At 66.5% G+C, this 54,770-nt stretch carries 59 protein-coding genes (1 of these 59 running past the window's edge); 28 read left to right on the top strand and 31 right to left on the bottom strand.

What is annotated here, in order from left to right:
- Positions 1-794, top strand: a 794-nt coding sequence (locus tag V7066_RS09875) for an ATP-binding protein (RefSeq protein ID WP_334182877.1), incomplete at its 5' end; no start/stop codon positions are given.
- On the opposite strand, the gene V7066_RS09880 is transcribed toward V7066_RS09875, so the two are convergent.
- The 5 genes from V7066_RS09880 to V7066_RS09900 all read right to left on the bottom strand — a co-directional run bounded on the left by V7066_RS09880 (position 791) and on the right by V7066_RS09900 (position 6,537).
- Complete coding sequence (locus V7066_RS09880) at positions 791-2,167, bottom strand: methyltransferase family protein (protein WP_334182878.1); 1,377 nt, start codon at positions 2,165-2,167, stop codon at positions 791-793. The two genes, V7066_RS09875 and V7066_RS09880, sit on opposite strands and share 4 nt — an antisense overlap.
- Before the next feature lie 88 nt (positions 2,168-2,255).
- Positions 2,256-3,602, bottom strand: a complete 1,347-nt coding sequence (locus V7066_RS09885) for an outer membrane protein assembly factor BamB family protein (protein ID WP_334182879.1) — start codon at positions 3,600-3,602, stop codon at positions 2,256-2,258.
- A gap of 2 nt (positions 3,603-3,604) precedes the next feature.
- Positions 3,605-4,411 (bottom strand): tetratricopeptide repeat protein, encoded by an 807-nt coding sequence (locus V7066_RS09890; protein WP_334182880.1) that lies wholly within the window; start codon positions 4,409-4,411, stop codon positions 3,605-3,607.
- 126 nt (positions 4,412-4,537) lie between these two features.
- The gene (locus V7066_RS09895) at positions 4,538-5,665 is read right to left on the bottom strand and encodes a glycosyltransferase family 4 protein (RefSeq protein WP_334182881.1); all 1,128 of its coding nucleotides are present in this window, start codon (positions 5,663-5,665) and stop codon (positions 4,538-4,540) included.
- Between the two features lie 11 nt (positions 5,666-5,676).
- Positions 5,677-6,537: an alpha/beta fold hydrolase gene (locus V7066_RS09900; RefSeq protein WP_334182882.1), complete on the bottom strand. Its 861-nt coding sequence runs from the start codon at positions 6,535-6,537 to the stop codon at positions 5,677-5,679.
- 67 nt (positions 6,538-6,604) lie between these two features.
- On the opposite strand from V7066_RS09900, the gene V7066_RS09905 reads away from it, so the two are divergent.
- Positions 6,605-8,029, top strand: coding sequence for a protein adenylyltransferase SelO family protein (locus V7066_RS09905; protein ID WP_334182883.1), 1,425 nt, complete (start codon positions 6,605-6,607; stop codon positions 8,027-8,029).
- Positions 8,030-8,124: 95 nt separating this feature from the next.
- Complete coding sequence (locus tag V7066_RS09910) at positions 8,125-9,591, top strand: succinylglutamate-semialdehyde dehydrogenase (RefSeq protein ID WP_334182884.1); 1,467 nt, start codon at positions 8,125-8,127, stop codon at positions 9,589-9,591.
- A gap of 15 nt (positions 9,592-9,606) precedes the next feature.
- On the opposite strand, the gene V7066_RS09915 is transcribed toward V7066_RS09910, so the two are convergent.
- Together V7066_RS09915 and V7066_RS09920 are read right to left on the bottom strand one after the other, a co-directional pair.
- Positions 9,607-10,335: a hypothetical protein gene (locus tag V7066_RS09915; RefSeq protein WP_334182885.1), complete on the bottom strand. Its 729-nt coding sequence runs from the start codon at positions 10,333-10,335 to the stop codon at positions 9,607-9,609.
- Positions 10,336-10,640: 305 nt separating this feature from the next.
- Entirely contained in the window at positions 10,641-11,051 is a 411-nt protein-coding gene (locus V7066_RS09920) for a glycine zipper 2TM domain-containing protein (RefSeq protein WP_334182886.1), read from the bottom strand.
- 207 nt (positions 11,052-11,258) lie between these two features.
- Between V7066_RS09920 and rarD the strand changes: the two genes are divergently transcribed.
- Complete coding sequence (gene rarD / locus V7066_RS09925) at positions 11,259-12,158, top strand: EamA family transporter RarD (RefSeq protein WP_334182887.1); 900 nt, start codon at positions 11,259-11,261, stop codon at positions 12,156-12,158.
- A 2-nt stretch (positions 12,159-12,160) separates the two neighbouring features.
- On the opposite strand, the gene V7066_RS09930 is transcribed toward rarD, so the two are convergent.
- Complete coding sequence (locus V7066_RS09930; RefSeq protein ID WP_334182888.1) at positions 12,161-12,844, bottom strand: HPP family protein; 684 nt, start codon at positions 12,842-12,844, stop codon at positions 12,161-12,163.
- 190 nt (positions 12,845-13,034) lie between these two features.
- On the opposite strand from V7066_RS09930, the gene V7066_RS09935 reads away from it, so the two are divergent.
- On the top strand, positions 13,035-13,376 hold the full coding sequence (locus V7066_RS09935; RefSeq protein WP_334182889.1) for a hypothetical protein: 342 nt from the start codon (positions 13,035-13,037) through the stop codon (positions 13,374-13,376).
- A 106-nt stretch (positions 13,377-13,482) separates the two neighbouring features.
- On the opposite strand, the gene V7066_RS09940 is transcribed toward V7066_RS09935, so the two are convergent.
- Positions 13,483-14,061, bottom strand: coding sequence for a nitroreductase family protein (locus tag V7066_RS09940; protein WP_334182890.1), 579 nt, complete (start codon positions 14,059-14,061; stop codon positions 13,483-13,485).
- Between the two features lie 244 nt (positions 14,062-14,305).
- Between V7066_RS09940 and ygfZ the strand changes: the two genes are divergently transcribed.
- The gene (ygfZ, locus tag V7066_RS09945; protein ID WP_334182891.1) at positions 14,306-15,064 is read left to right on the top strand and encodes a CAF17-like 4Fe-4S cluster assembly/insertion protein YgfZ; all 759 of its coding nucleotides are present in this window, start codon (positions 14,306-14,308) and stop codon (positions 15,062-15,064) included.
- A 12-nt stretch (positions 15,065-15,076) separates the two neighbouring features.
- Here ygfZ and V7066_RS09950 read toward each other — a convergent pair whose 3' ends face one another.
- The 4 genes from V7066_RS09950 to rplU all read right to left on the bottom strand — a co-directional run bounded on the left by V7066_RS09950 (position 15,077) and on the right by rplU (position 17,245).
- Positions 15,077-15,625, bottom strand: coding sequence for a GNAT family N-acetyltransferase (locus tag V7066_RS09950; protein ID WP_334182892.1), 549 nt, complete (start codon positions 15,623-15,625; stop codon positions 15,077-15,079).
- 181 nt (positions 15,626-15,806) lie between these two features.
- A complete protein-coding gene (locus V7066_RS09955) occupies positions 15,807-16,394 on the bottom strand; it encodes a GNAT family N-acetyltransferase (RefSeq protein WP_334182893.1) in 588 nt (195 codons plus the stop codon).
- 260 nt (positions 16,395-16,654) lie between these two features.
- The gene (rpmA, locus tag V7066_RS09960; protein WP_021233962.1) at positions 16,655-16,924 is read right to left on the bottom strand and encodes a 50S ribosomal protein L27; all 270 of its coding nucleotides are present in this window, start codon (positions 16,922-16,924) and stop codon (positions 16,655-16,657) included.
- A gap of 24 nt (positions 16,925-16,948) precedes the next feature.
- Positions 16,949-17,245, bottom strand: coding sequence for a 50S ribosomal protein L21 (gene rplU, locus V7066_RS09965; RefSeq protein WP_132268078.1), 297 nt, complete (start codon positions 17,243-17,245; stop codon positions 16,949-16,951).
- Between the two features lie 269 nt (positions 17,246-17,514).
- Here rplU and V7066_RS09970 point away from each other — a divergent pair, with 269 nt between their 5' ends.
- Positions 17,515-18,087, top strand: coding sequence for a hypothetical protein (locus V7066_RS09970; RefSeq protein WP_334182894.1), 573 nt, complete (start codon positions 17,515-17,517; stop codon positions 18,085-18,087).
- Positions 18,088-18,498: 411 nt separating this feature from the next.
- On the opposite strand, the gene V7066_RS09975 is transcribed toward V7066_RS09970, so the two are convergent.
- A complete protein-coding gene (locus V7066_RS09975) occupies positions 18,499-19,161 on the bottom strand; it encodes a YggS family pyridoxal phosphate-dependent enzyme (RefSeq protein WP_334182895.1) in 663 nt (220 codons plus the stop codon).
- Between V7066_RS09975 and V7066_RS09980 the strand changes: the two genes are divergently transcribed.
- The 3 genes from V7066_RS09980 to V7066_RS09990 all read left to right on the top strand — a co-directional run bounded on the left by V7066_RS09980 (position 19,160) and on the right by V7066_RS09990 (position 22,647).
- Complete coding sequence (locus tag V7066_RS09980; RefSeq protein WP_334182896.1) at positions 19,160-19,720, top strand: thiamine phosphate synthase; 561 nt, start codon at positions 19,160-19,162, stop codon at positions 19,718-19,720. The genes V7066_RS09975 and V7066_RS09980 overlap by 2 nt on opposite strands.
- Before the next feature lie 111 nt (positions 19,721-19,831).
- The gene (locus tag V7066_RS09985; RefSeq protein ID WP_334182897.1) at positions 19,832-22,228 is read left to right on the top strand and encodes an FtsK/SpoIIIE family DNA translocase; all 2,397 of its coding nucleotides are present in this window, start codon (positions 19,832-19,834) and stop codon (positions 22,226-22,228) included.
- Positions 22,228-22,647 (top strand): hypothetical protein, encoded by a 420-nt coding sequence (locus V7066_RS09990; protein WP_334182898.1) that lies wholly within the window; start codon positions 22,228-22,230, stop codon positions 22,645-22,647. The genes V7066_RS09985 and V7066_RS09990 overlap by 1 nt, the downstream gene beginning before the upstream one ends.
- A 211-nt stretch (positions 22,648-22,858) precedes the next feature.
- On the opposite strand, the gene tatC is transcribed toward V7066_RS09990, so the two are convergent.
- The 8 genes from tatC to argS all read right to left on the bottom strand — a co-directional run bounded on the left by tatC (position 22,859) and on the right by argS (position 29,810).
- Complete coding sequence (tatC, locus tag V7066_RS09995; RefSeq protein ID WP_334182899.1) at positions 22,859-23,677, bottom strand: twin-arginine translocase subunit TatC; 819 nt, start codon at positions 23,675-23,677, stop codon at positions 22,859-22,861.
- Between the two features lie 36 nt (positions 23,678-23,713).
- Complete coding sequence (gene tatB / locus V7066_RS10000; protein WP_334182900.1) at positions 23,714-24,121, bottom strand: Sec-independent protein translocase protein TatB; 408 nt, start codon at positions 24,119-24,121, stop codon at positions 23,714-23,716.
- Between the two features lie 24 nt (positions 24,122-24,145).
- Entirely contained in the window at positions 24,146-24,385 is a 240-nt protein-coding gene (locus V7066_RS10005) for a twin-arginine translocase TatA/TatE family subunit (protein WP_334182901.1), read from the bottom strand.
- A 107-nt stretch (positions 24,386-24,492) separates the two neighbouring features.
- Entirely contained in the window at positions 24,493-25,143 is a 651-nt protein-coding gene (gene scpB, locus V7066_RS10010; protein ID WP_334182902.1) for an SMC-Scp complex subunit ScpB, read from the bottom strand.
- 17 nt (positions 25,144-25,160) lie between these two features.
- Complete coding sequence (locus V7066_RS10015; RefSeq protein ID WP_334183015.1) at positions 25,161-25,943, bottom strand: segregation and condensation protein A; 783 nt, start codon at positions 25,941-25,943, stop codon at positions 25,161-25,163.
- Between the two features lie 44 nt (positions 25,944-25,987).
- A complete protein-coding gene (gene nagZ / locus V7066_RS10020) occupies positions 25,988-26,998 on the bottom strand; it encodes a beta-N-acetylhexosaminidase (RefSeq protein ID WP_334182903.1) in 1,011 nt (336 codons plus the stop codon).
- 262 nt (positions 26,999-27,260) lie between these two features.
- Complete coding sequence (locus tag V7066_RS10025; protein WP_334182904.1) at positions 27,261-28,058, bottom strand: SPOR domain-containing protein; 798 nt, start codon at positions 28,056-28,058, stop codon at positions 27,261-27,263.
- Positions 28,059-28,061: 3 nt separating this feature from the next.
- Positions 28,062-29,810 carry an arginine--tRNA ligase gene (argS, locus tag V7066_RS10030; protein ID WP_334182905.1) on the bottom strand — a complete coding sequence of 583 codons (1,749 nt, stop codon included), beginning with the start codon at positions 29,808-29,810 and terminating at the stop codon, positions 28,062-28,064.
- Between the two features lie 80 nt (positions 29,811-29,890).
- Between argS and miaB the strand changes: the two genes are divergently transcribed.
- Together miaB and V7066_RS10040 are read left to right on the top strand one after the other, a co-directional pair.
- Positions 29,891-31,225, top strand: a complete 1,335-nt coding sequence (gene miaB / locus V7066_RS10035; RefSeq protein WP_334182906.1) for a tRNA (N6-isopentenyl adenosine(37)-C2)-methylthiotransferase MiaB — start codon at positions 29,891-29,893, stop codon at positions 31,223-31,225.
- Complete coding sequence (locus tag V7066_RS10040; protein WP_334182907.1) at positions 31,222-31,917, top strand: alpha/beta fold hydrolase; 696 nt, start codon at positions 31,222-31,224, stop codon at positions 31,915-31,917. The genes miaB and V7066_RS10040 overlap by 4 nt, the downstream gene beginning before the upstream one ends.
- A gap of 169 nt (positions 31,918-32,086) precedes the next feature.
- Here V7066_RS10040 and V7066_RS10045 read toward each other — a convergent pair whose 3' ends face one another.
- Positions 32,087-32,677, bottom strand: a complete 591-nt coding sequence (locus V7066_RS10045; protein ID WP_334182908.1) for a hypothetical protein — start codon at positions 32,675-32,677, stop codon at positions 32,087-32,089.
- 166 nt (positions 32,678-32,843) lie between these two features.
- A complete protein-coding gene (locus V7066_RS10050) occupies positions 32,844-33,335 on the bottom strand; it encodes an RcnB family protein (RefSeq protein WP_334182909.1) in 492 nt (163 codons plus the stop codon).
- Positions 33,336-33,613: 278 nt separating this feature from the next.
- Between V7066_RS10050 and V7066_RS10055 the strand changes: the two genes are divergently transcribed.
- On the top strand, positions 33,614-34,645 hold the full coding sequence (locus tag V7066_RS10055) for a PhoH family protein (protein WP_334182910.1): 1,032 nt from the start codon (positions 33,614-33,616) through the stop codon (positions 34,643-34,645).
- A 24-nt stretch (positions 34,646-34,669) separates the two neighbouring features.
- Here the strand turns inward: V7066_RS10055 and V7066_RS10060 are convergent, their stop codons facing one another.
- Positions 34,670-35,191, bottom strand: coding sequence for an NMCC_0638 family (lipo)protein (locus V7066_RS10060; protein ID WP_334182911.1), 522 nt, complete (start codon positions 35,189-35,191; stop codon positions 34,670-34,672).
- Positions 35,192-35,405: 214 nt separating this feature from the next.
- Between V7066_RS10060 and ybeY the strand changes: the two genes are divergently transcribed.
- The 4 genes from ybeY (at position 35,406) to V7066_RS10080 (ending at position 38,665) form a co-directional block, all read left to right on the top strand.
- Entirely contained in the window at positions 35,406-35,897 is a 492-nt protein-coding gene (gene ybeY, locus V7066_RS10065; RefSeq protein ID WP_334182912.1) for an rRNA maturation RNase YbeY, read from the top strand.
- A gap of 22 nt (positions 35,898-35,919) precedes the next feature.
- On the top strand, positions 35,920-36,843 hold the full coding sequence (locus tag V7066_RS10070; RefSeq protein ID WP_334182913.1) for a hemolysin family protein: 924 nt from the start codon (positions 35,920-35,922) through the stop codon (positions 36,841-36,843).
- 53 nt (positions 36,844-36,896) lie between these two features.
- Positions 36,897-37,781, top strand: coding sequence for a LysR substrate-binding domain-containing protein (locus tag V7066_RS10075; protein ID WP_147216605.1), 885 nt, complete (start codon positions 36,897-36,899; stop codon positions 37,779-37,781).
- 131 nt (positions 37,782-37,912) lie between these two features.
- On the top strand, positions 37,913-38,665 hold the full coding sequence (locus tag V7066_RS10080; RefSeq protein ID WP_334182914.1) for a DUF2059 domain-containing protein: 753 nt from the start codon (positions 37,913-37,915) through the stop codon (positions 38,663-38,665).
- A gap of 64 nt (positions 38,666-38,729) precedes the next feature.
- Here V7066_RS10080 and V7066_RS10085 read toward each other — a convergent pair whose 3' ends face one another.
- Positions 38,730-39,200: a peptidylprolyl isomerase gene (locus tag V7066_RS10085; protein ID WP_132268130.1), complete on the bottom strand. Its 471-nt coding sequence runs from the start codon at positions 39,198-39,200 to the stop codon at positions 38,730-38,732.
- A gap of 185 nt (positions 39,201-39,385) precedes the next feature.
- Between V7066_RS10085 and mgtE the strand changes: the two genes are divergently transcribed.
- The 3 genes from mgtE (at position 39,386) to V7066_RS10100 (ending at position 41,655) form a co-directional block, all read left to right on the top strand.
- Entirely contained in the window at positions 39,386-40,822 is a 1,437-nt protein-coding gene (mgtE, locus tag V7066_RS10090) for a magnesium transporter (RefSeq protein ID WP_334182915.1), read from the top strand.
- A 186-nt stretch (positions 40,823-41,008) separates the two neighbouring features.
- A complete protein-coding gene (locus tag V7066_RS10095; protein WP_334182916.1) occupies positions 41,009-41,410 on the top strand; it encodes a DUF1489 family protein in 402 nt (133 codons plus the stop codon).
- On the top strand, positions 41,407-41,655 hold the full coding sequence (locus tag V7066_RS10100) for a helix-hairpin-helix domain-containing protein (RefSeq protein WP_334182917.1): 249 nt from the start codon (positions 41,407-41,409) through the stop codon (positions 41,653-41,655). Before V7066_RS10095 ends, V7066_RS10100 begins: the two co-directional genes overlap by 4 nt.
- 2 nt (positions 41,656-41,657) lie before the next feature.
- Here the strand turns inward: V7066_RS10100 and nudC are convergent, their stop codons facing one another.
- Genes nudC through mutY form a run of 3 tightly spaced genes read right to left on the bottom strand, consistent with a single transcriptional unit; the run spans position 41,658 to position 44,964 of the window.
- Entirely contained in the window at positions 41,658-42,587 is a 930-nt protein-coding gene (gene nudC, locus V7066_RS10105) for an NAD(+) diphosphatase (protein ID WP_334182918.1), read from the bottom strand.
- The gene (locus V7066_RS10110) at positions 42,584-43,909 is read right to left on the bottom strand and encodes a serine hydrolase domain-containing protein (protein WP_334182919.1); all 1,326 of its coding nucleotides are present in this window, start codon (positions 43,907-43,909) and stop codon (positions 42,584-42,586) included. The genes nudC and V7066_RS10110 overlap by 4 nt, the downstream gene beginning before the upstream one ends.
- Positions 43,906-44,964 carry an A/G-specific adenine glycosylase gene (mutY, locus tag V7066_RS10115; RefSeq protein WP_334182920.1) on the bottom strand — a complete coding sequence of 353 codons (1,059 nt, stop codon included), beginning with the start codon at positions 44,962-44,964 and terminating at the stop codon, positions 43,906-43,908. Before mutY ends, V7066_RS10110 begins: the two co-directional genes overlap by 4 nt.
- Before the next feature lie 29 nt (positions 44,965-44,993).
- On the opposite strand from mutY, the gene V7066_RS10120 reads away from it, so the two are divergent.
- From V7066_RS10120 to V7066_RS10140, 5 genes are all read left to right on the top strand, one after another.
- A complete protein-coding gene (locus V7066_RS10120) occupies positions 44,994-45,623 on the top strand; it encodes a DUF721 domain-containing protein (RefSeq protein ID WP_334182921.1) in 630 nt (209 codons plus the stop codon).
- Positions 45,623-46,357 carry a DsbA family protein gene (locus V7066_RS10125; protein ID WP_334182922.1) on the top strand — a complete coding sequence of 245 codons (735 nt, stop codon included), beginning with the start codon at positions 45,623-45,625 and terminating at the stop codon, positions 46,355-46,357. The genes V7066_RS10120 and V7066_RS10125 overlap by 1 nt, the downstream gene beginning before the upstream one ends.
- Before the next feature lie 118 nt (positions 46,358-46,475).
- Positions 46,476-47,255, top strand: a complete 780-nt coding sequence (locus V7066_RS10130; RefSeq protein ID WP_334182923.1) for a thioredoxin domain-containing protein — start codon at positions 46,476-46,478, stop codon at positions 47,253-47,255.
- 33 nt (positions 47,256-47,288) lie between these two features.
- Positions 47,289-50,726 carry a chromosome segregation protein SMC gene (gene smc, locus V7066_RS10135; protein ID WP_334182924.1) on the top strand — a complete coding sequence of 1,146 codons (3,438 nt, stop codon included), beginning with the start codon at positions 47,289-47,291 and terminating at the stop codon, positions 50,724-50,726.
- 16 nt (positions 50,727-50,742) lie between these two features.
- Positions 50,743-51,276, top strand: a complete 534-nt coding sequence (locus tag V7066_RS10140) for a hypothetical protein (RefSeq protein ID WP_334182925.1) — start codon at positions 50,743-50,745, stop codon at positions 51,274-51,276.
- Here V7066_RS10140 and soxR read toward each other — a convergent pair.
- On the bottom strand, positions 51,269-51,709 hold the full coding sequence (gene soxR / locus V7066_RS10145; RefSeq protein WP_334182926.1) for a redox-sensitive transcriptional activator SoxR: 441 nt from the start codon (positions 51,707-51,709) through the stop codon (positions 51,269-51,271). The genes V7066_RS10140 and soxR overlap by 8 nt on opposite strands.
- Before the next feature lie 96 nt (positions 51,710-51,805).
- Here soxR and V7066_RS10150 point away from each other — a divergent pair, with 96 nt between their 5' ends.
- Positions 51,806-52,177 carry a VOC family protein gene (locus tag V7066_RS10150; protein ID WP_334182927.1) on the top strand — a complete coding sequence of 124 codons (372 nt, stop codon included), beginning with the start codon at positions 51,806-51,808 and terminating at the stop codon, positions 52,175-52,177.
- Positions 52,178-52,195: 18 nt separating this feature from the next.
- Here V7066_RS10150 and ubiA read toward each other — a convergent pair whose 3' ends face one another.
- Positions 52,196-53,110 carry a 4-hydroxybenzoate octaprenyltransferase gene (gene ubiA, locus V7066_RS10155; protein WP_334182928.1) on the bottom strand — a complete coding sequence of 305 codons (915 nt, stop codon included), beginning with the start codon at positions 53,108-53,110 and terminating at the stop codon, positions 52,196-52,198.
- Between the two features lie 139 nt (positions 53,111-53,249).
- Here ubiA and V7066_RS10160 point away from each other — a divergent pair, with 139 nt between their 5' ends.
- Both V7066_RS10160 and V7066_RS10165 read left to right on the top strand, forming a co-directional pair.
- Positions 53,250-54,008 (top strand): 16S rRNA (uracil(1498)-N(3))-methyltransferase, encoded by a 759-nt coding sequence (locus V7066_RS10160; protein WP_334182929.1) that lies wholly within the window; start codon positions 53,250-53,252, stop codon positions 54,006-54,008.
- A gap of 265 nt (positions 54,009-54,273) precedes the next feature.
- Positions 54,274-54,770: the 5' end (the start) of a glutamate--cysteine ligase gene (locus V7066_RS10165; protein WP_334182930.1), read on the top strand. The gene runs 877 nt beyond the window's last position; the window shows 497 of its 1,374 coding nt (coding positions 1-497); its start codon is at positions 54,274-54,276; the stop codon falls past the right edge of the window.

A 54,770-nucleotide genomic window follows, 5' to 3' on the forward strand; every position in this document is an offset into this window, starting at 1 on the left:
GGATCACCCGCCCGCTCGCCGCGCTGACCCGCCGCCTCGAACGCTTCGCCGCCAAGCAGGACCTCGAAGGCCAGCTGGCGCCTTCCGGCCCCGAGGACATGCAGCACCTGATCGTGGCCCACAACGCCATGGAATCGCGCATCGCCGCCCTGCTCGACGAGAAGAACGTCATGCTCGGCGCCATCGGCCACGACCTCAAGACCCCGCTCGCGGCGCTGCGGGTGCGGATCGAATCCGTTTCGGACGATGTCGAGCGCGCCCGCATGGCGGCGACAATCGAGGATATCGTCCACACGCTCGACGATATCCTTTCGCTCGCGCGCGTCGGCCGTCCCAGCGATCCGCTCGAACGCACCGAACTCTCCGCGCTGATGTTCTCGGTGATCGAGGAGTACGAGGACATGGGCGAACCGGTCGAAGTCGGCGAGACCGAGCGCATCGCCCTGGAACTGCGCCCGACCTGGATTCGCCGCGCCCTGCGCAACCTCATCGGCAATGCCCTGCGCTATGGCGAGCGCGCGCGGGTCTCGCTTTCCCGCGAGGGCGACCGCGCGGTCATCCTGATCGCCGACGACGGCCCCGGCATTCCCGACGATTCGATCAATGCGATGATGAATCCCTTCACCCGCGGCGATCCCTCGCGCAACAGCGCCACAGGCGGCGCCGGCCTCGGCCTCGCACTGGCCCGCGCCATTGCCGACCAGCACGGCGGGGCGCTGGTGCTGGCCAATCGGGTTTCAGCGGATGGCACCGTCGAGGGGCTTACCGCCCGACTGGAACTGCCGGTTGCCTAAGCCTCCTGCTCCACGGCTTGCGTCGCACCGCTACGAGGGCGCAGCCGTGCGATCAGTCCTGCCAGCGAGCGGGTGATCAGGGCGTTCCGCGCCATCCACGCATGGTATTCGCGGTACTTGGCATCTTCGGCGAGCAAGTGCGCTTCCTCGGTCCGCGCGCGCCAGTAGTAGATCCCGCTCACCACCCCCAGCAGCACGGTGTTGCGCACCATGTCGGTCAGCGCGTGGCTGCTGACCAGGAAGGGCAAGGTCGAGGTCCACCAGAACAGGTTCTTGGACAGATAGGCCGGATGCCGGGTGAAGCGGTAGGGCCCGTTCGTCAGCACACCGCGATAGGTAAGGTTGGAAAAGCGCAGGCCGAAGGCGAACGTCGCCCAGGCATAGACCGCCGCGAGGAACACCATCAGCGCCGCCCAGAACCACAGCAGCGCCGTGTGGCCTTGCAGCCAGTAGGACCAGCCGGGCGTGTTGACTTCGTAGCCCAGCACATCGGCGCGGCCCATCGTGCCCCAGACGAACGGCGGATAGCACATAAGCGCCGCCACCCAGCCCGCCAGCAGCGGATTGCCGCTGCGGATATGGGCGTCGAGCGGGCGGAAGGTAAAAATGTAGCCGACAGTGCCGAGCTGCACGTCGATCAGGAACAGCAGCGCGATCACCGTCGAGGCCAGCGGCACCGGATCATGGATCATGGCGCCGAAGTTCGCCTCGACGACTTGCGCGAAACCGCCGGGCAGGATCGAGATCATGAAAGCGCCGAAGAAGGCCTTGATCGCCCAGCCGCGGCCATGCTTCTTCACCGCCTCCAGGTCCCAGACCTCGCGGCCGATCAGCAGGGCGCCGAAGTGCCAGGCCTGGTCGCGCGGCTCGATCAGCTTGCGATCCAGCCAGAACACATAGGGGATCGAGAGCAGGAAGACCGGCAGCGCCGCCGCGCCAATCACTTCCATCGCAAACAGGTACTGCCCGTCCCAGTACCAGCGGCCGACGCAGTAGAACGCCCCGATCAGCGCCCAGGTCGCCCAGAGGCCCGCGAGCTTGGTGATGGAGAGGTCGAGCGTCTCGGAAAGCGGGCGGCGCAGGCTCCAGTCGATGCCGGTCGAGGGCCGCAGATGGACCTTGTCCACGAGGACCGACCAGAGCGCCATGGCCGTGCCGGTCACGAAGAGCGTGGCGACCGAGGCATAAGGCCCGCTCATCGGCGCATGGGGTCCGGGAAGCGCAAGGACTTCGGAGATCGAGGCCCAGTTGCGGCAGACCAGCAGCCAGCCGAGCAGTGCCGCCAGTCCGGCAAGGCCGACGCCTGCCGAGACATCGCTGGCGGGCCGGATTTTCGCGGGCGACATTTTCGCGGGAGTCGGGGCGCTGCTCATGCGCCCCGGACTACCCGGAATTGGTTAAGAGGTGCGAAATACCGAAGGTTCCGCCGCCCCGGACAGCTTCCGGAAACGGCGGACATTCTCAGCGGAACGCCGAGATCCGGCCCGAATCGTCCAGCAGGTAAAGCGTCTGGTTCGCCACGACCGGCGCGAGCGAGATCGGGTCCTTCACTTCAACGAACGGCGTCAGCGTGCCGGTTGCCGGATCGACGGTGCCCAGTTCGCCGCGCGAATTGCCGACCCAGAGCTTGCCGCCCGCGAGCACCGGACCGACCCAGAAGATCGGACCCTTGCGCTTCTTCGCGTTCTGGTAGCGCGCCAGCTGCGTCAGCCAGCGGACTTTGCCGGTATTGCGGGCGATGGCGAGGATCTCGGCATGATCGTCGAGCGTGAAGACCCAGTCTCCCACCACCATCGGCGTAGAGATGCCGGCGAGGTTGAGTTCCCAGATACGCTGGCCGGTGATCAGCTCATAGGCTGCCATGCGGCCGCCTTGGCCCAGCGCATAGACGCGGCCCTGATCGATGATCGGATCGGCGTCGACGTCGGTGAGGCTGCCCACTTCGGTCGAGATCGAGGTGCGCGACAGAGCGTCCGACCAGACCTGGCGGCCGTTCTCGTAACGATAGGCCACGAGTTCGCCCGAGGAGTAACCGGCGATGACCGTCCCCTGCCCGGCTGCCGGAGCGGCAACGCCGAACACGCCCGCCTGCGAGAGCGAGGCCGATTCGTTCCACAGCACGTTGCCGTCCGCGGCATTGAGCGCGAAGATCTGGTTGTCCTGCGTCATCACGTAGACGGAATTGAAGCCGATCGTCGGCGAGCCGCGCAGCGGGCCGCCGGGCTTCTTGGTCCAGACCTGGCTGCCGTCCGTCGCCTTGAGCGCGGCGACTTCGCCAAGCCCGGTGGTGACGTAGAGGTTGCCGCCGTCGTAGCTGACACCGCCGCCGAAGATCGAATTCTCGGTCTTGCCGGAAACCGAGAAGCTCTTGGTCCAGAGCGAACCGCCGGTCTTGGCATCGAAGGCATGGACGACGCCGTCGGTGTCCATCACGAAGAGCTTGCCGTCCGCCACTACGGGTGCGGCGGCGAGGCGGGCGCGGTTGGTGGAACCGGCGATCTGCGCGGTCCAGACGCGGCTCGGATGATCGGCCAGCGCCAGGTGGCCGTAGGACTTGGCGGCGTTGCCACCGGCCTGCGCCCACTCGCTGTTCTCATGCTGCGGCGGCAGGATCACCGAGACGGCTTCCTGCGTCGGATCGACCTTGGCGCCGCTCTCGATTCGCGAGAGGATCGGCACGCGCTCACCCACGGTCGGGGTCTTGGGGCCCTTGCTGTTCGACTTGCAGCCGGAAAGACCCGCGACAAGCGCCAGAGCGATCAGCGAAACGACGCCCGCACGGCCGAAAATATGCTTCTTCTCAACCATGTTCATTCTCCGGCAGCAGGCGCGGGCTGCGCACTGGCCTTTGCCCCATTTTTCACCTGGCCGAGCGGCTCGCCGCGTTCGTCCACCACGTCGTCGATCGCATCGACGCCGAGCACGGCGGCAAGCTGGCGGGCGCGGCTGCGCAGGCCCGACTCGACCTGCTCGTCCTTGGCGATGGCGGCGAACAGCGGACCGGCCTGGTCCTGCTTGTTCATCTTGATATAGGCCATGCCGACCAGTTCACCGGCAACGCCGAACCAGGGGTTGCCCGGCGCGGCATAAGGCTTGAGGCGGGAAACCACGTCTTCCGGCTTCATGCCGTCGAAGTTGACGGCAACGCCGCGCACGGCGGCCAGATCGCGCAGCGGCTGCGGCGCCTTGGCGTCGTTGGCCACTTCGCCGTAGAGCTTGACCGCGTCCGGCAGGCGCTTCTGCTCGGCGGCAATGCCAGCCAGCATCAGTTTGGCCGAGATCGGGCTGCCGCCCGTACCCTTGGCCAGCGCTTCGAGCTTGCCCTTGGCGGCATCGAGGTTGCCGGACTTCATGCTGTCGATCGCCTGGACATAAGCCTCGGCATCGGCACTCCGTTGCTCGCTCTGGCGATGGCTCCAGTAGAGCCAGCCGCCGAAGGCCGCGAGCGCCAGAACCACAGCCGCGATCACGGGCTTGCCGTAGCGGGTGAAGAAGCCTTCCATCTGGTCCTGCCGCAGGGCGTCGTCCACCTCGCGCAGGAAAACATCCTGCTGCGCGGCGAGTCGCTCGGCAGACTTGGGATTGGTCGGAGTGCTGTTGGAAGGAGGCAGAGCCAAGTTTCGGGCGCTTTCTGCGGAAAATCGGAAATGGTTGCCGGGCTGTTTAGCGAATGACCACGGCTTTTCAACGGGGATGATCGCTGCACCCCATGCGGTGAAGCCTTGCTGAATGATGTCGGCGTGTCAAATCAGGCGGTCTTGCCCCAGTGCCTCACCATATGTGCGGCTATAGGCGGCGAGCATTTCCGCCTCGTCGTAATGGCTGCGCGCAAAAGCCCGGTTGGCCGCGCCGAGGCGCGCGCGCAGCCCGTCGTCGCCTGCCAGCCGGGCCAGCGTTGCGGCCAATGCGGCCTCGTCTCCGGGCGGCGTGATAAGTCCCCGGTTTTCCACCGATACCATCCGGGCGACGTCCCCGACGGCGGGTGAAGCCACCGGCAGGGCGGCCGCCATCGCCTCCACCACCGAGATCGGGAACTGCTCGCTATCGGACGAAAGCGCAAAAATGTCGAAAAGGCCGACTGCATGCGAAGGATCGGCCACGAATCCGGGCAAGTGCACCCGGTCCACAACGCCGCACTGCGCCGCCGCTTCGGCGATAGCCGCCCGCTCCGGTCCTTCGCCGAGGATGACCAGCCGCCACGGCTCGGGCAATCCCGCGAACGCCCGCACCAGTCGCGGCAGGTTCTTCACCGGCCGGAGGCCCGCCAGCGTCCCCACCCAGCGCTCGCCCGGTTGCTTGACCAGTCCCGGCAGCATGTCCGGCCGGGGGCGGTCGAGATAGGCGCTGCAATCGATGCCGTTGGGGATGAGTCGCACCCGTTCACGCGGCTGTCGCCATGCGGTGAGCGCAATCTCCTCCAGCCGCTGCGAGGGCACGACCAGCGCCGATGCCCGCCGCAGCGCGATGCGGCGAAAGCGGTTGCGCGCGGGCTTGAGGCCCGCAGCCTCGTCCTCGTTGAAGCCATCCTCGTGATGGACCAGCGGCGGCAGGCCGAGCAGCCCGCCGAACAGGCGATGGGCCATGACCGCGTCCATCGCCCCCCAGTTGTACGTGAGCACGAGGTCGAAGTCTGCCATCGCCTGCGCGATCCGCCACAGCCGCCGCGGGGTCGGACGCCCCTGAAGGCTGGGAAAGTCCTCGGGAAACTCCACCGGCAGCGCAGGGTCCAGCAGCGCAGCGGCGCCGTGCGCGCCGGGCTGCGCCGAGACGACGGCGTGGGCGATGCCGGGGCCGAACAAGTTCATCAGCCGCACCGCGCGCAGCTCCTTGCCGCCCGCAGAGAAACCGGAATGGAGATGGAGAATGCGCAAGGCGGCAGCCGTCAGGGGACTTGCGCCAGCAGTCGCTCGATCGCGGCGACGGATTCGGGTTCGTCCAGCGTCGGGGCGTGGCCGACATTATCCAGCGTCACCGCCTCGGTGCCCGGCAGGCGGCGGAGCATCTTTTCCAGAGTCGCGGCGGAAAGCAGGTCGGACAAGGCCCCGCGCAGCACCAGCACCGGCCGCCCCGCCAGCGCTTCCCAGGCCGGCCAGAGATCGGGCTGGTCGTCGACATCGTAGCCCAGGAACGGCTCGGCAATCTTCATGTCGTAGTCGAAGACCACGCGCCCCGCGTTCGAAACGGTCATCAGGCGCTTGGCCCGGCCGATCCAGAAATCGAGCGGCTTGCCGGGATGGGCCTCGCTCTGGTTGTCTTCCAGGGCGCGGGCGGCATGGACCCAGGTGGGATAGCTGCGCCCCTGCCCCACGTAGTCCTTGATCCGCTCGACCCCGTCGGGCTCAAGGAACGGCCCGACGTCGTTGATGACCGCCGCCGCGATCCGGTCGGGGATCAAGGTGGCCAGCCCCATCGTCATCAGCCCGCCCAGCGAGGTGCCGATGGCGATGAAGCGGTCGATCTTCTCCTGCTCCAGCAGTTCCAGCAGGTCCTCGCCATACTGGACCGGGTTGTAGCTGGCCGAATCGCGGGCATATTCACTGTCGCCGCGCCCGCGCATGTCAGGGCAGATCACCCGCCAGCGCGGCGAAAGGCGCTCGGCCAGAACGTCGAAATCGCGGGCGTTGCGGGTCAGGCCGTGGAGGCAGACGATCGGCGGACGCTTTTCTTCCTCGCCGGGATAATCCCGAAAATGCAGCTTCAATCCATCCCGGCTCGACCAGAACCGATCCTCGAATACCGTCATGCCGAAGCCGCGACCTCATCTTGTGGCCCGGCTTGATCGACGGGCATCGGATCGCCACTATTGCCCGATGCGAAGCGAACCGCAAGCAAGCGTCTACCGCCCTGCCCCCCGTATCGAGGCTATCGCCGACTGGATCGCCAGTCCGGTGTCCCCTGCCGATTTTCCGAAACATATCCTGCGCTTCCGCAACGACCGCTGGGCCGCTGCCGTCGGTCTGTACGCGCTCGACGACGAGGACTGGGCCGCCCATTTCGGGCGTTTCGAGGCACTGCCGGGCAACCTGCCACGCCCGCTGGCGCTGCGCTATCACGGCCACCAGTTCCGCAACTACAACCCCAACATCGGCGACGGGCGCGGCTTCCTCCATGCCCAGATGCTGGACGGCGAAAACCGCGTGCTGGACCTCGGCACCAAGGGCTCGGGGCAGACGCCCTACAGCCGCGACGGCGACGGCAGGCTGACGCTGAAGGGGGCGGTCCGCGAGATTCTCGCTACCGAGATGCTGGAGGCGCTGGGCGTCTATACCAGCAAGACATTCTCCGTGATCGAGACCGGCGAGGCGCTCTGGCGCGGCGACGAGCCTTCGCCGACGCGCTCGGCGGTGATGGTCCGGCTCAGCCACGGCCATATCCGCATCGGCACGTTCCAGCGCCTGCTCGCGCTGGAGGAGCGCGAGCACATGGAAGCGCTCGTGGCCTATTGCCTCGAAACCTTCCCCGGCAACCTGCCCCCCGAGGACGCACCGGGGCGTGACGAACCCGCCGTGATCCTGCTCCATCAGGTGGTCGAGCGCATGGCCGACCTCGCGGCGAGCTGGATGGTCGCCGGGTTCGTCCACGGCGTGCTCAATACCGACAACATGAACATTTCGGGCGAGAGCTTCGACTACGGCCCCTGGCGCTGGCTGCCGCGCTGGGACCCGCGCTTCACCGCCGCCTATTTCGACCATTCCGGCCTCTATGCCTTCGGCCGCCAACCGGAGGCAGTGCTGTGGAACTGCGGCCAGTTGGCCATCGCCCTCAGCATGTTGACGACGACCGAACCGCTGGTGGCCGCGCTTGATCGGTTCGCACCGCTCTATCAGCAGGCGATGAGTCGCCGCTTCACCTGGCGTCTGGGCGTCGTACCGCAAGGACAGGAGCAGGACAGCGCACTGATCCAGGCCGCCGAACAGGCCATGCTTGCCAGCGGCGAGGCGCCCGAGCAGTTCTTCTTCCGCCATCGGGGCGGACGGGACGATAGGCAGAACGCGGGGCAGGACCGATTCGGCGAACTTCTGGACACTTACGCCCCGGCCGCCGAGACCTCGGACCCGTTCTGGCAGCAGGCGCTCCCGCCAAGCACGCTGATCGATGAAGTCGAACGCATCTGGAGCGCAATCGACCAGCATGACGACTGGTCCGCACTCCACGCCCGCGTCGCGGAAATCCGCGAGCTTGGCCGCCAACTAGGCACTGCGCCCACGCCCGCCGGTCACAAGTCGGAAGGCTGACCCCAAAGGATTACATCGGCCGTTAGCATCCCGGTAGGAATACCTGTGCAAGAGCATGTCCGACAGCGAGTTATCGAGAGCGGACCAGCATCTTCATGGGCGCGACAGCGAGCGCATACAGCACCCGGCAACCCTCCGTCGCCAGCGAGGCCGGGAACGTGACCGAGATCGTCTCCTACGAACCGGCGACCGGCGCGGAGATCTGGCGCGGCAGGCCTTGCGACGTCGACGAGGTGGTCGGTCGCGCGCGGCGTGCCTGGCCGACCTGGGCCGCGCAGCCGCTCGCCACCCGCATCGAACTGCTGCGCCGCTTCGCCAACGAAGTGCGCAAGGATGCCGAAAAGCTGGCCGCCACGATCGCCCGCGAAGTCGGCAAACCCTTGTGGGAAGCCCGCGCCGAAGTCGAATGCGTGGTCGCCAAAGTCGAAGTCTCGATCCGCGCCTATGCCGAGCGCACCAGTCAGCGGAAGCTCGATTCGGCGCTTCAGGGCACGATGGCCGTGCGCCACAAGCCGCACGGCGTGCTGGTCGTGCTCGGACCGTTCAACTTCCCCGCGCATTTGCCGAACGCCCACATCGTTCCGGCGCTGCTCGCGGGCAATGCGGTGATCTTCAAGCCGAGCGAGAAAGCCCCCGCCACCGGGGAAATGCTCGCGCGCTGCTTCCACCGCGCCGGGATTTCCGCCGCCGTCATGCAGTTCGCCGCGGGCGGACCGCTGGAAGGGCAGGACTTCGTGGCGCATGACGGCATCGACGGGGTGCTGTTCACCGGTTCGGCCAATACCGGCATCTCGATCAACCGCCGCCTCTCGGCCCGGCCGGACAAGCTGGTGGCGCTGGAGATGGGCGGCAACAATCCGATCGTCCTCTGGGATACACCCAAGCTGACGGACGCCGCCGCACTGATCGTGCAGTCCGCCTTTTCCTCGGCGGGACAGCGCTGCACTGCCGCGCGCCGATTGATCGTGAAAAGTTCGCTTTACGATGCCGCGATCGCGGAAGTGAAGGCGCTGGCCGACCGCGTGATCGTCGGCGCCCCCTTCGACGAACCGGCCCCGTTCATGGGCCCGGTAATCGACACCCTGGCGGCCGACGGACTGACCGAGAGCTTTCTCTATCTGCTGAGCAACGGCGGCCGTGCGATCAAGCATCTGGTGCGCAGCGACGAGACGCTGCCGTTCCTCAGCCCGGCGATCATCGACACGACGGCAATGAAGGACCGCCCCGATGTCGAACTGTTCGGTCCGATCCTCCAGGTAATCCGCGTCGACGATTTCGACGAGGCCATCGCCGAGGCCAACAATACCCGCTTCGGCCTCGCTGCCTCGCTCGTGGGCGGGTCGCCGCAGGACTACAACCGTTTCTGGGCCAATGTCCGCGCCGGGATCGTCAACTGGAATCGCACGACCACCGGGCCGAGCCATGCCGCGCCGATGGGCGGGATCGGGCTTTCCGGAAACCACCATCCGAGCGGCTACTACGCGGCGGACTACTGCGCCTATCCGGTCGCATCCGGCGAGATGGAGCAGCCCCGCGCGATGATCGGCGTGGGCCTGCGATAAGGGGCCAGCGGCAAGCTACTTCCCGCTGGCGACCAGATCGACCTCGGTGACGCCGCCGTCCAGCTTGCGGGCATAGACCACATAGGCCTGCCCGCCCTTGCGGCCGCCGATCACATGGTCGCCGCCGTCGAGCCGGTATTCGGCGCTGTAGCCACCGCGCTGGGCCATCGAATAGTAGAAGCTCACGACATCCTCGGGCGAGACCGGGACAGCGTAATTGACCACGCGCAGCGCGCAGCCCTCCGCATCGGTTCCCGCCGCTTCCTGCACCGCGCCACGCGGGTAGACGGGAATGGCGGCGGGGAGCTTCTTCGCCCAGGCCTCGGAATATTGTACTTTGCCCGCGCAGTCGGTCTTCGCCTTGCGCGCGGCATCGGTGATCTGCGCAGCCGAGGCGGCATTCTGCGCCAGCGCCGGGGCGCCACCCTTCTGCGGCGCGGGCGCGGGCAGAAGCTTGCCCCCGGCAGCATCGGCCGCGGATTTCTTCGCGGCGGCCACGGCTTCAGGCGTGCGGGCGGCAGGCGCCAGCGTTATCGCAGCGCCACTTGCGGCAGATGTGCTCCCGCCCGCCTTCTCCGGATCGACGACGATCCGGTCTCCGAGCGAACCGCCGATGGCCGAATCGCTTTCCGCCGCTTCGGGCTTCTGCTTCGAATTGCAGCCCGCTAGCGCCAGCGCACCCGCTAGTGCGAGAAGCCCCAGACCGGGGCCGACAGCGATAACCCTCGTGGCGGTAGCCTTCATGATCCCGTCCTTCTTGTGCCGAGCAAAAGCTCGCCGCAGCATCGCAGTAAGAATCGAGCCTTCCCGGTAAACGGCGTAAATTCAAGCGCAGCACAGGGTTAAAGCGGCCCGCGTTCCAAAATGGGATGACCCCTAATGGGATAGACGGGCGCAAGACCTTACGAAGCGGCAACCGGCCGGACAGGTCGAAGGCGCCTGCGGCCCTAAGGTCGCAGACGCCCTCTCCCACCCGTACTCCTGGAGTTCGGGAGGTCTCCCCCGCAAGTCGCCGTCCTCGCGGGGAAGCCAGTCCTTGTTCGGTTAGCTTAGCGGCAACGCGAGCCGCCACGTTCCACTTCGCGGCCCAGCAGGGCACCTGCGGCGGCGCCGAGCACGGTGCCGGTGGCGCGATCGCCGCGGGTGTCGATGGCGCGGCCAGCAAGCGCGCCCGCCGCACCGCCTACCAGGAGGCCGGTGGTGCCGCCCGAACGGCGGCAGTCGTAGCCACGACGGTCGCCCCGATAGCCTCGGTCGCCGCGATAGTAGTGATCGCGATTGCCGTAGCCACGGCGACGGTCCTCGCGGGAATAACGCTCGCGCCAGTGGCCGTATTCCTGCTCACCGGGAGCAACGAAGCTGTGCGTCGGCGCGAAGCTGACGGCAGCCGAAGCGGGAAGAGCGGTCGCCAGGCTGGCCGTTGCGGCAGCGAGGGCGGTTGCCTTGAAGAATGCGTTCATCTCAAATCTCCTCGTCATTGCCGGGAGGGTGCCGTTTTGAGGCTCGATCCGCGGTACGCATTCAGCTTTAAGCGAACGAAGCTGAACAACCCGCAACACAGCTGTCAGATTCGGCAATATCGACGAGGCGAAGGACGTGTTGCGACGAACCGCTTGCGAAACCGGCATTTTCGCACCTATCGCAGCAAGCCACTCACGGGATATTCGATGCAGACCGCTTCTTCTCGCCGCTCCGGCGGCCTTGCCCAGGCTTTCGGCGCCTATTTCATCTGGTGCCTGTTCCCGCTCTACTTCGCGGCGCTCCATGCGGTCTCGCCGTTCGAAGTCGTGGCCTGGCGCCTGCTGTTCACCCTGCCGTTCTGCCTGGTGATGGTGGCGGTGCTGCGGCAGGGCGCCCAACTGCGCGCGGCCCTCGGCAATCCCCGCATCCTCGGCGCGCTGGCGCTGAGCGGGCTGCTGATCGGCACCAACTGGCTGGTCTACGTGATCGCGGTCATGGAAGGCCATGTCCTCGCGGCCAGCCTCGGCTACTACATCAACCCGCTGGTCAACGTGCTGGCCGGAACCCTGTTCCTGCGCGAGCGCCTGTCGCGGATGCAGTGGACGGCGGTGGGCCTCGCCGCGATCGGCGTGGCCATCCTGTCCTGGGGCGCGCTCGATACCCTGTGGATCAGCATGGGCCTCGCGCTCAGCTTCGCGGGCTACGCTCTCGTTCGCAAGCTGACGCCGGTCGAATCGCTGCCCGGCCTGACGGTGGAGACGCTGGTATTGCTTGTTCCCGCTTTGGGCATGCTGATCTGGCAAGGCACCAGCCCGGCAGGACTTGCCATGGGCCAGTCGCTCACCACCAGCCTGCTGCTGGCCTGCGCGGGCATCGTCACCGGGATTCCGTTGCTGCTCTTCGCCGGAGCCGCACGCAAGCTGGACTTCTCAGTGCTCGGCTTCATCCAGTTCGTGACGCCCACGGGCGTGTTCCTGATGGGCCTCTTCGTCTTCGGTGAGCCGCTGAAGCCGATTCAGGTCTTCTGCTTCCTGTTCATCTGGACGGCCATCGCGGTGTTCTGCTGGGACCTTCTGTCCCGCAGACGCAAAACCGCGACGGCCTGAACTCAGGCCTTGCGGCCTTTCACCAGCAGCGCCTGCACGAAAGCGTCGAGATCGTCGACGTCGACATCGAGCACTTCGTCCCATTCGCCGAGCAGCGTCTCGATATCCTCGCGCGTGTAAGGCTCCGGCGCCTTGTGCTGCACTTTCGGTGCGCGGTGCGGCCAGGGGTGCCCAGTCAGGTTGTTGTAGAGCCAGCCGACCTGGAACAGGAAGATCAGGTTCAATCCCAGCGGCAGCAGATAGCCGACGCCCCAGTGCTGCTCTCCCGTCGCGCCGAGCGCGTAGAGCAGGGCGCAAGCTCCGCCCGGCGGGTGGAGGCTGCGGGTGAGCGACATGGCCACGATCGCCAGACCCACGCCGGTCGAAGCGGCCAGCCAGGGGTTGCCCAGCAGATGGCCCATCGAAAGGCCGACGATGGCCGAGATCATGTTACCGCCGATCACCGACCACGGCTGCGCCAGCGGACTGGCCGGAACGCAGAACACCAGCACCGCCGAAGCGCCGAGCGGCGCCACGAGGAACGGGAGCGTGGAAAGCCCACCCATCTCCACGCCCTTCATTTCGAGCAGCATCGTTATACCGCCCGCCAGCGCAATGCCCAGCAGCCCGCCGAACGCGCCGCGTGCCCATGCGAGATAGGTTTTCAGGCTCCACTGCCCCGAGTTCTTCAACAATCCAGCCGCCACCGGCGCCGACCTCCCTATGTCCTGAACGAACGGGGGGCCTATGAACCTCTCTTGCCGTCATGGCGAGCCGAGTCGTGCTTGGGCAGGCGATAGCCAAAATGTAACCGGGTTCGTCACGGCTCCGGCCCAGTGGTGCCGCAAATCGGCCACGATCGGGTGATTGCCTGCCCGCTCCCGATGGAGCATCCCCATGCCTGCGATCGATACCGTACCTGCCGCCCCTCTCGCTTCAGAGCAGACGGTGGATTCCTTCGATCTCAGGCAAATGCGCAATTCTCCCGGAGCCCGGTTCAGCGTGGTACCGCCCCGCTGCCCCCAAGGCCGCCCCGGCGAGATCGTGGTTTGCGCGCCCGATCCGGAGAAGGAGCGGCTGCGGCCCCTGCCCGAAGACTATGAAATGCCGAGCGCCGTGCCGCGCCTCGAAATGAAGCTGGACGAGAACACCACCGCCGATGTGCACCTGCAAAGCCAGGGTTTTCCCAACGGCATGGTCAGCAACCGGCTCATGGTCGGTGTGAAGCGCAAGTTCTGAAACGAAAAACCCGGTCCGCCCAAGGGAAAGGCGGACCGGGCTTGCAAAGACGCTCCGGTGACAGGAGGGGGAAGGGTCCGGAGCGCCCTATGCTTTTCCGGTTATATCAGGCGAACTTGCCGGCCTTGGCGATCTCGGCCACCGGCTTGCGGTTCGAGGCGACTTCGCGCTCCTGAAGGAATTCGGGAAGCTGGCTCTTGTCGCCCATCCTGCCGATGGCGAAGGCGGCTTCGAGGCGGTGGTCGGCGGGGATGCCGAGCGCCTTTTCCGCATCGCCGAACTTCAGGCCGGTCATGCCGTGGGTGTGATAGCCCAGCGCCTGCGCCTGAAGCGCGGCGAGCGCCCAGGCGGCACCGGCGTCGAAGCTGTGGCTGTGATTGTCCGAGTTACCCTTGTCCGAGCGCATCTGGCTATCGGAAACGACATAGACGATCGCCGAGGCATCCTTGGCCCAGCCCTGGTTGAACTCGATCAGCTGCGAGAGCAGCAAGTCCCAGTTGGCATCGCCCTTCTTCGCATAGAGGAAAGTCCAGGGCTGCACGTTGTAGGCCGAAGGCGCCCAACCGGCAGCTTCGAAGATCACGTCGAGGTCTTCCTGCGGAATCTCGCTGCCGTCGAAAGCGCGCGGCGACCAGCGATCGACGATCAGCTTTTCGACTTTGGGATGGGCAGTGCGTCCGGTCATCTCGGGTATCCTTGGCAGAGAGGTGAAATTCCTGAAGCGGGGGATAGCCTGCGAAAGAGCATCGGGGAATCGAGATAATTTAAACGGAACCGTTCCAATCTTTAGAAAAGCCGTCGATCCCTGCAGGGGCTGCGTTTCGGTAGCGGCCCCGATCGCCCCTGTCGTTTGCCTACTCCTTGCAGGTTGCGCTTTTTGCCGAATTCCGCGCCTTGCGCATGGGCGCGCCCTGCCCCACTTATCGGGCATGACCGCCAGCCGCCTGTTCGACCGCGCCCTTATCCGGCTCTCCCCCCGCCCCGATTCGAACGAAGACGTCGCCCAGTTCCTGCAGGGCCTCGTAACCGCCGACGTGACGAAAGTCCTGCCCACCTGGACGGCGCTGCTCTCCCCGCAGGGCAAGGCGCTGTTCGACTTCATCGTCTGGCCCGGAAGCAACAAGGCCGGCTGGGGCCTGCTGATCGACTGCGAGGCGGAAGTGGCCGACGCCCTGGTCAAGCGCCTGTCTATGTACCGCCTGCGCCGCGCCATCGACATTGTCCGCGACGATTCGCTGGCAGTCCACTGGCGCGCCCATTCCGGAGACGGCGCCGCCGCCGATCCGCGCCACCACGGCCTCGGCGAACGCTGGATCGCGCCGATCGATCCCACCAATCCTTCCGAAGCCGAGGGCGCCGATGACGCGTGGCGCGCCCACCGCCTGGCCATGGGCGTGCCCGAAGGCCGCGCCGAACTCGGCGAAGGCGAGACGCTCTGGCTGGAATGCAATGCCGTTGAACTGAACGGCGTCAGCTTCAACAAGGGCTGCTACGTCGGGCAGGAGAATACTGCGCGCATGAACTGGCGGCAGAAGATCAACCGCCGCCTGATCGTGGTGCCGCTCGCCCGCTCGGACGAAAAACGCCGCCGTGCCGCCTATCCCGAACTCGGGCTGGCCGTGGACCATCTGCGCGTGGAAGACATCGACCCCAAGCTCGCGCCGAAGTGGCTGGAGCTTCCGGCCTGACGAAACAGGCGCTCAGGCCGAAATCTCCGCTGCCGACTCCGCGTGAAGGAAAGGCCGCTCCACCAGATTGGCGACGTAGATTCTGGCCCGCACCGGCTCGCCGTGGCTGAAGCGTTCGCGCTCGGCCCCGCTGTCTGCGAAGCCGGTCTCCTCCAGAACGTCGCGCTTGGCGGGATTGTCGGCGAATTGACTCGCAACCACGCGGCGATGGCCCAATGCCCGGGCCTGCGCCAGCACCGCCCGCACCGCTTCGCGGGCAAAACCCCGTCCGCGATGGCAGGGGGCGATCCAATAGCCGAGTTCCACGTCGTCCTCGATCTGCCCTAGGCCGATGCCGCCCACCAGCTTGGGGCCACCGGGCGCGCGCAAATACATGAAGAAGTGCGGCAGGCGCGGATCGCGCGGTCTTGCAAGGTAATCGCGCATGGCCACCGTCGAACGCGGCAACTCGCTAGCGCCCAGGTTGCGCTCGGCAGCTTCGTCGGAAATGGCCTCAACGAGTTCGTCGACGTCTTCCGGCCAGGCGGGCCTCAGGAACAGTCTCTCCGTGCGGACGAACATGGGCAGTCCTCCGTTTTTTATTATTTTGCGCCCCATACTATGCACAAAGAGAGTTGCTTTGCACGGATTTTGCTACGGATCCTGCTGTAGCCGGGGGAACTGCCGCGGCGGTCTCTTCGGCGGATGTCGCCATCCTCCGAAGAGCGCCTTTTTATGAGATACTTACGCGAGAGATGGCAAATCAGGCCGCACGCTTGTCCGCGACGGTCTGGCCGCCGCCGAAACCGGGATTCGGACGGTCGTCATCGCAGTCGCCGGGCGAATCGAATTCCACCGCATATTCGCGCGAAAGACAGCTTGTCCCCCGGCCCTCGCTGAACCGTTCGACGACTCGGCCCGTGGGCCGGAAACCGACCTTCTCCAGCACGCGGCCCGAAGCCGGGTTGTCCACGAAGTGGCTGCCGACGATCCGCTTGTGGCCGATCGCCCGCGCCAGCGAGAGCACCGCCCGTGCGGCCTCGCTTGCAAAGCCCTGTCCCCAGTGCTCGCGGGCGATCCAGTAACCGAGATTGACCTCGCCATCGAGCAGGGAAAGACCGATGCAGCCGACGATCCGCGTGCCGTGGGCGCCGGGCTGGGTGATCAGGAAGCGCGGCAGCAGCATGTCCTGCGCTGCATCGAGGAAGCGCCGGGCATCCTCGCCCGTGTAGGGCCAGGGTGCGCGCGACAGATTGCGCACGACGCCCTCATCGGCGATCAGGGCCAGGAATTCTTCCTGATCCTCGGTCCAGCCGGGCCTCAGGAACAGCCGTTCGCTGCGAACGAACATAGAGTATCTCCACTCATCCGCCCCGCGCTTCCCCTAGGATTTGCGCGTGACATTGCGATTACGCACAACGTCCGAAGAGCCTGAAATATCCGCGCAAATTCGTAAGAAATTGTACGGGCTACCGCTCTGTGGAACCGCTGTGCCGTGCGTGAGGGAGACACGAAAAGAGGGAGACGGGCTGGCCCCTCTCCCTCGTTCAGCCGATCTGTGAAGATCGGCGGGACCATCCCGTAAGGATGGCCCTTTCATCGACCATCCGATTATTCGGCGGCTTCTGCCATGGCGTCTACCGACACGTACTTACGGCCGAGTTTGCCATCGTGGAAACGCACGCGACCTTCGGCGAGCGCGAACAGGGTATGATCCTTGCCCATGCCGACGTTCACGCCCGGATACACGCGGGTGCCGCGCTGACGGATGATAATGTTGCCGCCGATCACTTCCTGACCGCCGAACTTCTTAACGCCAAGGCGGCGGCCCGCAGAGTCGCGACCGTTGCGCGACGAACCGCCTGCTTTCTTATGTGCCATTGCTCAGTCCTTCCGATCTTTGGCTCAGGCGACCGACACGATGCGCAGCAGGGTCATCTGCTGGCGGTGGCCGTTCTTGCGACGATAGTTGTGGCGGCGGCGCTTCTTGAACACCACGACCTTTTCGCTCTTTGCCTGAGCGATGATCTCGGCCGAAACCGTGATCTTCGAGGCGTCAGCGACTTCGCCGTCGTTGCCGGCGAGCAGAACGTCGCCCAGCGTGATGGTCTCACCGGCTTCACCAGCCAGCTTTTCAACCGCGATCTTGTCTCCGGCGGCAACCCGATACTGCTTGCCGCCCGTGCGCACAACTGCGAACATGGTGCCCTTACCTAATCTCAATGAGCCCTAAACAGGCCGAAACAACTTTGCCCCGGCCGCTCTGGTCCAGGAAGGAACCGTGGAGCCTTGCGGGCGACGCACCGGCATCCCCATTTGCATGGGGTTCCGGAAAGAATGGTGCCGTTAGTCCAGCGACCGATTCGTGTCAACCAAGGAGTGGCCGGGGAAAGGCCCGAAATCGCGATTGGGCCATGGACTTGCCATGGATTGACGCTCGCGATCGTCCCTGACCATGCTATGGCAGGTCCATGATCCGCGCACCAGTCCGTTTCTCCGCCCATTCCTTGGGTTCTGCCCCGAAATCGGGGCTCATTTCCGCGCTTTCCCTGAGTCTGGCCCTGGGCCTGACAGCCTGCTCCACGGCGGGAAGCTACCCATCGCTGGCCTATCGTCCGGTGGAGCGCACCGCCATGCCGGCAGCCGCCGAACCGGCACCGCCGCCGATTCAGCTTCCCCCAGCGACGGCCGATCTGACCACCCGAATCGGCGGCCTCGTCGCTGCCGCACAGGCATCCGACAAGCAGTTCGCCGCCAAGCGCCCTGCCGCCGACCGCGCGGTTGCCGCAGCAGCGCGCGCAGCACGTACCAGCGATTCGTGGATTTCAGCGCAAGTCGCAGTCTCCGCACTTCAGGCGAGCCGCGACACGACCGTGGCGGCGCTGGCGGATCTCGATTCGCTCTATGCCGACGCCCGTCAGGCCGAGCCGGTCGAGGAATCGCCCAGCGCCAAGGCCATCGATACCGCGCGGGATCAGGGTCAGGCCCTCTTGAACGGCCAGAACGATGTCATCTCCGCGCTCGATGCCCGCCTGAAGGCCTGAATACGGCAAAACCCCTCCCCCTTGCGAGGGAGGGGTTCTCCGAACGAACCGATCCCGACCTGAAAGCCCCCCGGCTCAGGCGCGGATAGAGAGGTACGATTACCTCAGGCGGCGATGACGACGACGGCCGGTCCCCCACCCGGGATCAGCACGGGAAGCAGGGGGCCCTGAATGGCCGCCACGCCTGCGACCTTCCGCTCGGAGTTTCGATGCCGCGCATCCGGAACTGCCCCCAGTCCGATCCGCTACCTGACAGCCGTATCGCTGCCGGGCTTCATCCACGCCGGTCTCATCGCAGAACGACAAGGTCGGCGCAGATCGACATCTCCTTGCGAGCCCCATGCTCCCGTTTCGCGGCGAAAGATTTGACGCCGATCAAAAGGGAAAAATTCTCGCCCCTGGATTAGGGCCTCAGCCCCGCGCCCCGAACAGCGCGCTGCCCACGCGCACATGCGTCGCGCCGAGCATCACGGCGGTTTCGAAATCCTCGCTCATGCCCATAGAGAGCTGGTCGAGGCCGCTATCGCCTGCGATCTTCGCCAGCAGCGCGAAGAACGGCGCCGCTTCGATGCCAAGCGGCGGTACGCACATCAGACCGGCGATCGGAAGCTGCGCCTCGCGCGCAGAGGCCAAGAGCGCAGGCACTTCCGCGATCGCGCAGCCGCCCTTCTGCTCTTCGGCGCCGATGTTCACCTGCACGAAGCAGGGCACCCGGCGGCCGGTCTTGTCCATCGCCTTGCCCAGCGCGGTAACGAGCGAAGGCCGGTCCACCGAATGGATGCAATCGAACAGAGCCAGCGCATCCTCGGCCTTGTTCGACTGAAGCTGGCCGACGAGATGCAGCCGCACTTCGGGATTTTCCTCGCGCAGGGCAGGCCACTTGGCCTCGGCTTCCTGCACGCGGTTCTCGCCGAACACATGCTGGCCCTGCGCGATCAGGGGCGCGATCGCCTCGGCCGGGTGGGTCTTGGAAATGGCGACAAGTTCGACCGCGGCGGCTTCGCGCCCGGCGATGCGGGCGGCCTGGGCGATACGGGCGCGGATGTCTTCGAGAGGAGTTGCTGGCTGATCCATGGCGCGCTGCTATAGCGGCTTCGTGCCGAACCGCCACCCGCCTCTTCCCCAGATCTGGCTCATCAGCGACGCCCGCAACGACCACGCGCTGGAGCGGGCGCTCGCCCGCCTGCCGCGCGGATCGGGGCTGATCTATCGGCATTATCACCTCGATCCGGCGGCGCGGCGCGCCCGGTTCGATGCCCTCGCCCGCATGGCCCGGCGCTTCGGCCACCGCGTTATTCTGTCCGGAACCGCGCGGCAGGCACGGGCCTGGAACGCCGACGGCGCCTATGGAGCGGCGGAAAAGCTGGCCCCGGGTCCCACGACATTACGTCTCGCCACCGTCCACTCGCTGCACGAACTGGCCCGCGCCCACCGTGCTCGCGCCGATGCGGTGCTGCTCTCGCCGGTCTACCCGACGCGTTCCCATCCCGGCGCAGCGACGCTGGGGCCGGTGCGTTTCCACCTTCTCGCCGCACGATCCGCCGTTCCGGTCATTGCCCTGGGCGGCATGAACCGGCATCGCGCGCGCCATCTACCGTCGCGAAAATGGGCGGCGATCCAGGGCCTTGCCTGAATTGCAGCCGAGTCGCCCACAAGCCTGTTCCCGATCCATTCTTGACGGCGAGTCCCGCCGCAGCGCATTATCCGGGGCCTGATCAGAGCCCGATTTCAGGGGGAATTCCTAATGGCCACCCGGCCCCTCGCGCCCGGACGGCGTATCGCCAAGCCGAACTGGCGCGCCGTTCTCAAGCGCTCGCTGCGCCGCGCCTCCGAACTGAGCGGCGCCTTGACGCTGTTCGCGGCGATGGCCTTCCTTGCCCTCGCGCTGGTGAGCTATCACCAGACCGACCCCTCTGCCTCGACCGCTGCGGGCGGCCCGGCGCAGAACTGGATGGGTGCGGTCGGCGCCTGGGTGGCCGAGCGGGCGCTGGTGCTGTTCGGCCCGGTTTCGGCGCTTTTCGTTCCCCTGCTCTACGTCTTCGCCCGCAAGCTCTGGCTGCTGGTCGAGGAAGACGACAACGAGATCGAGCACTCCAACCAGCGCTGGTGGCTTCCAGTGGCCGTGCTAGCGATCGCGATGACGCTGATCGCCACGGTCATGTCGCTGGTCTTCACCGCGCCCGGCGGCGTGCTGCCCGCCTCGATGGGCGGCATCACCGGCCTGCTCGGCGCCAAGGCCGTGACCGGTCTCGCCGCTTTCGCGCCCGAGATCGTGCAGGGCTGGATCAAGCTGGTGCTGGCGCTGCTCTGCGCGCTCGCCGGTGTCGCGCTGGCGGGGCGGGTCTTCGCCGTCGACTGGGTGCGCCTGCTGACGCTGCCCGGCCGGATCGGACGTCTGCGCGGTGAAGGCGAGGCCGCCCCAGCCGCCTCCCCAAAGACCAAGGCGCGCGATATTGCCGAGGATGTCGACAAGCCCAAGGCTGCCCCCCGCATCGACGCTCCGCCCGCCGCGACCTTCGACGGCCCTGCGGAAAAGCCGCGCAAGGCGCCCGAGATCAGCGACCCCAAGGCCAGCGCCACCCCCGCGCAACTCAACATCGGCAACCGCCAGAAGGACATGTTCGACAAGTTCGTGCTGCCGGGCCTCGACCTGCTGAACGATCCGCCGCCGAATTCGCAGCCGAAGATCGACAAGCTCAGCCTCGAACGCAACGCGCGCCTGCTCGAAACCGTGCTCGACGACTTCAATGTGAAGGGCGAGATCACCGCCGTGCGCACCGGCCCGGTCGTCACGATGTACGAACTGGAGCCCGCCCCCGGCATCAAGTCCAGCCGCGTGATCGGCCTGGCCGACGATATCGCCCGCAACATGTCGGCGATCTCGGCCCGCGTCTCCTCGATCCCCGGCCGGACCGTCATGGGCATCGAATTGCCGAATGCCGACCGCCAGATGGTCTCCTTCAAGGAGATGGTCGCCTCCGAGGCTTTCGCCAATCACAAGGGCATGCTGCCCATCATCCTCGGCAAGGACATCGCCGGTGAGCCGGTGGTGGCCGACCTTGCGACGATGCCGCACTTGCTGGTCGCCGGTACGACGGGTTCGGGTAAGTCGGTCGGCCTCAACACGATCCTGCTCTCGCTGCTCTACCGCCTGACCCCGGCACAGTGCCGCCTGATCCTGGTCGATCCCAAGGTGCTGGAACTCAAGAGCTACGACGACATTCCGCACTTGCTCTCGCCCGTCGTGACCGAGCCGCCCAAGGCCGTGCGCGCGCTGAAGTGGGCGGTGGAGGAAATGGAGCGCCGCTATCGCCAGATGAGCGAGATCAGCGTGCGCAACCTCGCCAGCTTCAACGAGAAGGTCCGCGCCGCCGCCGCCAAGGGCAAGCCGCTCGGTCGCCGCATCCAGATCGGCTTCGATCCCGAAACGGGCGAGGAACTCTACGAGGACCGCCAGCTCGATTACGAGACGCTGCCGCAGATCGTCCTCATCGTCGACGAATTGGCCGACCTCATGGTCACCGTCGGCAAGGAAATCGAAGTGCTCATCCAGCGCCTCTCGCAGAAGAGCCGCGCGGCGGGCATCCACCTCATCATGGCGACGCAGCGCCCCTCGGTCGACGTCATCACCGGCGTCATCAAGGCCAACCTGCCGACCCGCGTGTCGTTCGCCGTCACCAGCCGCATCGACAGCCGCACCATCCTCGGCGAACAGGGCGCCGAACAGTTGCTGGGCAAGGGCGACATGCTCTACAAGCCCAGCTCCGACCCGGTGAAGCGCGTCCACGGCCCGTTCGTTTCGGACGAAGAGGTCGAACACGTCGCCGATCACTGGCGCGGACAGGGCAAGCCCGACTACGTCGATGCCGTCACCAACGAGCCGGAAGAAGGCTCGTTCGGCTTCGACGACCTCGATGCCACCGCGTCCGACCAGCCCGAAGAGCGCAAGTACCGTCAGGTCTGCCAGCTGGTGTTCGAGAACCAGAAGGTCTCGGTCTCGTGGCTCCAGCGTCAGATGGGCGTGGGCTACAACACGGCGGCCAAGTGGGTGGAACGCATGGAGCAGGACGGCTACGTCGGCCCCGCGAACCATGTCGGCCGCCGCGACATCTACCGCGACGAGAACGGATCGCCGCTCTGATGCGGGCGCTGCGGGGCGGGCTTTTTCTGCTGGGCCTGCTGGCAGCGCCCGCCGTCGCGGCAAGCACGGCGGCGGAGTGGCAGCGGCTCTTCGTACCTCAGGTCGAGAACCTGCTGGGGCGCCGCATCTACGTCGATAAAGCCAGTGTCCGCACCGGCATGATCGGGCGGCAGTTCCAGCAGATGCAGGTCCTGCTCCGGCCCAACGCGGGATATCCGGCGGGCACCCTGCTCTATACCGACCGCGCGGTGGACTGCGCCGGAAGCCGCGCACTGGCCTACCACTGGCGGATCGTTGGGCCGGACGGGGTCGTCTTGCGGGATTGGAGCGACACCAGCCCTGCGGTCTCCGGCGTGCAATGGGCCGGTGAGGACGGGCTTGTTCTCAAGTATGTCTGTACCGGCAGGTTGCCGCGGTAGGGTATAGGAAAGGAAGTCCTGGGGGATGATCCCCCAGACCCTCGGAATGTCGGCCTCGCGCGCGCATCATTGTCGTGCACTCACTGCCAGTGAGGTCTCCCGGCGTCATCGTCAGGCAACCGGCACCCCAGTCTCGTCATTGCGAGCGTAGCGAAGCAATCCAGAGCGGCTCTGCGCGACTCTAGATGCTTCTCTCACCCGACAACGTAATTCAGGCCGTCGGCGTGCCGGTCTCGACTTGGGTCTGCGCTTCTTCGTCCGCCTTACTACGCGCATCGCGCTTTTCGGTGAACCACATGAACAGCAGCGTGCCTTCGTAAAGCGCAAGCAGCGGGATCGCCAGCAGGAGCTGCGAGACGACATCCGGCGGGGTGGCCACGGCGGCGATGATGAAGATGCCGACGATGGCGTAGCGACGCGCGCCCACGCACTGCGCACGGGTGATGATCCCGGCACGGTTGAGCAGCATCAGCAAGACCGGCAGCAGGAAGCTGATGCCGAAGGCCAGGATGAACTGCATGACCAGCGCCAGATAGTCCCCGGTGCCCGGCAGCGCTTCCAGCTTGAGGCCGCCCTTCTGCCCTTCGAAGGTCAGGAAGAAGTGAAAGGCTGTGGGCATCACAACGTAATAGGCCAGCGCCGCGCCCATCGTGAAGAGGATCGGCGTCGCCACCAGAAACGGCAGGAACGCCTTCTTTTCCTTGGCGTAGAGGCCGGGAGCCACGAACTGCCAGATCTGGTTGGCGATCACCGGGAAGCTGACGAAGAACGCCGCGAACAGCGCAATCTTCACTTCCACGAAGAAGGCCTCGTAGAGCTTGGTGTAGATCAGCTTACCCTGCCCCGGCGGAAACGCCTCCGTCAGCGGACGGACGAGAAAGGCGAAGATGTCGCTGGAGAAATAGAAGCAGACCCCGAAAGCCACCGCGAAAGCCAGGAAGGCGCGCAGGAGCCGGGTGCGCAGCTCGACCAGGTGTTCGAGCAGCGGCGCCTGCGTATCGTCTATGTCTGAAATGCGGAAGGGCTGCATGGTGCGGCTTCTAAAAGAGGAACTTGGTCTGAAAGATCAGGGCGGCGGCGGCGGAAGATGCATTTCGGCCTGCTCCGAGGGCTTGGGCTTGGACGGAAGCTGGGCCTCCCCCGCTGCGCCCTCGGCAACCGGTGCATCGTCAGCCGGTTCGGGGAGCGAAGGCGTTTCCGAACCCGTCGGCGCCTGCATCTGGTTCATGTCGGGCAGAACGGGATTGGCCTTCATGATGGCCTCGTTCTGCTCACGCCACTTGCGTTCCATTTCCTCCAGTTCGGCCTCGCGCACCATGGCGTCGATGCCGGAGCGGAAATGGCCGGAGATCTTGCGCATCTTGCCGATCCATCGCCCGGCCGTCCGCATCGCCAAAGGCATATCCTTCGGGCCGATGACGACGACCGCCACGATGACGATCAGAAGCAGTTCTGAAGCACCTACGTCGAACATTGCGAGCGCCGGTCCGACGCGTTCTTAAGACTGCTCGGTCTTGTTCTCGGCCTTCGCCGGACTCACAGGAGCATCGCCCTGCTGGGCGGTGATCTGCGGGGCGGTGGTCGAGGAGGTCTTGTTCTCTTCCTCGTTCATGCCCTGCTTGAAGCTCTTGATGCCCTTGCCGAAGTCACCCATGATTTCCGACACGCGGCCGCGTCCGAACAGCACGAGCACGATCACCAGGACGATCATCCAGTGCCAGATCGAGAAGCTACCCATAACCTCAACTCCAAAAACCGTGCGGCCGATTCCGACCGCATAAAGCCCATCTAGGCATTTTACCGCGAACTTGCCAGTCCGTCATTGATATGACCAACTGCGGTCGCTTAGCGGTCATCTTCCGGGAAGAGGTCCGGATCGCCAAGGCCTTCCTTGTCGTCATCCTCAACTTCTTCATCTTCTCCAGGCACTTTTCCAGGACGCAGGCCGGTCTGGATCATCTCGTCATCCACAGGATCGAGCAGGCCCGCCGCCCGCAACTCCTCCAGCCCCGGCAGCTCCCGCAGCGAGCCAAGCCCGAAATGCGCCAGGAAATCGGGCGTCGTCGCGTAGATCACCGGACGGCCCGGCACTTCGCGGCGCCCGGCGACGCGCACCCAGCCCGCTTCCATCAGCACGTCGAGCGTGCCCTTGGCAGTCTGGACCCCGCGAATCGCCTCGATCTCGGCGCGGCTGACCGGCTCGTGATAGGCGACGATCGCCAGGACCTCGGTCGCTGCGCGCGAGAGGCGGCGCACGTCCTCCTTCTCGCGGCGCAGGAGATGCGCGAGGTCCGGCGCGGTCTCGAAGTGCCAGCGCTTGCCGCGCTCCACCAGCAGCACGCCCCGTCCTTCGTAGTCCGCGCGCAGCCGGGCGAGCGCCGGGCGCACGTCGGCCTGGCCGAGGTGATTGGATATCTGCTCGACCGTCAGCGGCTGCTCGGCGGCGAACAGCGTCGCCTCCACGGCGCGGACAAGGTCGTCCATCGGTTCTGTCATCTTACTTGCCAGCCATCTTACTTACAGGCCTTCAGGCGGAGCGGACCGAACGTCTGCTCCTGCGCGATCTCGGCCTTGCCGGTGCGCGCGAGTTCGAGAGCGGCGACGAAGCTGGAAGCCAGCGCCGAGCGTCGCAATTGCGGATTGGCCCAGCTTTCGCTCGCGGGAGGGAGGAAATCGCGAAGATCCATCCAGTCGAGCGAGACGCCGAGCATGGAGGACACGCGGGCGATGGCGCTGTCGAGCGTCATCACCATGCGCTCGCGGACCATGTGGACCACCGGCTGGCTGCGCACTTTCACGTCGCCATAGGCGCGCACGAGATCGTACCAAGAGCACTGCCACGCCGACTTGCGCTCCACCCGCAGCCCTTCCGGCGCACCGCGCACGAAAACGTCGCGGCCCAGCCGGTTGCGTCCCATCAGCCGCGCCGCCGCCTCGCGCATTGCCCCGAGGCGTTGGAGCCGCAATTGCAGTCGCAGCGCCAGTTCTTCGGGACTGGGATCGGCCTGTTCGTCCTTGGGCAGCAACAGCGCCGACTTCAGATAGGCGAGCCAGGCCGCCATCACCAGATAGTCCGCCGCCAGTTCCAGCCGCAGCGCCTCGGCCCGGTCGATATAGTCGAGATAGGCTGCGACCAGTTCGAGGATGGAGATGCGGCGCAAGTCCACCTTCTGCCGCCGCGCGAGGTCGAGCAGCAGGTCGAGCGGACCTTCCCAGCCCTCGATTTCCAGATAGAGCGCTTCCTTGCGGGCTTCGGCCCGCTCCTCGCCCTCCCAACCGGCGGCGGCATCGGCCAACCCGGTAGGCAGATCGAGGGGAAGTTCGGAAGGCGCGCCCACGCTTAGGCCGCCAGTGCCAGCAACGCGTCGCGACGGGCGAGCAGCTCTGCGTGGGTTCCGGTGGATTGCGCCCCCGCGACCGAGGCCAGCGCAAGGTCCAGCTTTTCCAGAGCCTGCGCGCTCATCGCCGGAACGCGGTTCGCGATGCCGATCATGTCGTCCATCTTCGCCCAGCAATTGAGCGCAATGTCGCAGCCCGCCGCGATCGCTTGTTCCGCCAGTTCGGGAACGCTGCCGGTGAGGGCCTGCATGTCGAGGTCGTCACTCATCAGCAGCCCCGTGAAGCCGATGCGCCCGCGGATGATCTCGCGGATCACGAAAGGCGAAAGCGTCGCCGGGTTCTCCGCATCCCATGCCGTGTAGCGCACGTGGGCGGTCATCCCGAAATGCGCGTTGTTCAGCGTGCGGAACGGCTCGATATCGCGTTCCAGCTCCTCCTCGCTCGCCTCGACGGTGGGGAGTTCCTTGTGACTGTCCGCCATCGCGCGGCCGTGCCCCGGAATGTGCTTCACACAGCCGACGATCCCGGCGCGCGCCAGCCCCTGAAGCGTCGCCCGCCCCAGCGCGGCAACGCGCATCGGGTCACCGCCGAACGAACGGTCCCCCACGATGTCGTGCGCGCCGGGGTGGCGTATGTCGAGCGGCGGGTGGGCATCGGCGGTCACGCCCACTTCGGCAAGGTCCCGCCCGAGCGCCTCGGCATTGTCCCGCGCCGCCTCGATGGCGCTGGCGGGAGCGAGATCGTAGAGCCTGTCGAACGCCTCGCCCGGCGGATAGGCGCACCACACCGGCGGCTTCATCCGCGTGACGCGGCCGCCTTCCTGGTCGATGGTGATGTAGAGCCGCTCGCGCCCATGGATGGCCCGCAGGTCGTCGGTCAGTGCACGGAGCTGCTCGCGGTCCTGCACATTGCGGCCGAACAGGATGTAGCCGGCCGGATCGGCATCGCGGAAGAACGCGCGCTCGTCGGCGCTGAGGGTCAGCCCGGAAAGGCCGAAAATGGCGGGTGTCATAAGCGCGGTTGGTCGCAGAATTCTGCGGTTTTCGCAAGAATTCGAGGTTCTGGAAGTGTGGACAGGAAAGGGAGAAGTCCTGGGGGATGATCCCCCAGACCCTCGGAATGTCGCCGTCGCGCGCTGCCTAATCGTCGTGCGCTCCTTGCGGCGCAGCCAATAAGTCTCCCGACGCGGCCATGGGCGCGCGACGTGGTCGGTCCGCGTGACCTAGACGGTAATGGGGGTGCAGGGGGGCTATGCTCCCCTGCTTATCCCTTCCTTACTGCTTAACCTGACAGCTCAACCCAGCCGACTTCATCCCGCCGCACAGCGCGCGCGCCGCCGCGAGATCGCCCGGCACGGCCTGGAGGCGGTAGACCTTGCCGATATCCGCCTGTCCCTCGACGATACGATGGCTGACGCCGGACAGTCCGGGGTACTGCACCTTCAGCGCATTCCAGCCCGCCTCGGCGGTGGGCTTCGAGGTATAGGCGCCGACTTGCACGCCCACGCCGGTTACGACCGGCTCCGGCTTGGCCGAAGCACTGGCCGACGGGGCGGGCTTGGGAGACGGTTGAGCGGCCGGCTGACTGTCGAAGCCCGGTCCCGGCGCTTCGCCCTGCCCGATCTGCGGCATGCGGGACTGGCCTTCGGCGACCGCGTAGCTGGTGTCGCCGGTGCCCGCCACCACGTCTCCGCCCGGATTTTCCGGCCGGGTCTTGTAGGGTTCCTTGGGGGCCTCGATCACGCCACCGCTGGCGACCAGCGGCTGCTCGGTCTTCTGGCGGGTCGCCCACCAGATGCCGCCGACGATCACGAGAATCGCGGCAACCGCCAGCGCGACGAGCAGCAGGGTCTGGCCGGAGCCGCCGCCTTGCTGGTCCTCGAACGCCTCGTCCTCGCCTTCGAGCCAGGGCAGGCGCACGTCCTCGTCACCGAGTTCGAGTTTTTTCGGAGCCTGCTCCGAACCCTCGAAGCCGGAGCCGGAGCGCCCCGCGTTCAGGTCGTCATGGAAGGACCCTCTGCGGCTTTCGCCGTCCCGGTCCCCGCCTTCCTGATTCTGGCCCCAATTCGCCATGACTTACATTTCCTCCACTGCCTCGACGCCGAGCAGCGCGAGACCATTGCGGACAAGCTGCCCGATCTGCGCGGCCAGGAAAAGCCGTGCGCCGGTCAGGTTAGCGTCGGCAACGTTAACGAAGCGCTTTTCGACGCGGTCGTTGCCGAGGTTCCAGTAGCCGTGGAAGGCCGCGGCGACATCGCCGAGGAAGAAGGCGATGCGGTGCGGCTCGCGCGCGGCGGCAGCGGCTTCGACGATGCGGGGGAACTGCGCGGCCAGCTTGACCAGTTCCAGTTCCTCTTCGCCCAGCAGTTCGAGGTGCTCGGCCGAGGGGGTGAAGCCACCCTCGGCGAGGCCCTTGCGCAAAGTCGAGTGAACGCGGGCATTGGCGTACTGCACGTAGAACACCGGGTTGTCCTTCGAGGCTTCGACCACCTTGGCGAAGTCGAAGTCCATCTGCGCTTCCGGCTTGCGGGTCAGCATGGTGAAGCGCACCACGTCCTTGCCCACTTCGGTGACGACTTCGGCCAGGGTGACGAAGTTGCCCGAACGCTTGGACATCTTCACCGGCTCGCCGTCGCGCAGCAGCTGGACCATCTGCACCAGCTTGATTTCGAACGGGGTGGGTTCGCCATCCGCACCCGTCATCGCGGCAACCGCAGCCTTGATGCGCTTGACGGTGCCCGCGTGGTCCGCACCCCAGATGTCCACCAGCGCATCGGCGCTCTGGGCCTTCTGGAAGTGGTAGGCCAGATCCGCGCCGAAATAGGTCCAGGTGCCGTCCGACTTCTTGATCGGGCGATCCTGATCGTCGCCGAACGCAGTCGACTTGAACAGCGGCAGTTCCACCGCTTCCCAGTCCTCAAGCGTCTTGCCCTTGGGCGCTTCAAGCACGCCGTCATAGACGAGGCCCTTCGAACGCAGCCATGCCTCGGCCTCGTCCGGCTTGCCGGAGGCCTGAAGCTCGGCTTCCGAGGAGAAGAGGTCGTGGTGGATGCCGAGCAGGCCGAGGTCCTGCTTGATCATCACCAGCATGGCGGCAACGGCCTTCTCACGGAACAGCGTCAGCCATTCCGATTCGGGGGCAGCGACATATTTGGTGCCGAATTCGGCCGCGAGCTGCTGGCCGACGGGAATCAGGTAGTCGCCGGGATAGAGGCCCTCGGGGATCGAACCGACCGCCTCGCCCAGGGCCTCGCGGTAGCGGACGTGCGCCGAGCGGGCGAGCACCTGCACCTGCGCACCGGCATCGTTGACATAGTATTCCTTGATGACCTTGTGGCCCGCATATTCGAGCAGCGTGGCCAGCGCATCGCCGACCACGGCACCGCGGCAGTGGCCCATGTGCATCGGGCCGGTCGGGTTGGCCGAGACATATTCGATATTGACGGTCGTACCGCCGCCCATCTCGGAGCGGCCATAGTTCGATCCCAGCGCGCCGATCGCGCGCAGTTCGGCGATCCAGGTCGCAGCCGAGAGGCGCAAGTTGATGAAGCCCGGCCCGGCGATCTCGGCCGAAGTCACAGCGTCGAGCTTCGACAGTTCCGCCACCAGCGCCTCGGCCAGATCACGCGGCTTCATGCCTGCGGGCTTGGAGAGAACCATCGCCGCATTGGTCGAGAGGTCGCCGTGCGAGGCATCGCGCGGCGGCTCGACCGTGATCGCGCTTCGCTTCAGACCGCCGGGCAGCGTGCCGGCTGCTTCGAGCGCATCGAGCGCGGCGTTGAGGTGGCCTGCGAAGGCGGCGTAAAGGGTCTGGTTATCGCTCATGACGCGCGCGATTAGCCGGGAATCGCGGATAAACCAACCTCCGCTTCAAAATCGGCTGCAATTCCGCTAGGCGAGCGCCCATGCCTACCACCCAGATTCCCAGGACCTACCGGGTCAAGAGCTTCGGCTGCCAGATGAACGTCTATGACGGCGAGCGCATGGGCGAACTGCTGGCCGAGCAGGGCATCACTGCCGCGCCGGAAGGCGAAGAGGCCGACCTGGTCGTGCTCAACACCTGCCATATCCGGGAAAAGGCGGCGGAAAAGGTCTATTCCGACATCGGCCGCCTGCGCCGCACGGACGGTTCCTCGCCGCTGATCGCGGTGGCGGGCTGCGTCGCCCAGGCCGAGGGCGACGAAATCATGAAACGCTCGCCCGCCGTGAAGATGGTGGTCGGCCCGCAGGCCTATCACCGCCTGCCGGAGATGATCCGCGTCGCCGCCGAGGGCAAGCGCGTCACCGATACCGACATGCCCGCCGAAACCAAGTTCGGCGCCCTGCCCCGTCGCAGGCGCTCGGGTCCGACCGCGTTCCTCACCGTGCAGGAAGGCTGCGACAAGTTCTGCACTTATTGCGTCGTCCCTTATACGCGCGGCGCCGAGGTTTCGCGGCCCCATGCCGACCTGATCGACGAGGCCCTGCGGCTGGTCGATGCCGGGGCGCGCGAGATCACCCTGCTCGGGCAGAACGTCAACGCATGGACGGGCGAGGATGCGAAGGGGCGTAAGGTCGGCCTCGACGGACTGATCCGTGAACTCGCCGATATTCCCGATCTCGCCCGCATCCGCTACACCACCAGCCACCCCAACGACTTCACCGAAGGCCTGATCGCCGCGCATGGCGAAGTGGCGAAGCTGATGCCGTTCCTCCACCTGCCGGTACAGGCGGGCAGCGACCGCGTGCTCAGGGCGATGAACCGAAGCCACACGGCCGAGAGCTATCTGAAGGTGCTGGAAAAGGTCCGCACGGCGCGGCCCGATATCGCGCTTTCGGGCGACTTCATCGTCGGCTTCCCAGGCGAGACCGATGCCGAGTTCGAGGAGACGCTCGCGCTGGTCGATGCGGTCGGCTACGCGCAGTGCTTCAGCTTCAAGTACAGTCCCCGCGCAGGCACCCCTGCCGCAACGATGACGCAGCAAGTGCCCGCCGAAGTCATGACCGAGCGCATCATGCGCCTCCAGGCCGCGCTCGGCCGCGACCAGACCGCCTTCAACGCGGCCTCGGTCGGCAAGACCTGCGAGGTCCTGGTCGAACGCAAGGGCAAGCTGCCCGGACAGTGGCTCGGCAAGTCGCCGTGGTTGCAGTCGGTCTATTTCGAAGGCGACGTGGCCGTGGGCGATCTGGTGAAGGTGGAACTGGTCGACAGCGGCTACAACGCCGTGTCCGCCAGACTGCTGGAGACCCTGGCCGCGTGACCGAAAGGCAGGCACTGGTCCTGGTTCCGGGCCTTTCGTGCGACCGCCACGTCTGGCAGGCGCAGATCGCGGGACTGGCGGATATCGCGGACGTGACCGTCGGCGATACGCTGCACGACGATTCGATTCCGCTGATGGCCGGCCGCGTGCTGGACGCCGCGCCGGAACGGTTCGCCATCGCCGGGTTCTCGATGGGCGGCTACGTCGCGATGGAGATCTGGCGCCGCGCCCCGGAACGGGTCATGCGCCTTGCGCTCGTCGATACCAATGCCCGCGCCGATACCGAGGAGCAGGCGGCACTGCGCCGCGCCGCCATCGCCACGGCCCGTTCGCGCGGGTTCGAGCACGTTCTGCGCGGATCGCTGCGCCAGCTCGTCGCGCCGGACTGCCCGGAAGCGCTGTTCGAAGAGGTCGTCCAGATGGCCCTGCGCGTCGGCTTCGGCACCTACATGGACCAGCAGGCAGCCATCATCGACCGCGCCGATTCGCTGGAGACGCTGGGCACGGTGACGGTTCCGGCGATGGTCATGGTCGGCGAGGCGGACGCCCTCACCCCGCCGCGTCTGGCCGAGGAAATGGTGCGGGCGCTGCCCGGCGCTGTCTACGAGGTGATCGCGGATGCCGGACACATGGCGCCGATGGAGCAGCCAGAAGCGGTCAATGCCGCGTTCCGGCGCTGGTTGACCGCTTAGGCGGCGATTTTCGCGCTGCCCTTTGCCCCTTACACTGCCGTCATCCTGAACTTGTTTCAGGATCCATTTCTGACCATCGACGGTGGCTTAATCGGCACGATGGATCCTGAAACAAGTTCAGGATGACGAAGAGTAATACACAAGGGTCAGGAATAACCCCGACTACAGTTCAATCGAGCGGCTTGAGGGCATCCTCGGCGATCAACGGTTTGCTGATCGGCGCTGCGTCTGCGCTCACTTCCGCGCTGGCATTGCCGGGGTAGCGCCGGCCGGTGAAGCGCAGGCGCGAGACGCCTTCCGCCATGCCGCCGCCCGAAACGCTGACGGCCAGATCGCGCCAACCGTGGGACTTGCTGTCCAGCACGCCGACCGGAAGCTGCACCACGCTGGTCTCGCTCACCTGAATCAGATCGCCGTCCTGACGCTTGAGCACCGCGAGATTGCAGCCCCCGGTGCCGCAGAACATTGGCCCGCCGAGATAGACCAGCACTTCGGGCGTACCGTCGCCGTCGAGGTCGGTCTCCGCCGTGGCATATTGCAGCTTGCCGAGATCGCTGGAGACCGCGTCCTTGTGATGGGCACGAATCCAGTCCTCCGCCGTCATCGGCGCGGCTTCGGTCACATCCTCGACCGGCTCGGCGCTGGCCGAGGCGGTAGGTTCGGACGGCGCGGCGTCCTTCTTGCAGGCGGCCAGCGACAGACCGAGCGCGAGCAGCGGGGCGAAAGCGAGAGCCGTCCTGGCGGAAGTTGTCCTTCTCATCGCGCAAGGCTAGCCGCTTGCCCGCCCCGCCCGCAAGAGCGCTTCATCGCATCGGCGACACGACCCGAAGGACGCCGATCCTACGAAAGGAGCCTCCGGTATGCACCGGAGGCTCCTCGCGACCCGCCAGGGACTCGGCGGCTTGGAAGGGGGCTTTTTTAAGCGCTTACCAGAAGAAGCCGTTGTTGACGGCAACCACCTGGCCGTTGCGCATGTTCACCATGACCACGTCGTTGCCGTAGCGGACCCAGCGGTGGCCGGCGCGCGGTGCGGGCAGGCGATAGCGACCATAGTCGTTCACCCAGTAGCGGCTGCCGTAGTAGTTCGGCTGGAAGCGGTGGCCGATGGCGACCGGGCGATACTGGTAGCCGCGCGGGCCCTGATAGGCGGGGCGGCGGAAATCATTGCGGTGGCTCTGGCGATAGTCGCGCCAGTCCTCGCGCAGTTCGCGGCGCGAACTGTTCAGGTCGCGGCGGGCTTCGCGAACGTCGCGGCGATCGCCGTAACGCTGCGCCTGACGCAGATTGCGCTCGTCGTGGCGGACGTCGCGGGCGCTTTCGCGGACCTCGCGGCCGCTCTGGGCAGAGGCCATGGTGGGCACCGCCGCGGCGGGAATGAGAACGCTCGCTGCCAGGGCGGCCATGATGAACTTGCGCATTGTGCTTCTCCTTGAACCGATCGGACCGAAGAGCCCTGAAGGGTTCTGGCCGGTCTGTGAGTTCAGGTTTGCACCACGCAAGATGAACGAACTTAAAATGTTGTTTGCAGGAAAATTTCAGGTTTGTCTTAGCCCTGCGACAAATCGCCGGAGAGCGCGCCGAAACGGGCGGTTATCCCCCATGAGCTGCGCAATTTTCCGATAGAGACGCCTTGCGGTAAGCGACGCGCGGAGCCATCTTCAAGACAGAACGAAGCATCCTCATCTGAAAGGAGCACATGGCCCGCAAAGCAGCACGTGCCGGTGAAACGGCGCAGTTCAGGCCCGAAGCACATCGCCGGGCGCGTGTCGAAGTCGAGTTCGACGAACAGACTTTGCTGGGGGCCTTGTTCGGCCAGTTCGATGCCAATCTCGTACAGGTCGAAAATCGCCTCGGCGTCTACATTGCCGCGCGCGGCAACAAGATCCAGATCGAAGGCCCGGAAGACGCCGTCGCCCGCGCCCGCGACACGCTCAAAAGCATGTACCACCGGCTGGAGCAGGGCCAGGCGCTCGATTCCGGCGCGGTCGAGGCGCTGATCGTCATGTCCGCCGAACCGACGCTGGAGGGGATCATCTCCGGCGATACCGGCGCCCCGCCGATCATGATCCGCACCCGCCGCAAGACGATCGTGCCGCGCTCGGCCATGCAGATCGAGTACATGCGCGCGCTCGCCCGCTCGGACGTGATCTTCGCGCTCGGCCCGGCAGGCACCGGCAAGACCTACCTTGCGGTGGCCCAGGCGGTTTCGCAGCTGATGACCGGCTCGGTCCAGCGCTTGATCCTCTCGCGCCCCGCCGTGGAAGCGGGCGAGAAGCTGGGCTTCCTGCCCGGCGACATGAAGGACAAGGTCGATCCCTACCTGCGGCCTTTGTATGACGCGCTCTACGACTGCATGCCGCCCGAACAGGTGGAACGCCGCCTTGCTTCCGGCGAGATCGAGATCGCGCCGATCGCCTTCATGCGCGGCCGCACGCTGGCCGATGCGTTCGTCATCCTCGACGAAGCGCAGAACACCACGCGCGAGCAGATGAAGATGTTCCTCACCCGCTTCGGCCAGAACAGCCGCATGGTCGTCTGCGGCGACCCCCGGCAGGTCGACATCCCCGGCGGCGACCGCATGAGCGGCCTCGCCGACGCGGTGAGCCGGCTGGAGGGCGTGGAAGGCATCGACGTGACGCGGTTCACCGTACAGGACGTGGTGCGCCACCCGATCGTCGGCCGCATCGTCGAGGCTTACGAGGGGCCGCTCAGCCAGTACGAGCAGTAAGCAAAGCCGACGGCCACGGATGCGTCATTCGCTCGTGGTCGTCGTCCGATCATAGGCTTGATGGACGAAGCGGAGCACATATCCGGTCTCGCCGATGGCGCGCCGCCCTTCGTTGTTGATGCTCTGCTCGATGAACAACAGACTTTCGACGCTTTCGTCGGCTTGGTCCGTCTTCCGGCCGAATGCCGTCATCGAAGCCTTGATGTGCACCTGGTTGACGTCCTGATCGAAGGCCTTCTCAGTGATCGAACCCTCGCGCGCATTGGCTTTGGCATAGGCATCGCGAACCGTGATGTAGGGCCGTATGTCCGGCATGCGCGGCGCATTCCACCGAACCGAACAGGCATGGAACGGCGGAAACTCCAGCCAGACCGTGGTGGACTCACCGGGCAAGCGCCAGCCTCGCGCCGGATCGTCGTTCATCGTGACCTTGACTTCTTGCGCGGACATCTCCTGCGCACCGCGTTCTTTCAGGAGTGCAACGACGGCATCATCTTCGGGAAACGCATGAAGGCAGACTTCGTCATATAACGACACCATCCGCATCAGGTTTTCATCGACCCCGTCGGAACCGGCAGCGGCTGCCAGAGCAAGAAATAGCGCCATTATCGTTCCCCCTCATCGCGCGCGCCTTATCGCAATCGCCCACATCGCCGCTTCTGGGACGAAAATCTTCCGTCGGCAACAGCTTACGATCACCACCAAGGCCAGACATGCGTTCACGCTCGACCTGGCAAACGACACAAAGTAAAGCCCCCCCATGGATCTCGAAATCGATATCGAAGCCCCCTGGCCCGCCGCAACCGACTGGGCCGACCTTGCCGAAGCCGCGCTCGAAGCGCTGGTGCAGGTGGCCCCGGAACTCGACAACCCGCGCCTGCTCGCCAGCCTGCTGTTTACTTCGGACGAGGAAGTCCACGTCCTCAACCGCGAATGGCGGGCCAAGGACAAGCCGACCAACGTGCTGTCCTTCCCCATGCTCGAACGCGCCGACCTGCTCGATCTCGCGCCGGACGGGCCCCCGGAAATGCTGGGCGATCTCGCCCTCGCCTTCGAGACCTGCGCCCGCGAGGCGGAGGAAAAGGGCGTTTCGGTGGAGCACCACGCCAGCCACCTGATCGTCCACGGCCTGCTTCATCTCGCCGGGCTGGACCACGAGATTTCGGACGCGGATGCCGAGGCAATGGAGGCCCTTGAAACAAAGGCTCTTGCCCTCATCGGCATTGCCGACCCATATGGCGACAGAACTTAACCTGTAGGGGTATTACAAGACGATGGCCGACAATGGCCGCCACACCGAGTCCGGCTCGGGAGACGGGGACAGTACCGGCACGCTCTGGCGTGTATTTCGGAGGCTTTTCCAGAACGACGGCGATCAGTCGCTTCGCGCGCAGATCGAAGGCGTCATCAACGAACATGAAGGCGATACCGAGGACGAGGCCCTCGCCCGCGGCGACCTTTCCTCGATCGAGCGGCAGATGCTGCGCAACCTGCTCCACTTCAGCGAGCACGATGCGGACGACATCGCCGTGCCCCGCAGCGAGATCGTGGCGATCCCCGCCTCGGCCACATGGGCCGAAGTGGTGGAAGCCTTCGCCGAGCACGGCCACAGCCGCATGCCGGTCTACGGAGACTCGCTCGACGCCATCAAGGGCATGATCCACATCAAGGACGTGTTCCCCATCCTCGCGCGCGGACAGCAGCCGCCCGAGGACTGGTCGAGCCTGCTGCGCCAACCGCTCTACGTGCCCCAGGCCCGCGGCGCGCTCGACGTGCTGGCCGACATGCGCGCCCAGCGCACCCACCTTGCCGTGGTGATCGACGAATATAGCGGAACCGACGGCCTCATCACCATCGAAGACCTCGTCGAGGAAATCGTGGGTAACATCGAGGACGAGCACGACGACGCCCCCGAAGAGTTGCTAATTTCGCAAGAGAACGGTATGTGGGACGCCGACGCCCGCGTCGAACTAGAGGATGTGGCGGAAAGGATCGATCCCCGCCTCGCACAAGTCGAGGAAGCGGTGGATACGCTGGGCGGCCTCGCCTTCGTCCTGGCCGGACAGGTTCCTGCCGTCGGCACCGTTCTCGACCACGACAGCGGCTGGCGCATCGAAGTCACCGATGGCGACGAGCGCCGCGTCACGCGGCTCCGGCTGCATCCGCCGGTCACGGAAATGGCCGAAGAGACCGATTAACCCAGGGCGCCCGCCTTCCGGCGGCGCCGGACCCCGAGTGAAAAGACGAGACATTGCCAGTACGCCGACTCCCCCCCCTGCGCGCGCTTGAAGCCTTCGTTCGCGTCGTCCGCCTCGGTTCGGCCAAGGCCGCAGCCAATGAACTGGCCCTTTCGCCTTCCGCGCTGTCGCGCCGCGTCGCCGCTCTGGAAGATTTCACCGGCAAGCGCCTGTTCACCCGCCAGCACCAGTCGATGAAGCTGACCGACGAAGGCCAGGCCTTCTACAACGTCGTCGGCCCCAAGCTGGAAGAACTGGCCGAGGCGGTGGAATCGCAGATCGACCGCGGCCAAGTGCTGCGCCTGCACCTCGGCGTGCCTTCGCTGTTCGGCGGCCAGCGCCTGTTCCCGCGCCTGCCGGAACTGCGCAAGCTGCATCCCCGCCTGCACATCGACATCGACACCGGCGCCCATCTGGAAGACCGCGTGGGCGACACGCTGGACGCGGCGATCATCCTCTCCCCCGAGCCGGACCCGGCCTACTACCGCATCCAGCTCGACCACAACAAGGTGTACGCCATCACCTCGCAGGAGATGGCGCGGGAGATCGGCACCGTCCCCGACGAGGCGATCCTCTCCAAGCAGACCTTCCTGATCCACCAGGACCTGCCGCAGAGCCTGGACGCCTGGAAGAACGCGATCGGCCTCGAAAAGCTGGAGCCGGCCTCGGTCGACCGCTTCGACTCCGGCCAGCTGGTGCTGGAAGCCGCCGCGCAGGGTCTTGGCATCGCGATCATGCACGACGACCACTTCCGTCGCAGCCACGACAACCGCCTGGCGCGGCTCTTCGACATCGACGTCGAAAGCCCCTACCGCTACTGGTTCGTCTGCAAGCCCAAGGCGTTGGAATCGCGCCCTGTACGCATCTTCCACGAGTGGCTGCTGCAGGCCGGGCTGTAACGATTTTCGAGCCGCCGCCGCTTGCGAAAGCGGGGGCGGCGCTTTTGCGAAATGACGGGCGATTTCATTCCCCGGACGGGCACTTCGCAGGTATGATCCCGCGACTTTTCCGACTGTCCGGGGGCTTCATCATGCGTTTCGTCTTCTTCACTGCCGCCGCTGCGGCCGCCATAGCCTCGGCCACGCCGAGCCTCGCCGCCGAGCCTGCTTCGGCCACCACGGCCGCGCCGGTCACCGATCCCGCCCGCATCGCCGCCGCCCGCCAGACGGTCGACTACGTGTTCCCCCTCGGGACTTACGCAAGGCTGATGAACGGCACGCTCGACAAGATGATGGATTCCATCATGGATTCCACGATGAAGCTGCCGCTCAAGCAACTGGCGGGCCTCAGCGGCGTCGATACCGAGAATCTGGGCGAGGCCTCCATGGCCGAGATCATGGAAATCTACGATCCGGCCTTCAAGCAGCGCATGCAGATCTCGACCCGCACGATGATGGGCGAGATGATCCCGCTGATGACCCAGGTGGAACCCGATATCCGCGACGGCCTGACCCAGGCCTATGCGGGCAAGTACACCGCCGCCCAGCTCGGCGAACTCAACGCCTTCTTCGCGACGCCGACCGGCAAGGCCTATGCCGCCGATTCCTATCTCATCATGATGTCGCCGGAAGTGATGACGAAGATGCAGGGCTTCGTGCCCAAGCTGATGGAGCAGATGCCCGCCATCGTCGAAAAGGTGAAGGCCGCCAGCGCCGCGTTGCCGGAGCCGCGCAACTACTCCGACCTCTCGAAGAGCGAAAAGGCGCGTCTGGCCAAGCTGCTCGGCGTTTCAGAGTCGCAGCTTGAGAAGGATGAGAAGGCCAAGGCCGCCAAGCCCGAGTGACTCACGAAAAAGGGCGGCGCCATCGGCACCGCCCTTTTCTCTATCGGCAAACCGAAAAGGCCGATCAGCCTTCCGAGATGGTCGCCTTGACGATCTTGCCGGGCTCGCGCGGCGGCTCGCCCTTGGGCAGCGCGTCGACGAGTTCCATGCCTTCGACGACCTGGCCCCAGACGGTGTACTGCTTGTCGAGGAAGCGGGCATCGTCGAAGCAGATGAAGAACTGGCTGTTGGCCGAGTGCGGATAGCTGGTGCGGGCCATCGAGCAGACGCCGCGAACGTGCGGCTCGGCGTTGAATTCAGCCTGAAGGTCCGGCTTGTCCGAACCGCCCATGCCGGTGCCGTTGGGGCAACCGCCCTGCGCCATGAAGCCGGGGATCACGCGGTGGAACTTGATGCCGTCGTAGAAACCTTCGCCGGTCAGTTCCTTGATGCGCTCGACGTGGCCGGGGGCGAGGTCGGAACGCAGCTTGATCTTCACGTCGCCGCCTTCGCCGTTGCCGGTGTCGAGCGTGAGCGTCAGGTATTCGTCAGCCATTGCGGGTCTCCTTGTGCCGGTGCGACGCCGCAGCCGGTCGGGTGTTGGCGCCCGATATAGGCGATGATCCGCCAATGTCACGTGGGGAGCGTTCGTCCATGCCATTGCCGCCACCTCGCTCGGAAACTTTCCAATCCCGCCCGCCCCCTGTTGCAATCGCGAAATAGCTGCGTAGACCGGCCCGCATGAGCGAAACGGACCTCAAGGACGACCTGGCGGAACAGGCGGAAGACACCGCGCGTCACGACGTGCCCGAATCCGAATCCCTCGACGACGACAACCGCCTGAAGGCCGAATTCGTCCGCAGCGTGAAGGACGCGCTGGACGAGGAAGACTTCGAGCGCGTCTACGACCTCGTCGAACCGCTCCACCCCGCCGACATCGCCGACTTGTTCGAGCTGGTCGACGAGAACGAGCGCCTCGGCCTCGCCCGCGCCATCCGCGACCTCATGGGCGTGGAAGTCATCGCCGAAATGAACGACTGGGTGCGCGAAGCCCTGGTCGAGGCCCTGCCCGCCGACGTCGTCGCCGAAATCGCCGAGCAGCTCGATACCGACGATGCCGTCGCGATGCTGGAAGACCTCGACGAGGAGGACCAGCAGGCCGTCCTCGCCGAAATGGAGCCGGAAGACCGCGCCGCCATCGAGACGGCGCTGTCCTATCCGGAAGAATCCGCCGGCCGCCTGATGAGCCGCGATTTCGTGGCCGTTCACGAATCGATGACCGTCGGCGACCTCATCGACTTCCTGCGCGAGCACCGCGAACTGCCCACCGAGTTCTGGGAAGTGTTCATCGTCGATCCGATGCACCGCCCGATCGGCACCTGCGCGCTCTCGTGGATCCTGCGCACCCCGCGCAATATCCCGCTCTACGACGTGATGGCCCGCGACCAGACCTTGATCCCGGCCGACATGGATCAGGAAGAAGTCGCGCTGCGCTTCCAGAAATACGCGCTGATCTCCGCCGCCGTGGTCGACGATGCCGGGCGGCTGATCGGCCAGATCACCGTCGATGACATCGTCCACATCATTCAGGAAGAAGCGGGCGAGGATACCCTGCTGCTGTCCGGCGCGGGCGACGGCGACATCAACGAGCCGATTCGCGACGCCTATTCCGCGCGCGTGCGCTGGCTGATCGCCAACCTGCTCACCGCCACGCTGGCTTCCTCGGTGATCGCCATGTTCGAAGGCACGATCTCGAAGATGGTCGCGCTCGCCACGCTCATGCCGATCGTCGCCGGTCTCGGTGGCAATGCCGGGACGCAGACGCTGGCGGTTACCGTCCGCGCGCTCGCCACCAACCAGCTTACCGCCTCCAACGCCTGGCGCGCGGTACGGCGCGAGATGTCGATCGCCCTGCTCAACGGCTGCACGGTGGCGGTCGTCATCGGTATCGTGGTGAGCCTGATCTTCGGCAATGTGACGCTGGGCCTGGTCATTGCCATGGCGATGATGACGAACATCCTGATCGCAGGCATGGCGGGCGTCTTCGTGCCGCTGACGCTGGAACGCTTCAAGGCCGACCCAGCTATCGCCTCGTCCATCTTCGTGACGATGACCACCGATTCGATGGGCTTCCTCGTTTTCCTGGGCCTCGCGACGGTTTCCGGTCTGGTGGGTTAGATTCAGATTTGAAAATGCCCTTTCTGGCATTTTCGTAGCGGCACCGGCCCACGCCCCCACCCGCCCCCCATCAGGATACACTCGTGGGAGGTCGGGTGGGGGCGCCTGAACTCAACTGGGGCCGGTGCCGCTAAAATCCGCCTGCGGCGGATTTTCAAACCGACGCCCAATACCTATCTAACGCCCATGCCGCTGCACATGACCAAGATCGCCTTTTCCGCCGAGAGCCCGGCGGACTTGCGCGCCTGGCTGGAAAGCCACGAGGATATCGGCGAGGCCCGCCTGACCACCCGCTACCTGCCCAAGCGGCAGGAGGAGATGGTCGGCGGCTCGCTATACTGGATCTACGAGCATGCGCTGATCGGCCGCTCGCCGATTCTCGGCTTCGAGCAGCGCGACGATGGACGCTGGCACATCCGCTTGGCGCCCACGCTGATCCCGGTCGTCACCCAGCCCAAGCGCGCGCATCAGGGTTGGCGCTATCTGGCCGAGAAGGACGCCCCGCGCGACCTCGGCGAAGGCGAGACGGCAGGCGACGCGATGCCGCCCGCCATGGCGCGGGAACTGGCGAAACTGGGACTGGTATGACGGGCTTCAGCAAGGACGAGCGCGCCGCGCTGCTGGCGGTGAAGGGCGTCGGCCCGACGGTTGTTTCGCGGCTGGAGGAACTGGGCATCGCCAGCTTCGCCGATCTCGCGACCCGCGATCCCGACGCGATCTGCGCGGAAGTGTCGAGCACGCTGGGATCGACCTGTTGGCGCAACAGCCCACAAGCTCGCGGCGCCATTGCCGCCGCCGTGGCGCGGGCGAGCGAGAGTCTTCGGACCGGGTAACCTCAGCCCCGATCCACCCACCAGCGCATCAGCACATGGGCGATGGCATGGGCCGGGGGCGCACCGAAGGCCTTGCCGTTCTCGCCGCGACCGATCGCCTCCAGCGCCTCCACCACTTCGTCGCGGGTGAACCAGCGCACGTCCTCAAGTTCGGTCTCGTCGATGGTGATCGCATCGTCGTCGGCCACGGCATGGCAACCGATCATCAACGAGGACGGGAACGGCCAGGGCTGGCTTGCCACATACGTCACGTCGCGGATGCGCAGCCCCGCTTCCTCGTGAATCTCGCGGGCGACCGCCTCTTCCACCGATTCGCCCGGCTCCACGAAACCCGCCAGCGTCGAGTAGCGCCCTTCCGGGAAGCGCGGCTGGCGGCCCAGCAGGGCGCGGCCTTCGTGCTCGACCAGCATGATCGTCACCGGATCGACGCGCGGGAAATGCTCGGCGCCGCAGTCGATATTGGTGCAGGTGCGCTGCCAGCCGCCCTTGGCGAGCGCGGTAGGATGGCCGCAGACCGAGCAGTGGCGATGGCGGCAATGCCAGCTCACCAGCGAGCGGGCGCCGCCATAGGCCGCCAGTTCGCCGGGATCGAGCACCGCCATCGCATGCCAGTTGACCGGCGAGGCGTGAGGGCCACCCGGCGGCGTCTCCGGCGGGACTTCCGCGAAACAGGGAACCGCCCCGTCGAGGCCGAGAAAGATCATCTCGCTGCCCGGCTCGGCTTCGGCAAGCGTGTCCCAGGTCAGCGCGCCGTCGTCTTTCAGCACCGCATCCAGCCCGTCGAGCCGCAGCAGCCGCGCCTCGCTGCTTTGCAGGGCGAGCAGCGCCGCCGGATCGTTGCGAATATGGTCGGCGCGGTCGAGATGCGATCCGGCAAAAGCGATCGGCAGCAACTTTGGCGTGAGCAGTTTCGGCAGGGGGGTATCGGTCAACGCAGCGTCTCCAACAGGGCCATGATGTCGGCCTTCAGCGCGGTCTGGAATTGGGGGATCAGGTCGACCGCATTGGGCGGCATGAACTGCGCGAAAAGCTGCGAGCGCAGGCCCCGGATCATGTCCACCATGCCCACCGTCCCCGCCGCGCCGGACCAGCCGAAGATGCCGTTCTCCGCGCCCTTGCCCACGCGTCCGCCCGCGCCGAAGCCGCTGCCGGGGGGCAGCATCGGGGAGTTGCTCTCGACCGGCGGCAGGAGATCGCTCGTCCCGGTCACGACCGCGCTTTCGGCCAGCACGCGCTTGCCGTCCAACATGCCGCGCTGGGCGAGCAGGCGCAGGAAACGGTCGTAGTCGCGCGGACTGCTGACGAGGCCGGAGCCCCCGAAGGGAAACGCCGGCGGGTTCAGGAACAGCGAGCTGCCCGGCTCGTCGATCGGCACCAGCACTTCCCCGAGCGCGGCGTAGTTGGTGGTAAGGCGATGACTCTGCGCAGCCGGGACCTGGAAGAACGTACTCGTCATCCCCGCCGGTTCGAACAGCGCCTCGCGCAAATAGACATCGAAGGGACGGCCGGTGACCAGTTCGATCACCCGCCCCATCAGGTCGAGGCCCAGCGAGTAGCTCCAGTGCGTCGCCGGATCGTAGACCAGCGGCACGTCGGCGAGGCGATCGGCGAAGAGCGCGAGGCTCGGCGCCGGGGGCACATCGGTCAGGCCCGGAATCTGCAGCCGCGTGATCTGCCCGGCGGCAAGGCCCTTCGCCTGCAACAAGTCGCGGATCGGGCCGGTCTGGACGATCGAATAGCCGAGGCCCGAAGTATGGGTGAGCAAGTGGCGCATGGTGATCGCCCGAGGGGCGGGATGGAGCGCGGAGAGCGAACCGTCGTAACGGTCCTGAACCTGCATCACCGCGAACTTCGGCAGAACGTCGCGCAGCGGCTGGTCGAGCGAAAGGCGGCCCTCCGCCACCAGTTGCATCGCCATGATCCCGGTGATCGGCTTGGTCATCGAATAGATGCGGAACAGGCTGTCCGCCGAGATCGGGGTGCCGTCGGTGAAGCCCTGCGCGCCGCGCGCGACGAATTCGGCCTCGCGCCCCGGCTGGCCGAGCGAGGCGACGAGACCGGGGAAGACGCCCGCCCGTTCGGGGGTTCCGGTCCAGCGTTCCAGCAAGGCTCGCACGCGGGGCAGGCTCTCCTGCTGGGTGGCGGCCCGGAGCAGCCCCGGCAGGAACGCCGCGCCGATCCCGGCGACGCCCGCCATGCGCAGCAGCATGCGGCGATCGAGGGCTGCCGCCAGCCGCTCGCGAACTTGCGTCATGCCATCTCCGCCAGCGCGAGGCCCGCCGCCTTGGCGAAGAGCGTCGGCAGGCCAGCCTCGTCCAGCCGGTCGAGCGGCCACCACTCGCCCTCGCCCAAGGGATCGCCGCGAAGTTCGCCGAGATGGACGGAAAGCCCGAGTTCGAGCGCGAAATGAGTGAAGACATGGCCGACCCGTCCGGCGCTTTCCCAGCGTCCGGCGATCGGCGGTTCGCCGTGACCGTCGCTGCGCGCGGACCAGCCGTCGTCGGGCAGCGCGCGCATGCCGCCGAGCATGCCCTTGTCGGCCCGGCGCACCAGCCAGACCTGGTCGTCGCGTTCGATCCAGAAGGCGCGGCCCTTGCGGGTGGGCTTGGCCTTCTTCGGCGCCTTGACCGGGAAGCGCTCCGGCTCGCCCAAGGCCCGCGCCCGGCAATCGGCGGCGATCGGGCAAAGCAGGCAGCGCGGCGCACGCGTGGTGCAGACGGTCGCGCCCATGTCCATCAGCGCCTGCGCGAAGTCTCCGGCGCGCAGATCGGGCGTGATCGTGTCGGTCAGCGCGCGGATCGCAGGGCGTGCGCCCGGCAGCGCCTCGTCCAGCGCGAAGAGGCGCGTGACCACCCGCTCGACATTGGCGTCCACCACCACGGCGCGGCGGCCGAAGGCGATCGCGGCGACGGCGGCAGCGGTATAGGCGCCCAGCCCCGGCAGCGCCCGCAGGCCTTCCTCGGTATCGGGAAAAGTCCCGCCCCGCGCCGCGACTTCGCGCGCGCAGGCCAAGAGGTTGCGGGCGCGGGCATAGTAGCCGAGGCCCGCCCAGGCGGCCATGACGTCCTCGTCGGAGGCGGCGGCGAGATCGGTGACGGTGGGCCAGCGACTCGTGAACTTCGCGAAATAGTCCTTCACCGCGGCGACCGTGGTCTGCTGGAGCATGACTTCGGAAAGCCAGACGCGGTAGGGATCGGATGCGAGCGTTCCCGGCGGCGCCCGCCACGGCAGGGTGCGGGCATGGGCGTCGTACCAGTCGAGAACCTTGTCCGGAACGTTGGATGGGATCGTATCGCGGCTGGCGTCCATCAGCGCCCTATGGCATTGGAGCGCCCACAATGGAACGGCATCCGAGCAAAGGAACAGAAAAGAAGGGGACGTCCCCCAAGCGCCCGGCCTCGGGTAAGGGGGCGGGTAAGGGGACGGGCAAGAGCGTTGCGAAAGCGGCCGATGCCCCCAAGCGCTTCGAGCGGCCGCGCGGCGGCCAGGCGCGCCAGATTTCCGACCTCATGCCCGAAGTGGGCCGCACCGCCTTTCGCCGCTTCGGCTTCGTGCAGTCCAGCGTGGTGACGCGCTGGCCCGAGATCGTCGGCCTGCGCCATGCCCGCGTCTGCTCGCCCGAATCGATCCGTTTCCCGCCCGGCGAGAAGTGCGACGGCATTCTCCAGCTCGTGGTGCTGCCCGCCCATGCGCCGATGATCCAGCACGTCGTGCCCGAGATCATGGAGCGGGTGAACCGGTTCTTCGGCTACATGGCTGTCGCCAAAGTGAAAATCCGGCAAGGCGAGGTTAAGGCACCGCCTGCCACCCGGCCGAAGGCGGCTCCGCCCTCGCTCAAACCCGTACCGTTCGAACTGGGGGATTCGCTGCGCGACATCGGCGACCCGGAGCTTCGCGCGGTGCTCGAATCGCTGGCCCGAAGCATCGGTGCCCAGGATGATCAAAAGCAAGACCAGGAAAAGCAGTGATGAAGTCCACTTTGCGTCTCGCCGCACTCGCCGCCACCGCTTTGCTGAGCGTCGCTGCCACCAAGCCGGTTCACAAGCCTTTGGCACCTTCCTCGAATCCGGCATCGAACTGGGCGAACCAGATCGTCGTCACCGAGGACGGCAGCCACCGCTACGGCAACCCCAAGGCCGAGATGCAGCTGACCGAATTCGTCAGCTACACCTGCCCGCACTGCGCCCACTTCAACCGTGAGGCCGACCCCACCCTGCGCCTGACCCTGGTGCCCAAGGGCCAGATGGTCGTGACCGTCACCTCCCTGCTGCGCAATCCGATCGACCTGACGATCTCGATGCTCACCACTTGCGGCGATCCCAAGCGCTTCTTCCAGCGCCACAATGCCTTCCTCGCCAGCCAGGACGCCTGGATGGGCAAGCTGGAGAAGATGGGCGAGGAACAGCAGAAGCGCTGGTATCAGGGCGCCCTGCCCGAGCGCATGAAGGCCATCGCCAGCGATCTCGATTTCTACACCCGCGTTGCCGCCTGGGGCATGAGCCGCACCCAGGCCGACGCCTGCTTCGCCAACGAAGCGGTGTTCGACACGATCAAGCAGCAGCAGGCCACCGTGGCCAAGAACGGCGTGAACTCGACGCCCAGCTTCATCCTCAACGGCAAGCTGCTCGACGCCCACGACTGGGCCGGCCTCTCCGCCGAAATCAACAAGCAGATGGCCGCGAAGCGCAAGGGTTCCGTCTAAAGAACCCCGGGAAACGGGCCGTTTTCTGTGGGAAAGCGCCCGTTCAACCGCTTCCTGACGCTGTTATCCGCGCCTCCCTTCCGCTAGTTTTCCCGCCTTCTCACAAGGATTCGCCGACATGATCCGCAAGACCGCCCTGCGCACCCCCCTGCGCGCTATCGCCCTTGGAATGATCGCCGCGCCGCTCGCGCTCGGCCTTGCCTCCTGCGGCAAGAAGGAAGCCGGATCGACCGAAGCGCCCAAGTCGGCACAGGCCCTGCCCAACGTCGCAGCACCCGCAGGCAAGGCCTGGGCGGACCAGATCGTCAAGACTCCCGAAGGCGGCTACCGCATCGGCAACCCCGATGCGCCGATCAAGCTCGTCGAATATGGCGCGCTGTCCTGCTCGCACTGTGCCCTGTTCGCGCACGAGAGCTACGACAGACTGCGCAGCGACTATGTCGCCAGCGGCCGCGTGAGCTACGAACTGCGCTATTTCATGCTCAACGCCTTCGACATCCCGGCCAGCCTGCTCGCCACGTGCGGCTCGATCGAGGCGGTCCTGCCGCTCAGCGAGCAGTTCTGGGCCTGGCAGCCGAACATGTTCCAGAACCTCCAGTCCGCCGGCGACGCGCGGATGAAGCAGATTCAGGAACTTCCCAAGGACCAGCAGATGCAGGCCATCGCCGAAGTCGGCGGCATGACCGAATTCTTCGCATCGCGCGGGATCTCGCGCGATCAGGCCAAGGTCTGCCTCGGCGACGCTGCCAAGGCCAAGGCCTTCGCGGATCAGACCCAGAAGGCAACGACCGAGTTCAACGTCAACGGCACGCCCACTTTCATCATCAACGGCAGCAATGTCGGCTCGATGGAATGGAAGGAACTCGAAGCCAAGCTCCAGGAAGCCGGCGCGCGCTGATCCGCGCCGCCGTCATGAATTGAACCAGATACGATGCGCATAAAACGGCTCAAGCTCACCGGTTTCAAGAGCTTCGTCGAACCCGCGGAACTGCGCATCGAACCGGGGCTGACCGGCGTGGTCGGCCCCAACGGCTGCGGCAAGTCCAACCTGCTCGAAGCGATCCGCTGGGTCATGGGCGAAAGCTCGGCCAAGTCGATGCGCGGCGGCGGCATGGAAGACGTGATCTTCGCGGGCACCGCCACCCGCCCGCCCCGCGCCTTTGCCGAAGTCGTGCTTCAGGCCGATGCCGCGCCCGACGCGCAGGGCCTGCGCGAGGAACTCGAAGTGGTCCGCCGCATCGAGCGCGGTGCGGGCAGCGCCTATCGTATCAACGGCAGCGACGTGCGCGCCAAGGACGTCTCGCTGGTCTTTGCCGATGCCGCGACCGGCGCGCATAGCCCCGCGCTCGTCAGCCAGGGCCGCATCGCCGCCGTCATCGCCGCCAAGCCCGCCGAACGCCGCGCCATGCTGGAAGAGGCCGCAGGCATTGCCGGTCTCCACGTCCGCCGCAAGGACGCCGAACAGAAGCTGCGCGCCACCGAGGCCAATCTCTCGCGCCTCGAAGACCTCATGGCCGGGCTGGACAAGCAGGTCGCGGGCCTGCGCCGCCAGGCCAAGGCGGCAGAGCGCTACAAGTCCCTGTCGGACGATATCCGCCTGGCCGAGGCGCGGCTGGTCTTCGCCCGCTGGCGCGATGCCGCCCAGGCTGCCGAGGCCGCGAAGAAGGAAGCACAGGGCGCCGAAGCCCGCGTGACCGACGCGCAGGACGCCGCGAAACTCGCACAGGACGCCCAGGCCAAGGCCGCCGAGGCTCTGGTGGAAGCCCGCGACGAACTGGCCGACCGCCGCGACGATGCCAGCGCGCAAGGGCATCGCATGGCGACGCTCACCAGCCAGCTCGAAGCCGCCGAACAGCGCCTCAAGGACCTCGAACGCCAGAAGACCCGCCTCGACGAGGATCGCGGCGATGCCGACCGCATGACCCGCGATGCCGCCGAGGCCCTCGCCCGGCTGGAGCGCGATCTGGCGGAAGGGGCGAAACAGCTCGAACAGGACGAGGCCCAGCGGCCGCGCCTCGCCAATGCCCTCGAAGGCGCCGAACGCGCCGCCCGCGCCGCCGAACTCGATCTGGCGCAGGCCACCGCCGCGCAGGCCGGGGTCGAGGCGGAATGGCGCATCGCCGAAGCCGAACTCAACCAGGCGCGGGGCCGTCTAGACCGGCTCGCCGCCGAAGCCGCGCGGCTCGAAGGGCAGATCGAGGCACTGGCCGCTGCGGGCGATCTCGAAGCGGCGGTCATCGACGCACGGGCCAAGGCCGAAGCCGCCACCGTCGCTCTCGCCGCCGCCCGTGAAGGGCTGGAGGCACAGCAGACGCGCAAGGCCGAGCTTCAGGGCGAGCGCGATGCCGCCGCCTCGGCGCTCGCCGCCGCCCGCGCCGATCTCACCGGCATCGAGCGCGAACATTCCGCCCTGCTCAAGGACCGCGAGGCCCGTGCCAAGGGCGCCAAGGCCGCGCATGGCCTGCCGGTCGCCATCGACGCGGTGCGCGCCGCGCCGGGCTACGAACGCGCCGTCGCCGCCGTGCTCGGCCGCGATGCCAAGGCGCCGCTGGGCGAAGTCGCCAAGGCGGACGGCCGGTTCTGGACCGGCGCAGAGGCTCCGGCAGCGGTAAAGGACAGCCTCGCCGCCCACGTCACCCAATGCCCGGCGGAACTCGCCGCGCGCCTCGCCCTCGTCCATGTCGTCGAGGAAGACGACGGCCGTGCGCTGGGAACGGGCGAATGGCTGGTCACCCGCGCGGGCGCGCTACGCCGCTGGGACGGTTTCATCGCGCGCGGCGAAGGCGCTGCCGAAGCTGCACGGCTCGAAGCAGAGAACCGCTTCGCCGAACTCGACGCCCAGTTGCCGCCGCTGCGCGAAGCCGTTTCCGCCGCCGAAGCGCGCCAGAGCGCGGTGCAGCAGGAACTCTCGGCCCATGCCGCCGCCGTGGTTGCCGCCGAGCGCGCCATTGCCGAGGCCGCCAATGCCGAACGCAGCGCCCTGCGCGCTGCCGACCAGGCCGAGGACGCCCGCGTCCGCCAGGAAACCCGCCGCGCCGAACTGGACCGCGCGCTGGGCGATCTTGCCGAACAGCGACAGGCCGCCGAACGGGACATCGCCGCCGCCGAAGGCAAGCGCTCCGTTCTGCCCGATCCCGAAAAGGGCCGCGCCGGACTGGTGCTCGCGCGCGAGAAGAACGACGCCGCCCGCGCCACGCTCCAGATCTCGACCGCGACGCTCGCCTCGCACGACCAGGGTCTGGCCGTGGCGCGCGAACGCACCGCCTCGCAGCGCGGTGATATCCGCAACTGGCAGTCGCGCGCCGGGGATGCCGCCAACCGCCTCGCCCAGATGGCCGGACGGCTTGAGGAAATCGAGACCGAGCGCGCCGTCGTCGCTGCCAAGCCCGCCTCGCTCATGGAGCAGATCGAGCAGGGCGAAGCGGTGCGCAATCGCATTGCCGAGGAACTGGGCAAGGCGGAGGCCGCCGTCGCCTTCGTCACCGACGCCGCCCGCAAGGCCGATGCCGCGCTCGCCGCCGCGCAGGAAATGCTCGCCAGCGCCCGCGAGAACCGCGCCGGTGCCGCCGCCCGCGCCGAGAACGAGGACGCCCGCCGCGTCGAGATGACCCGCGTTTCGGGCGAGCGCTTCCAGTGCCCGCCGCCGGTCCTGCCCGAACGCTTCGCCTTCGCCCCCGCCGATGTGCGCGAGGCGCAGGACGAAGTCGTCGCCATGGAACGCCTCGTCGCCGACCGCGAGCGGATCGGGCCGGTCAACCTCGTCGCCGCGACCGAACTGGCCGAAGCCGAAGCCCAGCTCGGCACCAGCATCACCGAAAAGGCGGAACTGGCCGAGGCCGTGAACCGTCTGCGCGGCTCGATCGGCAATCTCAACCGCGAAGGCCGCGAGCGCCTGCGCGCCGCCTTCGAAGCGGTGGACGGCCATTTCCGCCGTCTCTTCACCCGGCTGTTCCAGGGCGGTCAGGCGCACCTCGCACTGGTCGATTCGGACGATCCGCTGGAAGCCGGACTGGAGATCTTCGCCCAGCCACCGGGCAAGCGGCTCCAGTCATTGACGCTGCTTTCGGGCGGCGAGCAGGCCTTGACCGCCGTCGCCCTGATCTTCGCGCTGTTCCTGACCAATCCCGCGCCGATCTGCGTGCTGGACGAAGTCGACGCCCCGCTCGACGACGCCAATATCGAGCGGTTCTGCGACCTGCTCGAAGCGATGACGCAGGAAACCGACACGCGCTATCTGATCGTCACCCACAATGCCGTGACGATGAGCCGCATGCACCGCCTGTTCGGCGTGACCATGGTGGAAAAGGGCGTCTCGCGGCTGGTCAGCGTCGATCTCGTCGGCGCCGAGGAACTGCTGGCGGCGGAATAGGCCCCGCCCCCCAACCATGCCCCTGATCGACAGCTATCTGCCGCGCTTCCAGTTCTCGGAGACCCATTCCTGTCGGATTACGGCCGATGCGAGTGCCATCTTGCAGGCAGTCGCGGCCTACAAACCCGAGAACGACCGCTTCTTCCGCGCCATGATCGGCTTGCGCGAAGTGCCCGCCCGGCTGCTCGGGCGGCGCGGCAGCGAGCCGTTCGGAATGCGGAATTTCACGCTGCTCGAACGAACCGAGCGAGCCCTCGTCTATGGCCTGATCGGGCAGTTCTGGCAGGCGAACTACGGGCTTCGCAAGATTGCCGACGGCCCGGCCTTCAAGGCCTTCGGCGAAGCCCGGGTTCCCCGGCTCGCCCTCGGTTTCGAGATCGTGTCCGAGGCCGAAGGCATCCATCGTCTTACCACGCAGACGCGCGTGTTCTGTCCCGACGACTTCTCACGCCGCAAGTTCCGGCTCTACTGGTTGCTGATCCGCCCCGTCAGCGGCCTGATCCGCAGACGTATCCTCGCCTCGATCCGCAAGGCCGCCGAAGCTACTTGAGCACGAAGCGCGGCCCCGGCCCTTGCACTCCGGCCTCGTCGTCCCGGTTATAGAGGCGGCACTTGCCAAGGCTCAGGCAGCCGCAGCCGATGCACTCGTCCAGCTTGCGACGGGTCAGTTCGAGCAGCGCGATCTTCGCGTCGATCGCCTCGCGCATGGACAGGCTGATCTTCTCCCAGTCCTCCAGCGTCGGCGTGCGTCCCTGCGGCAGCGCGGAAAGCTCGCGCTCGATTTCTGCGAGGCCGAGGCCCAGCTTCTGCGCGATCAGCACGAAGCTCACCCGGCGAATGTCCGAACGCAGGAAGCGCCGCTGGTTGCCGCTCGTGCGCAGCGCCGTCAGCAGGCCCTTTTCTTCGTAAAATCGGATCGCCGAAACCGCCACGCCGGTGCGCCGCGCCAGATAGCCGATGGAGATGAAGCGGTCCTGGATCATGGATTCCTCGAATTTGGCGCTTGATCTCAAGTTAACTTGAGGTTGCATCAAGGCCAAGCCGGTGATTCGTCCGGCGACGCGCAGGAGATGCGAAAAATGGCCCAGGGCCGCCTTGAACACGCCAACATCACGGTCAGCGACATCGACCGGAGTTCAGCCTTCCTGCAGGACCTGCTCGGCTGGCACGAACGCTGGCGCGGTCCTGCCATCAATGGCGGCGAGACGATCCATGTCGGTGGGGATTTCAGCTATATCGCCGTCTACACCGACCGGAAGCCGCGCGAGCGCTTCGGCAAGGGTGCGCCGCTCAATCACGTCGGACTGGTGGTCGGCGACCTCGATGCCGCCGAACAGGTGGTGATCGCCGCCGGGCTCGAACCCTTCAACCACGCCGACTACGAACCCGGACGGAGGTTCTACTTCTTCGACTGGGACGGGATAGAATTCGAACTTGTCAGCTATGACTGAATGCAGGAAGCGCCGGAATCAAAGAATTCCGGCGTTGCCGACCACCCAGCAGGCGAGCGCCATGACCAGCCCGAGGTCGCGATTCGAACGGAAGCGCGTAAGGGCGTTCTCGCCGTCCTCGGTATCGAGCGTAACGATCTGGAAGCCGAGATGCAGCGCAACCGGCACGAGCGCCACCAGCGCCACCCAGTCCTGCCGCAAAGTCCAGAAAGCCAGCGCCCAGAACGCCAGCGCCAGCGCGTAGAACCCGGCCACGCCGCCCCGCACATGGCTGCCGAGACGCAGCGCCGAAGAGCGGATGCCGACCACAGCGTCGTCCTCGCGGTCCTGAAGCGCGTAGATCGTGTCGTAGCCGATGCACCAGAAGATCGAACCGGCGTAGAGCGCGGCGATCACCGCAAGCTGGTCTCCGCGAATCTCGATCCAGCCGACCAGCGCCCCCCAGGTGAAGACCATGCCCAGCCACGCCTGCGGCCACCAGGTGATCCGCTTCATGAAGGGATAGGCGGCAACCAGCGCCACGCTGCCCAGCGCCACGAGCTGCGCCTGCCAGCGCAACTGGAACAGCACCACGAGACCCACCGCGCAGAGCGTCAGCAGCCAGACCCAGGCCGCCTTCACGCTGACCTGCCCGCTCGCGACCGGACGTGAGGCCGTGCGGGCCACCTTACGGTCGAGATCGGCATCGACGATGTCGTTGAGCACGCAGCCTGCGCCGCGCATCGCGATCGAACCGACGAGCAGCCAGAGGATCAGCCCCCAGCGCGCCTCGCCTCCCGCCAGCAGCACGCCCCAGGCGCAAGGCCAGAACAGCAGCCACCAGCCGATCGGGCGATCGAAGCGGGCCAGCATGGCATAGGCGCGCGGCGTCTTAGGCAGGGCGGCAACGAGCCCGCGATGCTGCGTATCGGGGACGAGAAGAGAGTCGTTCACGCCCGAACGGGTAGCCGATCCCAGGCACTATGTCATGAACGAACGTGAATAGTGCACATGTGCACGCCCGCCCCGGTTGCACGCAAAACCGCTTCGCGCGAAAAGGGCGCCGTCAATTTTCCGGAGCATCGACAAGATCATGGCCGCCACCCCCGCCTGGCCCCCACGCAGCGCGCCGCGCCTTTTCGTCACCGGCCCACTGGCCGAAGGCGGCAGCGTCGCGATCGAAGGCGGGCAGGCGCACTACCTCTCCAAGGTCATGCGAGTCGCGCCGGGCGACGCGGTGATTCTCTGCGACGACAAGACCGGCGAATGGGCCTGCGCCGTTACCGCCGCGGGCAAGCGCGACATCACGCTGGAAGTGCGCGATCGCCTCCGCGAGCGCGAGGCCGTGCCCGACTTCTGGCTCTGCGCCGCGCTGCTCAAGAAGCCGAACTTCGACCTCGTGCTGGAGAAAGCCACCGAACTCGGCGTGGCGAAAATCCAGCCGCTCGTCACCCGCCGCTGCGTGGCCGACAAGCTCAATGGCGAACGCGCGGCCACGATCGTCACCGAAGCTGCCGAGCAATGCGCCCGCACCGCGCTGCCCGAAGTCGCCGAGCCGATGAAGCTGGAAACCCTCCTGCGCGACTGGCCCGAAGACCGCGCCCTGTTCTTCGCCGACGAAACCGGCGGGGCGCCCGCTGCCGCACAGTTCGCCGCGCACTCCGGCCCGGCGGCGCTGCTGGTGGGGCCGGAAGGCGGCTTCGATGACGGGGAACGCGCGCTCGTACGGGCACACCCGATGGCGCGGGCGATCACGCTCGGTCCCCGGATTCTACGCGGGGAAACGGCGAGTATCGGGGCTACCGCTTTGTGGATGGCGGTTGCCGGGGATTGGTCGGAAGGAAAGGAATAAGCAGGGGAGCAAAGCCCCCCTGCACCCCCAATACCGTCTAGGTCGAGTGCCACCCAGCCGTTCTGCGCCCATCGCGGCGTCGGGAGACTGATTGGCTGCGCCGCAGGGAGCGCGCGACGGATAGGTGGCGCGGGACGTCGACATTCCGAGGGTCCGGGGGATCATCCCCCGGAATCTTCCCTTTCCACCTGAGTCCACAACAAAACAAACCGCTCGGTACAAAAAGTTGTAGCGTCCGGACGCGGGCCGCACTACCTCCGCCGCCATGAGCACTCGTGAGGTTTCGGATCGCGAAGATCCGGTGATCGAAAGCCTGGACCAACTCGCCGCGCCGATGGCTGCGGGCGAAAAGCCGCGCGAGGCGTGGCGGATCGGTACCGAGCACGAAAAGTTCGTCTATGACACGGCGGATCACCACGCACCGTCTTATGACGAGGAAGGCGGCATCCGCGACATGCTCGGCGCCCTGACCGAGTATGGTTGGGAGCCGATTGTCGAGGGCGGCAACGTCATCGCCCTCAAGGGCAGCGACGGCAACGTCAGCCTGGAACCGGCGGGCCAGCTTGAGCTTTCCGGCGCGCCGCTGGAGAACCTGCACCAGACTTGCGCCGAAACCGGCCGCCACCTCGCCCAGGTGAAGACCATCGGCGACCGCATCGGCAAGGCCTTCCTCGGCCTCGGCATGTGGCCGGACAAGACCCGCGCGGAACTGCCGATCATGCCCAAGGGCCGTTATGACATCATGCTGCGGCACATGCCGCG

This window comes from Novosphingobium sp. (genome assembly GCF_036820275.1).
Taxonomy (GTDB): Bacteria; Pseudomonadota; Alphaproteobacteria; order Sphingomonadales; family Sphingomonadaceae; genus Novosphingobium.

Bases quoted from the DNA above. Each gene is read 5' to 3' on its own strand.
- V7066_RS09880 (WP_334182878.1), bottom strand. From the start codon at position 2,167: ATGAGCAGCGCCCCGACTCCCGCGAAAATGTCGCCCGCGAAAATCCGG.
- V7066_RS09885 (WP_334182879.1), bottom strand. From the start codon at position 3,602: ATGGTTGAGAAGAAGCATATTTTCGGCCGTGCGGGCGTCGTTTCGCTG.
- V7066_RS09900 (WP_334182882.1), bottom strand. From the start codon at position 6,537: ATGACGGTATTCGAGGATCGGTTCTGGTCGAGCCGGGATGGATTGAAG.
- V7066_RS09905 (WP_334182883.1), top strand. From the start codon at position 6,605: ATGCGAAGCGAACCGCAAGCAAGCGTCTACCGCCCTGCCCCCCGTATC.
- V7066_RS09910 (WP_334182884.1), top strand. From the start codon at position 8,125: ATGGGCGCGACAGCGAGCGCATACAGCACCCGGCAACCCTCCGTCGCC.
- V7066_RS09915 (WP_334182885.1), bottom strand. From the start codon at position 10,335: ATGAAGGCTACCGCCACGAGGGTTATCGCTGTCGGCCCCGGTCTGGGG.
- V7066_RS09920 (WP_334182886.1), bottom strand. From the start codon at position 11,051: ATGAACGCATTCTTCAAGGCAACCGCCCTCGCTGCCGCAACGGCCAGC.
- rarD (WP_334182887.1), top strand. From the start codon at position 11,259: ATGCAGACCGCTTCTTCTCGCCGCTCCGGCGGCCTTGCCCAGGCTTTC.
- V7066_RS09935 (WP_334182889.1), top strand. From the start codon at position 13,035: ATGCCTGCGATCGATACCGTACCTGCCGCCCCTCTCGCTTCAGAGCAG.
- V7066_RS09940 (WP_334182890.1), bottom strand. From the start codon at position 14,061: ATGACCGGACGCACTGCCCATCCCAAAGTCGAAAAGCTGATCGTCGAT.
- ygfZ (WP_334182891.1), top strand. From the start codon at position 14,306: ATGACCGCCAGCCGCCTGTTCGACCGCGCCCTTATCCGGCTCTCCCCC.
- V7066_RS09950 (WP_334182892.1), bottom strand. From the start codon at position 15,625: ATGTTCGTCCGCACGGAGAGACTGTTCCTGAGGCCCGCCTGGCCGGAA.
- V7066_RS09955 (WP_334182893.1), bottom strand. From the start codon at position 16,394: ATGTTCGTTCGCAGCGAACGGCTGTTCCTGAGGCCCGGCTGGACCGAG.
- rpmA (WP_021233962.1), bottom strand. From the start codon at position 16,924: ATGGCACATAAGAAAGCAGGCGGTTCGTCGCGCAACGGTCGCGACTCT.
- rplU (WP_132268078.1), bottom strand. From the start codon at position 17,245: ATGTTCGCAGTTGTGCGCACGGGCGGCAAGCAGTATCGGGTTGCCGCC.
- V7066_RS09970 (WP_334182894.1), top strand. From the start codon at position 17,515: ATGATCCGCGCACCAGTCCGTTTCTCCGCCCATTCCTTGGGTTCTGCC.
- V7066_RS09980 (WP_334182896.1), top strand. From the start codon at position 19,160: ATGGCGCGCTGCTATAGCGGCTTCGTGCCGAACCGCCACCCGCCTCTT.
- V7066_RS09975 (WP_334182895.1), bottom strand. From the start codon at position 19,161: ATGGATCAGCCAGCAACTCCTCTCGAAGACATCCGCGCCCGTATCGCC.
- V7066_RS09985 (WP_334182897.1), top strand. From the start codon at position 19,832: ATGGCCACCCGGCCCCTCGCGCCCGGACGGCGTATCGCCAAGCCGAAC.
- V7066_RS09990 (WP_334182898.1), top strand. From the start codon at position 22,228: ATGCGGGCGCTGCGGGGCGGGCTTTTTCTGCTGGGCCTGCTGGCAGCG.
- tatC (WP_334182899.1), bottom strand. From the start codon at position 23,677: ATGCAGCCCTTCCGCATTTCAGACATAGACGATACGCAGGCGCCGCTG.
- tatB (WP_334182900.1), bottom strand. From the start codon at position 24,121: ATGTTCGACGTAGGTGCTTCAGAACTGCTTCTGATCGTCATCGTGGCG.
- V7066_RS10005 (WP_334182901.1), bottom strand. From the start codon at position 24,385: ATGGGTAGCTTCTCGATCTGGCACTGGATGATCGTCCTGGTGATCGTG.
- scpB (WP_334182902.1), bottom strand. From the start codon at position 25,143: ATGACAGAACCGATGGACGACCTTGTCCGCGCCGTGGAGGCGACGCTG.
- nagZ (WP_334182903.1), bottom strand. From the start codon at position 26,998: ATGACACCCGCCATTTTCGGCCTTTCCGGGCTGACCCTCAGCGCCGAC.
- V7066_RS10025 (WP_334182904.1), bottom strand. From the start codon at position 28,058: ATGGCGAATTGGGGCCAGAATCAGGAAGGCGGGGACCGGGACGGCGAA.
- argS (WP_334182905.1), bottom strand. From the start codon at position 29,810: ATGAGCGATAACCAGACCCTTTACGCCGCCTTCGCAGGCCACCTCAAC.
- miaB (WP_334182906.1), top strand. From the start codon at position 29,891: ATGCCTACCACCCAGATTCCCAGGACCTACCGGGTCAAGAGCTTCGGC.
- V7066_RS10045 (WP_334182908.1), bottom strand. From the start codon at position 32,677: ATGAGAAGGACAACTTCCGCCAGGACGGCTCTCGCTTTCGCCCCGCTG.
- V7066_RS10050 (WP_334182909.1), bottom strand. From the start codon at position 33,335: ATGCGCAAGTTCATCATGGCCGCCCTGGCAGCGAGCGTTCTCATTCCC.
- V7066_RS10055 (WP_334182910.1), top strand. From the start codon at position 33,614: ATGGCCCGCAAAGCAGCACGTGCCGGTGAAACGGCGCAGTTCAGGCCC.
- V7066_RS10060 (WP_334182911.1), bottom strand. From the start codon at position 35,191: ATGCGGATGGTGTCGTTATATGACGAAGTCTGCCTTCATGCGTTTCCC.
- ybeY (WP_334182912.1), top strand. From the start codon at position 35,406: ATGGATCTCGAAATCGATATCGAAGCCCCCTGGCCCGCCGCAACCGAC.
- V7066_RS10070 (WP_334182913.1), top strand. From the start codon at position 35,920: ATGGCCGACAATGGCCGCCACACCGAGTCCGGCTCGGGAGACGGGGAC.
- V7066_RS10080 (WP_334182914.1), top strand. From the start codon at position 37,913: ATGCGTTTCGTCTTCTTCACTGCCGCCGCTGCGGCCGCCATAGCCTCG.
- V7066_RS10085 (WP_132268130.1), bottom strand. From the start codon at position 39,200: ATGGCTGACGAATACCTGACGCTCACGCTCGACACCGGCAACGGCGAA.
- mgtE (WP_334182915.1), top strand. From the start codon at position 39,386: ATGAGCGAAACGGACCTCAAGGACGACCTGGCGGAACAGGCGGAAGAC.
- V7066_RS10095 (WP_334182916.1), top strand. From the start codon at position 41,009: ATGCCGCTGCACATGACCAAGATCGCCTTTTCCGCCGAGAGCCCGGCG.
- V7066_RS10100 (WP_334182917.1), top strand. From the start codon at position 41,407: ATGACGGGCTTCAGCAAGGACGAGCGCGCCGCGCTGCTGGCGGTGAAG.
- V7066_RS10110 (WP_334182919.1), bottom strand. From the start codon at position 43,909: ATGACGCAAGTTCGCGAGCGGCTGGCGGCAGCCCTCGATCGCCGCATG.
- mutY (WP_334182920.1), bottom strand. From the start codon at position 44,964: ATGGACGCCAGCCGCGATACGATCCCATCCAACGTTCCGGACAAGGTT.
- V7066_RS10120 (WP_334182921.1), top strand. From the start codon at position 44,994: ATGGAACGGCATCCGAGCAAAGGAACAGAAAAGAAGGGGACGTCCCCC.
- V7066_RS10125 (WP_334182922.1), top strand. From the start codon at position 45,623: ATGAAGTCCACTTTGCGTCTCGCCGCACTCGCCGCCACCGCTTTGCTG.
- V7066_RS10130 (WP_334182923.1), top strand. From the start codon at position 46,476: ATGATCCGCAAGACCGCCCTGCGCACCCCCCTGCGCGCTATCGCCCTT.
- smc (WP_334182924.1), top strand. From the start codon at position 47,289: ATGCGCATAAAACGGCTCAAGCTCACCGGTTTCAAGAGCTTCGTCGAA.
- V7066_RS10140 (WP_334182925.1), top strand. From the start codon at position 50,743: ATGCCCCTGATCGACAGCTATCTGCCGCGCTTCCAGTTCTCGGAGACC.
- soxR (WP_334182926.1), bottom strand. From the start codon at position 51,709: ATGATCCAGGACCGCTTCATCTCCATCGGCTATCTGGCGCGGCGCACC.
- V7066_RS10150 (WP_334182927.1), top strand. From the start codon at position 51,806: ATGGCCCAGGGCCGCCTTGAACACGCCAACATCACGGTCAGCGACATC.
- V7066_RS10160 (WP_334182929.1), top strand. From the start codon at position 53,250: ATGGCCGCCACCCCCGCCTGGCCCCCACGCAGCGCGCCGCGCCTTTTC.